Source organism: Streptomyces sp. NPDC048057 (assembly GCF_040653095.1).
In the GTDB taxonomy this organism is placed as follows: Bacteria; Actinomycetota; Actinomycetes; order Streptomycetales; family Streptomycetaceae; genus Streptomyces.
This window is the reverse complement of record NZ_JBEZNF010000029.1, coordinates 1-56,917: the sequence shown is the minus strand read 5'-3', so window position 1 is coordinate 56,917 and position 56,917 is coordinate 1. Positions and strand designations below refer to the sequence as shown.

Sequence of the window (56,917 nt, the reverse complement as noted above, 5' to 3'; positions counted from 1 at the left end):
GGACGACGAAGGGGCCGCGTGCGGCGCCCAGTCGGAGGTTGATGAACTCCGAGGCACCGTCCGGGGCGTCGGTGATGTCGCCGGAGTGTTCGCCTTCGAGTTCGGTGAGGGCGGTGTACGACAGCCACGCGACGGTCTGGAATTCGGCGTCCAGCATCAGCGCCGACAGGTCGTAGTCGGTGGAGCGGCTGGTCTGCTTCCAGTACACGAAGAACCGCAGCAGTTCGCCGTCGACGGGGGACAGCGAGCCGCGGGGCAGCACGCCGAGGCCGGCCTTCGTCGCCTTGCCGCTCAGGGGGAGCGCGACGTCCAGGACGTCCGGGTCGATCAGCAGGTGTCCGGGGTCCGGCAGGCGGCGGCTCAGTTCGGTGTCCAAGGCGGTGAGCATGCGCGCGCGTTCAGCCGCGGGCATCGGGGCGCGGGTGTCGTCGGTGACCCAGGCGCGTCCGAGGCGGTTGACGAACACCCGGCGCCTGCCGACGCTCTCGCGTTCGTCGGCGCGGTTGTCGAGGTGCTCCCGCACGGACAGCAGGACCCGGCCGGCGACCTGCGGGGCCAGCTGTTCGGCCGCCGCGATCACCGCCTCGCGTTCCTGCTGGGTGGTGCTGGCGCGCAGGAGCCGGTCCAGGGAGCGGAACAGCTTGCCCGGCGAGGTCGTGAGGAGCCGTACGGCTGCGGTGACGTCGCCGGTGGAGAGCGCCTTCTCGACCTGGCTGTCGAGGGACCGGGCCTCGCGTTCGCCCCGGGCGACCGCGAACACGTCGGCGGCGTGCGGCCAGCGCGCCTGGTACTCGTGCGCGTGCAGACGTTCGCCGAGCCGCTTGAAGGCCTCCCGGTGGGTCGTCACGTCGGCGAGCTTGGCCGGGGATTGCGCGACGACGGCGTCAAGGGCCGCCAGCAGGGTGCGGCGGACCCGGCGTGCGGGCGACCGGAACCGGGTCGGTTCAGTGAGCGTCACGTCGCCGTCCGACAGTGCGCAGGCGAGACGCAGCACGTCCGTCACGGTGTCGACGAGGACGTCCGCTCCGGTCTCCAGCCGGGCGCGGTTGATGACGGCGCGGTTCTCCCGCACCGGGATCGCCTCGGGCTGCGGGCCGGCCACGCAGTGCCCTGCGAGCGCTGCCAGGTCGAGCAGGTCCTCGTCGCCCAGCGGCGTCGCACTTCCCGCCAGGGCCAGGTACAGCGCGCCGATCTCCACGTCCGGCGCACCGCCCAGGTGCAGAACCGTCACGCGGTCGCCAGCCGCGGCTATCAGCTCGTCGTGCACCGCGAGCATCGCCGCGTACGTGTGCTGGTACGACCCGTACGAGGGCAGGGTGAGCAGGTCCAGCGTGCCGCTGCGGAGCTGGTCGAGGGTGCCTTCACGCGAGGTGTCGTCGGCGAGCGCCTGGGCGACGCACTGGTGCCAGAACGCGTACGTGTCCGGGACGTTGGCCGGGAAGTCGATGAAGTACGCGTTGTGCTGCACGTGGTCCCCGACCATCGCGCGGACGGTTTCCAGCGTCCGTGCGGCAGTATCGGCGACCGTTCCCGCGGGCAGCGCCGACAGGTGCCGCAACAGGTCCGCCGCGAGCTTGAACCCCACGGACATCAGCGCCGTGTCGAACTGCCGTGCAACGACGTCCCCCTGCCCGCTCGGGCCGGGGACGGAGGGGAGACGGTGAGTGTGCCGAACGATCAGGGGTTCGAAGCGGTGGACCATCCGGGCATGATCCCAGACCCACCCGAACTGATGCACTTGGGTTTCGAACACCCGTAACAGCCGGTCGTCGTTCGGGGCGCGAGTGTCTGCTTCGGTGACATCCCGGGGGCGCCGGCCTCGGCCCCTTCTCACCGTCCACACACACGTCGCGGCCCGGGCTTCAAGCACCGCCTTCCGCTTTGTACGGCGCGATCTCCACCACGGTCGCCGAGTCGGTGGTCACGGGGCTACGGTGCAGTGATGGGCCGAAGAAACTCGACCAGACCTCAGGTCAGGATGATCGGGTTGGAGAGTGCGGCGACGTCTCCGTTGGGGTGGCGGACCTCGATGCGGACGAACATCGAGTCCTCCGCAGTGGTCCCCCACTGCACCGCACCCGGTCCGGCACCGGGGAGGGACGCACGGTGGATCTTTCCCCGATCGGTGTGGAAGGTGACGGTCCCCATCGGCACGCCATGGATGACCGCCCGCACGTCGACCTGACCACCCTGAGTGGTGAGCCGCTCCCCCACCCCGGCGACGCGACCAGCGGTACGGGCGGTGAAGGACACGTCCACGTACGCCGTCTCGGCGATCCAGCTGCGACCTGAACCGATTCCCGCCAGGATCGCCTCCGTGCTCAGCTCCTCGGCGAAGACCACGGTGTGAGGGGTGCCCGTCTGCCCCTCCAGGTGCGTGTCGCTGTTGCCCATGGCCGGCCGCCACGAACCCGTCTGGATGTCGGCTGCGAGACTTCGGCCCCACTCCGCCAAAGCGGCCTCGTTGTCAGCGTTCCAAGGCCGGTCCGAGGTCCATAGCCCGTTCCACACCTCCACCACGTCGAAGCCCTGGAAGGGGAACATGAAGTCGCCCGAAGGGTACGGCGCATGCGGATGCGCGACCACGCACAGGCCCCCTCCTCGATGGACCTGATCCAGGCACTGGTCGATCAGCCCGTCCCGGACCTGATGGTTTCCGTCGACGACCTGGCCGGGGGCAAGGCCGAGCGCCAGCCAGTGCCCCGTTTTCGTCGTCACTTCCTCACCGAGGACGATCAAGAAGTCATCGGAGGCCAGATGCCCCCATGCGCCGGGAAGTGCGGCCGAGTTGTGCTCCGTGGTCGCGATGAAGTCGAGCCCGGCGGCGCGCGCCCGAACGGCCAGCTCCGCGGGGCTGAGCTCTCCGTCCGAGTGAACGGAGTGGACATGGCAGTCCCCTCGGTACCAGGCCGAACCCCGTCCGACCGCCCGCGTCGGCGGGAAGCTCAAACTCGGCAAAGTTCTCCCTCCCTGGCCCCACCGGATCAACGTTCAGGCAGAGCGGCTGGTTCCCTTCCGCGGCGCTCTCGTCGTGGGTCGTGGACAGCGCGATGCCGGCGACGAGTTGGATCAGGTCGGCGGCCGTCAGGTCGGAGCAGGCGGTGCCGTGCTGTTGGGCGCGGGTGAGGAGACGGGCTGGCGATCCGTCGACGCGTCCGGCAGCGCTTCCGGGCCGGCGCCAGCCACGTCTGCGGCAGGTGCTGACCGCCGGCCCGCGCGGGTTGCCGCGACGGGAGCGGCGCGAGCTTGCGGCCGCCCTCGTACCGAGTTGAGCGGCCTGCCCCGGCCGTACCCGACTGGGCCAGAAGGAGGCACCTCGTCGCGGGTCGCCAGCGGGGACGGCGTGCCGGACCCTGAAACGCGCGTACGGCCTATAGCTATGTCCCATGCTCGCTGTCCCTCGCCCTGATCGGACCGCCGTGCGCGGTCCGTCCGTTCCTGGGGCCGCATGGCGGCGCTGATCCTCGCTCACTTCCTGCTCGCCGCGTGTGCCGCTCCCCTGGTGCGGCGGTTGGGGACGCGGGCCTTCGTCCTCCTGGCGCTGCCGCCCGCCGTCACCCTCGGCTGGGCCCTCGCGCAGTGGGGCACGGCCGCCGCCGGCGGTGCGGTGAGCTGGTCGCTCGCCTGGCTTCCGGCGTACGACGTGTGGATCGCGTTCCGGTTGGACGCATTGGCACTGCTCATGGTGGTGCTGGCGGCCGGGGTCGGTGCGCTGGTGTTGTTGTACTGCGTGCGGTACTTCGACGACGGGGCGCCCCGGCTCGGGGGGTTCGCGGGCAATCTGCTGGCGTTCGCAGGCGCCATGCTCGGGTTGGTGCTCGCCGACGACCTGGTCGTCCTGTACGTGTTCTGGGAGCTGACGACCGTCTTCTCCTACCTGTTGATCGGGTACGACAGCGAGCGCAAGCAGAACCGTCGTTCCGCGCTCCAGGCGCTGACGGTGACGACGCTGGGCGGGCTGGCGATGCTCGTCGGCTTCCTGATGCTCGGCCAGGAAGCGGGCACCTACCGGATCTCGGAGCTCCTCGCCGACCCTCCCGCGGCCTCCGGGACGGTGTCCGCGGCGATCGCGCTGGTGCTCTTGGGAGCGCTGTCGAAGTCCGCGATCTGGCCGTTCAGCGTGTGGCTGCCCAATGCGATGGCCGCGCCGACCCCCGTCAGCGCCTATCTGCACGCCGCGGCGATGGTGAAGGCGGGGGTGTATCTGGTGGCCCGGTTGGCGCCCGGGTTCGCGGACGTCCCCCTGTGGCGGCCGGTGCTGCTGGTGCTCGGTTCCGCGACGATGCTGCTGGGCGGCTGGCGGGCGCTACGGCTGGGCGACCTCAAGCTGGTCCTGGCGTACGGCACGGTCAGCCAGCTCGGCTTCCTCACCGTGCTGGCCGGGATCGGCAACCGGGACGCCGCGTTGGCCGCCGCGGTGCTGATCCTGGCGCACGCGCTGTTCAAGGCCCCGCTGTTCCTCGTCACCGGCATCGTCGACCACGCCACCGGCACCCGCAACCTGCGGCAGTTGTCGGGGGTGGGGCGGGCGCTGCCATGGGTGGCCGCGACCGCGGTGGTCGCCGGGGCGTCGATGGCGGCACTGCCGCCGCTGCTGGGATTCGCCGCCAAGGAAGCGGCCTTCGAAGCCCTGCTCCACGGGAACACCGTCGACCGTTGGGTGCTGGCCGTCACCACCGTCGGATCGGCTCTCACCTGTGCCTACACCCTGCGTTTCCTGTGGGGTGCGTTCGCGCGCAAGCCCGGGCTCGACGACACGCCGGCCCATCGGGTGAGCCCGGCGTTCCTCGGGCCGCCGGCTCTGCTCGCCGTGGCGTGCGTGGTCTTCGGGCCGGGGGTGTCGTGGTGGAACGGGCTGCTGGGGGCGTACGCGTCCGCGTTCCCGGCGCCGGCGCATCCGTACTCGCTGTCGCTGTGGCACGGGCTGGGTACGGCCCTGCTGCTGTCCGCCGCGGCGTGGGCGGGGGGCGTCGTGCTGTTCCTGCTGCGCGATCCCGTGGTGCGGCTGTCCCGTCGGATCGCCTGGCCCACCGCGGACCGGGTGTTCGGGTTGGGGCTGCTGGGGCTGGAGCGGATCTCGCTCCAGGTGACAGGGTTCTTCCAACGGGGTTCCGTGTCCGTGTACTTGGCGACCGTGCTGAGCGTGCTCCTCGGTGGCCAGCTCGCCGTGCTGCTGGTGGACGAGCCGTGGGCCGGGGCCGTGGCACCGAGGCTGTGGGACTCCGGCGCACAGGGTGCCATCGCCTTGCTGACCTGCGCCGCGGCCCTGCTGTGTCTGCCGGTGCGACGGCGGATGAAGGTCGTGGTTTTGGCCGGGCTCACCGGGTACGGCACCGCTTTGCTGTTCGTCGTGCACGGCGCGCCCGATCTGGCCCTCACCCAGTTCTGCGTCGAGACGGTGGCCCTGCTGGTGTTCGTTCTCGTGCTGCGCAGGATGCCGGTCTACTTCCAGGAGACCATCAGCCGTCGCAGGCTCTTCATGCGCGTTCCGCTCGCTCTGATCGCCTCCGCCGTGGTCGCGACGACACTCTGGGTCGTGGCCGCGGCCCGGATCGCCAAACCCACGGGCGGCGCACTCGTGACGGCCACCGCCGACCACGGGGTGAAGGAGGTCGTGGCGACCACGCTGGTCGAGTTCCGGGCCTGGGACACCCTCGGGGAGTCGGCGGTCCTCGCCGTCGCAGCGGTCGGCGTCACCAGCCTGATCTACGTGCACCGGCGCACCGGAACAACAGAGCAGCCCGAGCGGGTGGAGCCGGTCGAGCCCACGGCGGCAGGCAGCCCCACCGCGTGGTCGTACGGCTCGCACTTCGAGGTCAGCGGAGCGGTGGCCGACGACACCGCACCCGAGCGGACCTGGCTCGCCGCCGGACGGACCCTCGCGCCCGAGTACCGCTCCGTGGTCTTCGAAGTGGTGGCGCGGCTGGTGTTCCACCCGATCCTGGTGCTCTCCGTGTACCTGCTGCTGTGCGCGGAGAACCTGCCCGGCGGCGGATTCGTCGCCGGGCTGGTCGCGGGCCTCGCGATGATGGCGCGTTACCTGGCCGGTGGACGACACGAGCTGGCCGACGCGGCGCCGGGCCACCCCGGGCTGCTGACCGGACTCGGACTGCTGCTGTCGGCGTCCACCGCCGCCCTCGGACTCGCCGAAGGCGCCGTACTCCACCCCCTGACCTACGAGACCCGTCTCCCCCTCTTCGGCGACATCCACGTCGGCACGCCCGTCTTCTTCGACACCGGCGTCTACCTCCTCGTCCTCGGGGTGGTCCTGGACACCGTGCGGGCGCTCGGCGGGCGCATCGACCGGCAGATCGAGCGGGAAGCCCACGAGAAGGCGAAGGAGTCCGGCCGGTGAGCGTCAGCCTCACCCTGTTGGTGACGGGAGCCCTGTTGTGCGCGGTCGGCGGCGTCCTGCTGCTGATGCGCGCCCTCACCCGGATCCTCGTCGGCGCGGTGATCTTGAGCAATGGCATCAACGTGCTCCTCCTGGCGGCCAGCGGGCCCGCGGGGTCGGCACCGCTGCTCTATCCGAGGATCGATCCGGCGCGGGTCAGCGACCCGCTGCCGCAGGCCATCGCGCTGACCGCCATCGTGATCACCCTGGCCACCACGGCGTTCCTCCTGGCGATCGCCTACCGCAGCCAACGGGTGAACGGAACCGACGAGGTCATGGACGACATCGAAGACCGTCGGATCGCGCTCCGCGCCGAGGTGCAGGAGCAGCGCTCCGCGCTGCGCGAGCAGCACGGGCCGCGGGGGCGCGGGCCCGAAGGCGACCGGGACGCCTACCGTACGGAACGACGACGGCTTCGGGGGGTGCTCCGCGAGGACCGGGCGCTCCAAGCACGGGCCCGAGACGCGTCGGGCGACCTGTGGAACGACATCCTCGGCGAGGACCCGAGCGACCGCGAGACGCCCGAGGGGGCCGCCCGGTGAACGCGCTCGTACCGCTGCCCGTGCTCCTCCCGCTGCTGGCCGCGGGCTTCGAACTGGCCCTCGGCACCCGTTTCCCCCGGGCCCAACGCGGGGTCGGCGTCCTCGTCCTGAGCACCGTGCTCGCGCTCTCGCTGGCCATGCTCGTCGAAGCGGACCGCAACGGGCCCCTCGCCCTGCACCTCGGGGACTTCGCGCCGCCCGTGGGCATCACCCTCGTCGCGGACCGGCTCTCGGCGCTCATGCTGACGGTGTCGGCGGCAGTCACCTTGTGCGTCCTGGTGTACTCCATCGGTCAGGGCATGGCCGACCGGGAGGAACAGTCCCCCCTCGCCATCTACCATCCCGCCTACATGGTCCTCGTGGCCGGAGTGTCCTGCACCTTCCTCGCGGGCGACCTCGTCAACCTCTACGTCGGCTTCGAGATCATGCTCGTGGCGAGCTTCGTGCTGCTCACGCTGGGGGGCACCGCCGCGCGTCTGCGGGCGGGTGCGACGTACGTCCTGGTGTCCCTGGTGTCTTCGATGGTGTTCTTCACCGCGGTCGCCCTCACCTACGCCGCGGCGGGGACCGTCAGCCTCGGCCAACTCGCCGAGCGCCTCGCCGAACTCCCCATCGGGGTGCGCACCCTGCTGGAGGCCACCCTCCTGACGGTGTTCGCGGTGAAGGCCGCCGTCTTCCCGCTCGCGGCGTGGCTGCCCGACTCGTACCCGACGACGCCGGCGCCGGTCACCGCGGTGTTCGCCGGTCTCCTCACCAAGGTCGGGGTGTACTGCGTCCTGCGCGTGGAGACGCTGCTGTTCCCCGGCAACCAACTCGCCGACCTGCTGATGTGGGCGGCGCTCGCCTCTCTGATCATCGGGGTCCTCGGCGCGGTGGCGCAGACCGACCTCAAGCGGGTCCTGTCCTTCGTCCTGATCAGCCACATCGGCTACATGATCTTCGGCATCGGGGTGGGCACCCGCGCCGGGCTCGGCGGGGCGATCGTGTACGTCGTCCACCACATCACCGTGCAGACGGCGCTGTTCCTGGTGGCGGGGTTGATCGAGCGCCGTACGGGCACCACCGAGCTGACCCGGGTCGGCGGGCTGACGCGGGCCGCGCCTGCGCTCGCGGTGCTGTTCCTGGTGCCCGCGCTGAACCTGGCGGGCATTCCGCCGATGTCCGGGTTCATCGGGAAGCTGCAACTGCTGCGCGCGGGGGTCGCGGACGGCGGGGTGCTGCCGTACCTCCTGGTCGCCGCGGCGTCGTTGACGAGCTTGTTGACCCTGTACGTGATGGCGAAGGTGTGGAACCTCGCGTTCTGGCGGGCGGCTCCGCCGGGCCGGCCCGCCGGGGGGACGGTGTTGGAGGAGACCGACCCGGACGAGGACCACGGCGACACCGACTCGGACTCCGGCGCCGGCGCCGGCAGCGGCTCGGGGGACGATGCCGGGGCGGCGGAGGGCTCCGCCCGACGGCCGGCACCCGCGGGGCAGGCGGTCACCGCGACGTTGTCCGGGCGGGCGATCACCACGACGACCGACCGGCTGCCCCGCAGCATGACGTGGGCGACCTTCGCTCTGGTCCTGTTGTCGCTGGCCTACACGGTGCTGGGCGATCCCTTCACGGCCCTCACCGAGCGCACGGCGGCCGAACTCCTGCAACGTTCCCCCTACATCGAGGCGGTCCTCGGCCCATGACGTTCCCGTGATCTCGCTACGATTCCGCGACCCCAACCTGCCGCCCTTCAGCTGTGCGGTGGTGGGGCGCCGACGGCGGGTGCTCGACCTCCCCCTGATCGCCTGGTTGACCGTGGTGTGGATGTTGTTGTGGGGCACGCTCAGCCTCCCCAATGCGATCACCGGGGTCGTGGTGGCGGTGATCGTGTGCCTGGTGTTCCCGCTGCCGCAGGTCAACATCGGGCTGCGGTTGCATCCCGTGGGCATCGCCCGGTTGACCGTCCGACTGCTGTGGGAGATGTACACGGCCGGGGTCAAGGTGTCCCACCAGATGGTGGACCGGCGGCCGTTCCGCGCGGGCGTCCTCGCCGTTCCGCTGCGCTGCCGCAGCGATCTGATGCTCACCGCAACCGCCATCGCCGTCTCCAACGTCCCCGACAGCTCCGTCGTCGAGGTCCATCGCTCGCAGGCCACGCTGTTCGTGCACGTCCTCGAAGCCGACGACCCCGCGACCCCGGAGCGGGCCCGGCAGGGAGTGTGGCGGATGGAGGAACTGGTCGTGCGCGCCTTCGGCGACCGGGCGGAGATCGCCCGGGTACGCCAACCGCCGCCTCAGCCCCGGAGTTCCCGATGAGCCCCGCCCAGGCCGTGGACCACGGTCTGCTGGTGGCCGCCGCCGCGATGCTGTTGATCGCCGGGGCGCTGGTGCTCTACCGGGTGTGGCGCGGGCCGTCCATGCTCGACCGGGCCATGGCCCTCGACGTCTGCGCCGCCCTGATGATCGCGGGGATCGGCGTCCGCTCCGCCCTGAGCCGGGACTCCTTCTACTTCCCCGTGATGCTCGTGCTGGCGTTCCTCGGCTTCACCGGATCCGTGGGGATCGCCCGCTTCATCGCCGTCCGAGACCGTGCACCGGACGAGCCGCGCGGCAGGAAGAGGCGACGATGAGCAATTGGGACCAGGTCGCGGACACCGCAGGAGCGGTCCTGCTCTTCGTGGGAGCCGCAGTCAGCCTGTTCGGCGCGATCGGGATGGTACTCATGCCCGATGTGCTCTCCCGCAGCCATGCCGCGACCAACCCCCAGGCACTTGGAATGCTGCTGGTGCTGATGGGGGTGGCGCTGCGGCTGCGCAGCGGCATCGACCTGGGCACCCTGGGCCTGGTGGGCTTCTTCCAACTGCTGACCGGACCAGTGGCGGCGCACCTGGTGGCAAGGGTGGCCTACCGCACGGGCTACGCCGGCCGTGAGGGCCTGGTCTACGACGAGTTGGACGAACAGCTCAGCACGGCGCCGCAACCGAAGGACGACGGGACGGCGTGACTCCGCCCCGGGAACTGGTCGCGGCCTACCGGTCGGCTCTCTCCTATGCCTGTGCTGGCAGTTCCTCCAGTGGTGCGACCGTGCGTCCGCCGCGTACGACGGGTAGCCCTTGCACGATGCGGTCGACCATCTGGTCGTAGCGCAGGCCCGCCTCGGCGAGGTGGAGGTCCTCGCCAAAGGCGTCGTCGGCGGTAAGGAGGACTTCGGGGACCAGCAGGTCGGGCAGGACCGCATGGGGCGCTGGGTCCTCGACTGTCAGACCGCAGGTGCCGAGGTCGACGTAGTCGGGGACGAGGACCCGGCCATGCAGGCGTCCGGCGATCTCGGGGAGGAACTCGTCCCACATGATCGCCACGGCGGCACGCACATCGCCGAGGACCTCGACGTGTTGTTCGGTGGAGTTGCCGAGGAAGGTCTCGACCTCGATGTCACCCTGCACCAGGAGGTGTGAGGTGCCGGTGAGGACGAGGTTGGCGACGGTCAGGTTTCCGAGGACGATCAGGGACGGACTGCCGTAGTCCAGGTTGAGGATGTTGCCGTCGACGTGGAGGTCACCGTCGATGACGTAGCCGGTGACGGCGCCGTCGATGCCCTCGTACTCGGGTCGACCGCCGGCCTGGATCCAGGGGTTCTGATGCCGGTACTGGTGGTCGTCCAACCACAGGGAGCCGGGCAGTGTCGCGGACCCGGGGTGCAGGATGTACTCCTCTTCTTCCAGGGTGCCGTAGGTCTCCTGCGGGAAGCCGCGCCGCTCGAACAGAGCTGCCGTCTCCAGCCATGTTTGGTAGATCGTCTTCATGGGCCGCAGAGTAAACGCCTGCACCGACAAGCCACTTGTCACCGGGGCGTCGTCGGAAGCGGTGTGGCGCCCGCGCACGACGAAGCCGGCGGCGGCAACGGCAAGGGACGGCTTGCCCTCAGCGGACCACCACTATGCGGTGCTGTCCGTGCATGCTGAGCGGGCGGGCGTCATGGATGCTGGAGACCCAGGTGATCGCCGCGTACCGGCCGGGGGCCAGCGGCGTGGTGAGCAGCACCTCACGTCCGGGGGACAGCGGTGGTGTGCCCAGCCACTTGCTCAGGTCGAACGGGGGCGCGCCGCCCGTGCCGTCGAAGAAGGCTTGGATGTCCCTCTCCGTCACCGAGTCGTCGGTGATCGGGCAGAACATCGCCTCGTCGACCTGGTTCTGCATGCGGTTGACGTAGCGCAGCGGGCCGCCCGGGGTGATGTGGCCGTCGAGCAGGAAGCGCGGTCCCTGGCCGGGGATGTCGACGGCGGTGAGGGTGGCACAGGAAGACCGGGCCGCTTCCGTCTTGGTGGGGTGCACCGTGAGCGAGCGCAGATGTTCCTGGCCGGACTGGGGGTCGCGGCCACGTGGGCCTTCGAAGTCGAGGTATTCGAGGACGAGATACCGGCCCGGTGGCAGCGGCGCCGTGAAGCAAATGTCCGTGCCGGGGTGCGTGATGCCCCCGCCGTACAGCTCTGCGGTCGCCATCAGGGCGTGTGCCGCCTGGATGTTGTCCTGTCCTTCGGTGGTGAAGACCCGGCGCAGTCGGGCCCGGAACTGCGCCTCCGTCGCGCCGGCACGCAACCGGACGACGCCGACGTGGCCGGTGCGCGAGCTGGTGGTCCTCAGCCGGAACGGCACGGGGCCGGCGAACGCGCGTGCAGGCGCGGTGAATCCGTCTTCGCCGGTGACGATGTCCAACACCTGTGCTGCTTGCGGACGGTCGCGCGGATGCGCCTGTGCGGCGGGGCCGCCCCACAGCAGTGCACCTCCGACGGCCGCGGCTCCAGTGAGAAGGCTCCGCCTACTGGGCATGCTTCGTGCTCCCCTCGGAAGGCTCCCCCGTGAAGTCCCCCGTGCGACGCCCGCACCGGTGGTGGGAGTGGATGTCCTTCACTCTGCCGCAGTCGCAGAGCGTGAACATCGGCCGGCAGTTGCGACTGTGGCGCAACTGCGGTGGTACGCCGGCCTGGCAGCCGTACACCCCGGGGTGCGGCCCACCGTCGCGGCGGTCACGAGGTCGACGATCTCCCACCCGTCGCCTCCGCTTGACAAGGCGTTCAGGAAGAGTTGCCCCATACCAGCGACTTCTGCACTAAACATCAATCAACACGGGCAACTCACCTCCAGTTCCTTCGTATGGACGCAGTTCGCCGTCGAGGGCAGAGGCACCGGCCCGGACGCGGACGCGCAACTTCCGAGTGAGAGGTGGCGAAGACCATGAGCATGATCCAGACCGGCAGGCTGCAGCTGAACTCCCCGAACCCCACGGAGGTGACGGGTGGTGACACCTCGACGTTCACCCAGGTCACGTTCCCGTCGCCGTTCCCGGCCAACGCGACGGTGATCGTCGTTCCGTTCGTCCAGACGTTCAACGGTCCCGACACCCCGGGGCTGCGCATCGCCGACGTCACCACCACCGGATTCAAGATCCGCATCAATGAACTCGTCGGCACCGGCAGAGCGCTCTCCGACGGGCCACACACCTCCGAGACGATCGGTTGGATCGCCAGCACCGTGTAGGTCGCCGGGGTCCGCTCAATAGCGCAGGACAGCGGCGATCCGGCCCTCGTCGGCGAGGGTGTCGTCGGGGACGAAGCCGATGTGGGCGCCGGTGTCGAGGGCGCGTTCGATCACTTCGTCGACGATGTCCTCGCGCGCCCCGGGGTCGCCCGGCTCGGCCGGGACGAGGTGCTCGCCGGCATCGCGGACGGTGGCGCGGAAGTTCTCCTCGACCACGAGGTGGTCGATCGTGCCCGATTCCGCGGCCTGTCGGACGTCGTCCAGGCCGGAGGTGAACGCGCGGCGGCCCCGGGCCGCGTCGAGCCGGCGCAGCGCGTCGCTGACTTCCTGGTCCGCATGGGCCCGGACAGCGGGCTCGACCACGCGGTGGACGGTGGCGGGGTCGACACCGGCGAGGCCGGCGTGGGGGACCTGCGCGGCGGCCGCTCGGGTGATCGGTCCGGCGGCGTCCAGCAGGGCGAGGGCAGCGCCCTCACCGACCACGTACAGCGGTCGGGGGTCGGCGGCGAGCACCTTGCCGGCCTCCGCGTCGGCCTCCCGCAGGAACGCCCTGGTCTCCTCGTCGCGGAAGGTGCTCGGCACGTCGCCGATCTGCTCCCGCCGTTCGGGGTCGGGCTCGTCGTAGGTGCGCACCAGGGGGAAGCCGTGGTCCTTCTCTTCGGTGACCCGCGCCTGGTCGCCGCCCCACAGCACCACCCGATCGGCGGCGACCGCCAGCACCCAGTAGGGGCGCTCGGCGGCGTGGGCGGCGACGAGGTTGCGGGTGAGGAAGGTGTCGGAGAGGACGACCCGGGGCGGGGCGGAGCGCCCGAACGACCAGATGTGGTGTTCGCCGGGCGCGGCGAGGATCGCCAGGCCGTCCTCGGCGTGCACGAGGTCGACCTCGGTCAGGGCGCGGTCGAGTTGCTCCAGTACGTCGATCCGGTCGGTTCGGGAGACCGCTGGGTCGGCCTCGATCTTCTCCTTCGCCTCGGCCAGCAGGCCGCGCAGCCGGATCGGGTCCTGCTCGCTGCCCGGCTCCCGGCGGTGCGTGGGCATCACGATCGACACCGCCGGATAGGTCCGGGGCCGGCGCAGCTCGGCGAGGGTGGCGGAGCTGAGGATGGGGCGCATGGGAACCCTTTCCGAGAGGCGGTTCGGCCTGAGTGGCGTGAGGGCGCCAGCCCGACGCTACTCCCAAATGCCGCAAAATATCGTTTTGTCGGCCGGGGGGCGGGTAACGCAACCCGCCGTCCGGCGGGCGCGCTTGCCCGCGCCGCCCGACGAGAAGGGGCCTCCCCCGGTGTTCAACGTGTCCCGTTCGGCGGCCAGGTCACGGCAGCCCACGTGGTCGGTTCCGGGGTTGTCGGCGATCTCGCTCGGCCGCCACCGATCGGGCGCCCTTAGGGTGGGGGCATGCCGTCAGCTCGCCTCCGTCCCACTCCGCGCCCGACCGCGAAGGGTTCCCGCGGGGTCGACGGGCTGCCTCGACAGGCGACGCGCGAAATGCGCGAGTTGCCGGTGGTTGCCGCCGGTGCCGAGGTGATGCCGTTCGCGATACAGCCGTACGACGAGGTCGTCGCGCACGACACCGTCTGGGGCGAGCACTCCCACCCCTTCCATGAACTCCTGTGGAACGAGCGCGGGGCGTCCACGGCCGTCGTCGGGGCGCGGGTGTGGACGGTGACGCCCGCGCTGGGGCTGTGGATGCCCGCCGGCACGCTGCACTCGGGGTCGGCGGTCGCCGGGACGTGGTTCAGGGCGACGTTCTTCGCGTACCACGCCGCCCCGTCCATGTCTGACACGCCCGTGGCCGTCGAGGTCACCCCGCTGTTGCGGCTGCTGCTGGAGCGGCTCGGGGACGCCCGCCTCTCCCCCGTCTCGCGGGCGACCACGGAGGCGATGGTGCTCGACGTGCTGGAGCCGTCGCCGCGGGAACTGCTCGTGCACGGGCCGACGTCGGCGCTGCTGCGCCCGATCGCGCGGGCGCTCGGCGCGGACCCGGGCGACCAACGCACGCTGGCCGACTGGGCGGCGGAGTTGGGGGTGAGCGCCCGGACGATCAGTCGGGCGTTCACCGCGGAGACCGGCACCAGCTTCGCGCGCTGGGTCGCCGCGGTGCGGGCGCAGCACGCGGTGGCCCTCCTCAGCCGGGGCTGGGAGGTGGAGGCCGTCGCGGAGGAGGTGGGCTACCGGTCGGCGAGCGCCTTCGGCGTGGCCTTCCGGCGGACGACCGGGCTCACTCCGGGGACGTTCCGGACCGTCTGAACCGCCCTCGCACCCGCATCGGGTGGCGCTCCAGCACGGGGCGACTGTCCTGATCGCTATATCCACTGTCTCAAAAGGTCGATTGCGACACTGATCCCCTCCCTCTTAGAGTGCAAAGGTAAGCCTTACCTAAGCGCTTGCGTTCCAGTGCGGTGCACACGCTCCACGACGGCATCCCGGGCCCCGGGCGTGCGAGGAACAGCACCTTCGGCATCCGGATCAGTGGGGGTTCGACCATCATGCGTTCACTTCGTCTGCGGCTGCTCACCGCAGCCGCCGCTCTCATGGCCGTCGCGGCCTGCGGCGGCCCGTCCTCGTCCGAGGGCGACGGCGGCAACGGCGGCGACAAGGGGTCGTCGGCTTCGGGCACGTTCCCGACGACCATCAAGCACGCCCTCGGGACGACGACCATCGACGAGAAGCCCGAGCGCGTCGCCGCGGTCAACTGGGCCAACCACGAGGTGCCGCTGGCGCTCGGCATAGTCCCGGTCGGGATGGCCGCCGCGACCTTCGGCGACGACGACGGCGACAAGGTGCTGCCCTGGGTCGAGGAGAAGCTCGGCGAACTCGGCGCGAAGACGCCGGTGCTGTTCGACGAGACCGACGGCATCGACTTCGAGGCCGTCGCCGACACCAAGCCGGACGTCATCCTCGCCTCGTACTCCGGCCTCACCAAGCAGGACTACGCCACCCTCAGCGAGATAGCCCCGGTCGTGGCGTACCCGGACGCTCCGTGGGCGACGCCCTGGCGGGAGATCATCCGCACCAACAGCAAGGCCATCGGGCTGGCCGACAAGGGCGAGGCCCTGATCAAGGACCTGGAGGGGCAGATCGGACAGACCGTCGCCAAGTACCCGCAGCTGAAGGGGAAGTCGGCGATGTTCATGACGCACGTGGACCCCGGTGACGTGAGTCAGATCGGCTTCTACACCGCGCACGACACCCGGACGCTCTTCTTCGAGGACCTGGGTCTGAAGACGCCCGGGAGCATTGCCGCCGCGTCCAAGGACACGGACAAGTTCGCCCTCACCCGCAGCGCCGAGCAGATCGACTCGTTCAACGACGTCGACATCGTCACCGGCTACGGCGACGCGGAGGGCAAGCTGGCCAAGGCGCTGCGCGAGGACCCGCTGGTGTCGAAGCTCCCCGCCATCCAGCGCGGCTCCACCTATCTGCTGCCCGGCAGCGCGCCCCTGGCGACGGCGGCCAACCCGACGCCGCTGTCCATTTCATGGGTGCTGGAGGACTACGTCGCCGCGCTCGCCAAGGCCGCGGACAAGGTCGCATGACGACCTCCGTCCACGGTCGACCGGACGCCGCCGCGGTGAACACGCCGCGGCGGCGTCCGGTCCGCGTACGCGTCCTCTGGCTCGCCGCGGCGCTCCTGGTCCTGGTGGCGCTCGCGCTGGCCTCCCTCGCCTTCGGCTCCCGGGCCGTCGCCTGGGCCGACGTGTGGGCCGCGCTCCAAGGCGCGGACGGCACGTTGGAGCAGGCCGCCGCCAGCAAGCGGATCCCCCGGACGCTGCTCGCAGCGCTCGTCGGCGGGGCGCTCGGCCTCGCCGGCGCCGTGATGCAGGGGGTGACGCGCAACCCGCTCGCCGACCCCGGCATCCTCGGCGTCACCATGGGCGCGTCCCTCGCCCTCGTCACCGCCGTCGCGTTCTTCGGCCTCGTGTCGCCGATCGGCTACATATGGGTGGCCATGGCGGGAGCGGGGCTGTCGGCCGTCTTCGTGTACGGCATCGCCAGCCTGGGACGGGGCGGGGCGACCCCGCTCAAGCTCGCGCTCTCCGGGGCCGCGACCTCGGCGGCGTTCGTCTCGCTCGTCACCGCCATCACCCTGCCCCGCGGCGACATCGCCGGGAGCCTGCGGCTCTGGCACGTCGGCGGCCTCGGCGGCGCCTCCTTCGAACGCATCAACCACGTCCTGCCGTTCCTCGCGGTCGGCTTCGCGATCTGCCTGCTGTCCGGCAAGGCGCTGAACTCGCTGGCGCTCGGCGACGAACTCGCGGCGGGGCTCGGCGAGCGGGTCGCCGTGGTCCGGGGCGTGGCGGCACTCGGCTCGATCGTGCTGTGCGGCGCCGCCACCGCGATCACCGGGCCGATCGGCTTCGTCGGACTGGTCGTCCCCCACGCCTGCCGTCTCCTCGTCGGCGTGGACCACCGCTGGCTGCTGCCCTTCTCCGCCGTCCTGGGCGCGGCGCTGCTCACCGCGGCGGACGTGGTCGGCCGGGTGGTGGCGCGGCCCGCGGAGATCGACGTGGGCATCGTGACGGCCCTCATCGGCGCGCCGTTCTTCGTCTGGATCGTCCGTCGACAGAAGGTGCGCGCCCTGTGAAGACCGGCACCCCCGCCCCCGCCACGGCGGTCGTCGCCCGCGGCCGGGCCCGCCGGGCGCTGCGGCGCCGCGCCCTCACGGGGCTGCTCGCGCTGCTCGTGGTGGTCACGTTCACCGCGTCCCTGATGGTCGGGCACACGTACTACCCGCTGGACGACGTGCTCCGGGTCGTCCTCGGCGAGCGGGTCCCCGGCGCGTCGTTCACCGTGGGCCGGCTGCGGCTGCCGCGGGCCGTGCTCGCCGTGGTCGCCGGCTTCAGCTTCGGGCTCGCCGGCATCACCTTCCAGGCCATGCTCCGCAACCCGCTGGCCAGCCCCGACGTCATCGGCATCTCCTCGGGTGCGAGCGCGGCGGCGGCCGTCGCGATCGTCACCCTCTCCCTGGGTGCGACCGAGGTGTCCGTCATCGCGATCGTCGCCGCACTCGCCGTGGCGCTGCTGATCTACGCCCTGGCGTTCAAGGACGGCGTCGTCGGCACCCGGCTGATCCTCATCGGCATCGGCATCGCCGCGATGCTCGACAGCGTCGTCGCCTACGTGCTCTCGCAGGCCGCGCAGTGGGACCTCCAGGAGGCCATGCGCTGGCTGACCGGCAGCCTGAACGGCGCCACCTGGGACCAGACGGCGCCCGCCGCGGCGGCGCTGGCGCTCCTGGGCCCCGTACTGCTGTCGCAGTCCCGGAACCTGACGACGCTGCAACTCGGGGACGACACCGCCGCCGCCCTCGGCACCCGGGTGGAGCGCACCCGCGTCACGGCGATCGTCGCCGCGGTCGGACTCATCGCCTTCGCCACGGCCGCCGCCGGGCCCATCGCGTTCGTCGCCTTCCTCGCCGGGCCCATCGCGGCACGGCTCACGGGGACCAGCGGTTCGCTGCTGATACCCGCCGGACTCGTCGGCGCCCTGCTCGTCCTGGTCGCCGATCTGACCGGCCAGTACGCCTTCGGCACCCGGCTGCCGGTCGGCGTCGTCACGGGCGTGCTCGGCGCGCCCTACCTCGTGTACCTCATCATCCGCACCAACCGGGCGGGAAGCTCCCTGTGACCACATCCCACTCCCTGGCCGCCGAAGGACTCACCCTCGGCTACGGCGACCGCACCGTCATCGACTCCCTCGACCTCGTCGTCCCGCCCGGTCGCATGACCGCGATCGTCGGCGCCAACGCCTGCGGCAAGTCGACGCTCCTGCGGGCCATGTCCCGGCTCCTCGCACCGCGCGCGGGCCGCGTCGTCCTGGACGGCAGGGAGGTGCACCGCACCCCCGCGAAGGAACTCGCCCGCACGCTGGGGCTGCTGCCCCAGACCCCGATCGCGCCGGACGGCATCACCGTGACGGACCTCGTCAGCCGCGGACGCCACCCGCACATGCGGATGTTCTCCCGCTGGAACAGCGACGACGACGCGGCCGTCGCAGCGGCCCTGTCCGCCACCGGCACCCTCGACCTGGCGGACCGCGACGTCGACGAACTCTCCGGCGGTCAGCGCCAACGCGTCTGGATCGCCATGGCGCTGGCCCAGCAGACCGACGTCCTCCTCCTCGACGAGCCGACCACCTTCCTCGACGCCAACCACCAGATCGACGTACTCGACCTGCTCACCGACCTGAACCAGACCAGGGGCACCACGATCGTGATGGTCCTGCACGACCTCAACCTCGCCGCGCGGTACGCCGACCACCTCATCGCGCTCACGCCCGGGCGCCCGCACGCCAGCGGCACCCCACACGAGGTCCTCACCCGGGAGAACGTGCGTGCCGTGTTCGGCCTGGACAGCCGGGTCATCGAGGACCCGGTCTCGGGCCGGCCCCTCATACTTCCCATCGGACGCCACCGCATCAAACCGGCGGCCACCACACCGCCGACGTCCGACCGGGCGTAGGCACGGCGCACGACCCTCGGAGGTACGCATGGACGATCAGGCAGGCGACGAGGCAGCCACCGACCCCTACTTCGACCTCGGCAGCCACACCCGCCCGGTGACCACCTCCTCCCCCGAGGCCCAGCTCTGGTTCGACCGCGGCCTCGTGTGGACGTACTCCTTCCACCACGAGGAGGCCGCCCGCTGCTTCGAGCGGGCCGCGGCGGCCGACCCCGACTGCGCCATGGCGTACTGGGGCCTGGCCTATGCGCTCGGCCCCAACTACAACAAGCCCTGGGAGTCCTTCGACGCGCGGGACCTCACCCGTACCGTCGAGCGCACCCACGCCGCGGTCGAGCGGGCGCACGAGAAGGCCCCCGCGGCCACGGCCGTCGAGCGGGCGCTGATCGAGGCGCTGCGCGCCCGCTATCCGCAGGCGGACCCCGTCGAGGACTGTTCGGTGTGGAACGAGCCGTACGCCGAGAGCATGCGGGCGGCCCACGAGAGCGACCCCGACGACCTCGACGTGGCGACCCTGTACGCGGACGCGCTGATGAACCTCACGCCCTGGCAGCTGTGGGACCTGCGCACCGGCGAGCCCGCCGAGGGGGCCCGTACGGTGGCGGCGAAGGCGGTGCTCGACCGGGCGCTCGCCACGGCCGAGGGGCGCAGGCATCCCGGCGTGCTGCACCTGTACATCCACCTGATGGAGATGTCCCCGCGGCCGGAGAGCGCGCTGCCCGTCGCGGACCGGCTGCGCGGACTGGTGCCCGACGCCGGGCACCTCGCCCACATGCCCTCGCACCTGGAGGTGCTCTGCGGGGACTACCGGCGGGTGGTGTCCGACAACGACGCCGCGATCGCCGTCGACGCAAAGGCCGTCGCCCGCTTTGGTGCGATGAACTTCTACACCCTGTACCGCTGCCACAACATCCACTTCAAGATCTACGGTGCGATGTTCCTCGGGCAGTGCGCGGTGGCGCTGGAGGCGGCCGGGCAGTTGGAGGCGTCGGTTCCGCAGGAGCTGCTGCGGGTGGAGAGCCCGCCCATGGCCGACTGGCTGGAGTCGTTCCTGGCCATGCGGGTGCACGTGCTGATCCGCTTCGGGCGCTGGGCCGACATCCTTGAGCTGCCGCTGCCGAAGGACCGGGAGCTGTACAGCACGACCACGGCGATGCGGCACTACGCGCGGGGCGTCGCCCTCTCCGCGACCGGGCGGGTCGCCGAGGCGGAGGCGGAGCGCGAACGGTTCCGGGAGGCGGTGGGCCGGGTCCAGGAGACGCGCATGCTCTTCAACAACACCTGCCGCGACATCCTCGCCATCGCCGCCGCCATGCTCGACGGCGAGCTGGAGTACCGCAAGGGCGACTTCGACGCCGCGTTCGCCTCGCTGGAGCGGTCGATCGAGCTGGACGACAACCTGCCGTACGACGAGCCCTGGGGCTGGATGCAGCCGACGCGGCACGCGTACGGGGCGCTGCTGCTGGAGCAGGGGCGGGTCGCGGAGGCAGCGGCCGTGTACCGCGCGGACCTGGGCCTCGACGACACCCTGCCGCGGGCCCGTCAGCACCCGGGCAACGTGTGGTCCCTGCATGGATTCCACGAGTGCCTGGTACGGCTCGGGCGTACCGAGGAGGCGCGCATCGTCGCGCAGCAGCTGAAGCTGGCGACGGCCGTGGCGGACGTGCCGATCGAGGCGTCGTGCTTCTGCCGGACGGAGACGGCCGCCTCCGGGGGCGGCACCTGCTGCTGAGCGCCGGGGCGTGGGGCCCGGCGCCGGGCCCCACGCCCGCTGCCGGGCTGCGCCGCGCGGGGCCGGTCAGCCGTGTCGCTCCGGCGGCGGAGGGTCGAAGAGGCCGAGTTCGACGTCGTCGGGCGCCTGGAAGAGCTGCACGTACTCCTTGAGCAGTGCACGGCTGACGGGGGCGGTTCCCACACCGCCCTCCTTGCTGCGGGCTTCGAGGCGGCGGCACAGCTCGTCGAAGGGCACGGCGAGGTAGTGCAGTTCGACCAGGACGCCGCGCGCGTGGGCCGCCGCGCGCTTCTCGTCCCGTTCGGCGCGCCCCCAGAAGCCGTACTCCAGGATCACGGTCTGGCCGAGTTCCAGCAGGTCCTGGGCGTGCTCCCACAGCCGTCCCTCCAGCCGGTCGCGCACGGGCTCGTCGAACAGGTCGACACCGAGGTCCGCCAGCCATTCGTCCGGGCACAGGCGCACCGCCGGGACCTCGCGCGCCAGACGCTTGGCCAGCGTCGTCTTCCCGGAACCGGGGAGCCCGCACAGCAGGATCAGCCTGGGCTCGTTGCCCGTGTCCATCAGGCGCCTCCAGGGCTCCGCGGCAAGGTGACCGGCAGCAGCCGGCCGACCGGCGCCCGGGTGCTGCCACGATGTTGCCATGGACATCCAGAACACCAACAGGTTCCTGGTGCGTACCGCAACCGCCTCCGACTGGGTGGCGCTCGCCGGCATCGACCCGATCGCCGCCGCGGGTGACGCGGCGCGAAGTGCGCACATCAGGCGATGGTGCGAGCAGGGTGCCGTCGTCGTGGCGGAGGACGCGTCCGGGGCCCTGGGCTACGGCGTGCTGGAGTACACCTTCTTCGACCACGGCTTCGTGCCCATGCTGATGGTCGCGCCCGGCGCCCGTCGGCGAGGGGTCGGGGCGCAGTTGCTGGACGCCGTGGCGGCGGCCTGTACGACGCCGAAGCTGTTCACGTCCACGAACGTCTCGAACCTCCCGATGCAGTGCTTGCTGCACCGCGCGGGCTGGCAGGCCGTCGGGCTGCTGCACGGGCTGGACGACGGCGATCCCGAACTCTTCTTCCGCTGCCCCCGGGTCGGGGACTCGTGACGCCGCGCTCAGGCCGCTCGAATGCCCCCGCCGGCCGAGCCCGGACGGTCGAGGACGACCTGCCTGCCCTGCCCTCGGGTGAACCGGTCATCCCAACGACGCACCCGCCTTGCGCCCCGAGTGCCGGATCCGACGGCATCCGCTTACCGTGATCGCGATCGTGTGCAGCGTCGGAAGGAACCGGCATGCCGGTAAACGTCACCTACCCGGGCGTCTATATCGACGAGGTCAAGAGCCCCGTCAGGACGATCACGGGTGTTCCCACCTCTGTGGCCGCGTTCGTCGGCTACGCGCCCCGCGGACCGGTCGACGGGCCGGTGCACATCACCGGCTGGGCCGACTACTCGGCGATCTTCGGCGGCCTCCAGCGCAACTGTCCGATGAGCTACGCGGTTTACCAGTTCTATCTGAACGGTGGCAGCGAGGCCGAGATCGTCCGGGTGGTCAGGGAGGACAAGGACCACAAGGACACCGTTCGCCTGCCCCTCAGTGCGAGTGACGCCGCGGCCACAAAGACAGCCCCCCAGCCTTCTCCCTCGCCCGCCACCACGCCGGGCGAGGAGGGCGGCGACGCGGGTGGCGACGCCGGCGCGCCGGACGCCGCCGGGGAGGCGAAGAAGAAGACGCAGCCCGCGCAGGGCAGCGGTGCGGCCAAGAAGTCGACGGCCTCCGTTTCGTCAGGGCCCACTGCCGCTTCGGGCCCTGCCCTGCTCGCCGCCTCGCCGGGACAGTGGGCACTCAACCTGCGTGCCCGCGTCGACTACGACACATCGGAGCCGAGGGAAACGAAGGACTCGGACCGCAAGCTGTTCAACCTGACGGTCCACGACACGGGCACCGGCGCGACGGAGCGGTACCTCAACGTCAGCGTGGAACCCGGCAGCCCCCGCAGCCTCGAACAGTTGCTGCGGTCCTCGCAGCTCGTACGTGCCGTGCCGGACTCTCCGCTCACCAAGGTGCCGAAGCCGAGCCAGGACCCGAAAGAGGGCGAGGACCCCTACACGTACGAGCCGACGGACCCGAAGGAACCGCAGCCGCCCTTCTCCTACGCCCCTCCCGGTTCTGACAGCGATCAGGGCGCCACGGACGAACGGCCGACGGATCTGGCCCTGTACAGGGGCGACCCGGCGGCGAAGACCGGCCTGTACCAGCTGCTGAAGACCGACATCTTCAACATCCTGTGCCTGCCCGACAGCGACTGGCTCGGCGAGTCACTGCCGTCGGACGGAATTGCCGATCTGCGGAGCGCGGCCCTGAAGCTCTGCGTGGATCGGCGGTCCATTCTGCTGGTCGACCCGCCCCGGTCGTGGACCGGTGGACCGGCGGGCGGCGATTCCAACGCGGCCGTCCTCGGCACCGTCCTGGACAACGTGTCGGAGCTGGAACTGGGTGACCCCGGCAAGAACGCCGCTGTGTACTACCCGCGGCTCCTCTCGCCCGACCCCCTGCTCGACGGTGCCCTCAGGCCCTTCCCGCCCTGCGGGGTGATGGCCGGTGTGCTCGCCCGCACCGACGTCCAGCGCGGGGTGTGGAAGGCGCCGGCCGGCACGGACGCCTCGCTCAGCGGGGTCAGCGAGCTGGAGGTGCCGCTGACCGACCTGGAGATCGGCAGGCTGAACCCGGTCGGCGTCAACTGTCTGCGGCGGCTGCCCGCCGCGGGCCCGGTGGCCTGGGGAGCCCGCACGTTGAACGGGGCCGACCGGCTCGCCAGCGAGTGGAAGTACCTACCCGTGCGACGGCTGGCGCTCTTCATCGAGGAGAGCCTGTTCCGGGGCACCCAGTGGGTGGTGTTCGAGCCGAACGACGAGCCCCTGTGGGCCTCGATCCGGCTGAACGTCGGGGCCTTCATGAACTCCCTCTTCCGAGCGGGTGCCTTCCAGGGCCGAACGCCCCAGGACGCCTACCTCGTGAAGTGCGACAAGGACACCAACCCGCAGAACGACATCGACCGCGGCATCGTCAACATCCAGGTGGGCTTCGCCCCGCTCAAGCCGGCCGAGTTCGTGATCGTGCACATCCAGCAGCTCGCCGGCCAGATCCAGGTCTAGGTCGAGCGCCAGATCAGGTCCAGGAGGACGACCGATGCCCGAAGTCACGCGTCGGGATCCGTTCAAGAACTTCCGGTTCCGGGTGAAGTTCAGCGGACAGACCGACTACATCGCGGGAATCAGCAAGGTCAGCGGACTCAAGCGCACCACCGAGGTCATCCGGCACCGCGACGGGGGCGACCCGGGAACCAGCCGCAAGCTGCCCGGGCGCACCGAGTACGAGGCCATCACCCTGGAGCGCGGCTGCACCGTCGACACCGCCTTCGAGGAGTGGGCCAACCGGGTCTGGAGCCTCAAGAACTCGTCGGGCGGGCTGGAGACGTCGCTGAAGGACTTCCGCCGCGACCTCATCATCGACGTCTTCGACGAGGGCGGGCAGCAGGTGCTGTCGTACTCGGTGCACGAGTGCTGGGTGTCCGAGTACCAGGGCCTGCCCGAACTCGACGCCGGGACCAACGCCGTGGCGTTCGAGCACATCAAGGTGGAGCACCACGGCTGGGTGCGGGAGCACACCAACGTGCCGCAGGAGCCGCAGTTCACCGACACCGCGGGGTGAGCGGCGTGCCGCGGCAGCTGACGGAGTCGAACGTCCTCGACGTGTGGGAGAGCGGGCTCGCCGGGCCGTCGGCCGCGCGCTCGCTCCTCCTCGCCTCGATGGTGGCGCCGAGCCCGCGGAGCGTCCCCGACCTGCCGCTGAGCGCGCTCAACTCCCTGCTGCTGGGGCTGCGTCGAGACGCCTTCGGCGATGCGCTGCCGTGCACGGCGGACTGCCCCGAGTGCGGCGAGAGCCTCGATGTCACCGTGGCGTCGGACGAGCTGCTGCCCGCCGGGGGCGGGACCGCCGCGGGCGCCACGGCCACCGTGGTGTCGTACGGCAGGACGGTCACGTACCGCGCGCTGACCGGCCGCGACGTCCGCGCCGTCGACTCCGCGGCGCCCCGTGCCCGCCAGGCGCTGCTGCGGCGCAGCGTCCTGAGCGTGGATCCGCCCACCGACCGGCTGCCCGACGAGGTCCTGGAGGACGTCGCCCGGCACCTCGCCGACCTCGACCCGGGGGCCGATTCCGTCCTCACCCTGGACTGCCCGCAGTGCGAGCACCGTTGGGAGGCCGCGTTGGACCTCGCCGAGCACGTGTGGACCGACGTCTGCGGGTACGCGCACCGCCTCCTGCACGAAGTGCACGCCCTTGCCCGGGCCTTCGGCTGGACGGAGGCCGACGTGCTCGCGATCAGCCCCACGCGGCGGCGGTTCTATCTGGAGGCGAGCACCGGATGAACGACTTCGTCGACCGACTCCTCAAGGCACCGGGGCCGAGGTTGAGGCCGCTCGCGCCGAACGTGTTCGACCCGATGGCCCCGCGTCTGCCGGGAGGCGACCAGGGGCCGTTGGCGTACGAACCCGAGATCGAGGAGGCCGAGCAGGCGGCGGTGCGGGCACCGGTGCTTCGGTCCGGGCCGCCCGCCGTACGCCGGGCGGACGGAGTCGCCGTCGAGGCCGGGCAGATGTCGTACGAGGTGGCTCCGGTCGACGGAACGGGCGCGGTCGTCGTCGGGGAACGGGCCGGGGCGGTGGTTGCGGAATCCGTCGCTGCGGCGGCTCGCGGGGCCGTCGAGGACGAGGTCCTGCGGTCGGTCGGCGAAGATGCCGGCAGTCACGGACGGCCTCACCGCGGGAGCGCCAGGAGAAGCCCGCGTCCCCCTGCGGGGAGGAACGACAGTGGCGTACGTCCCTACGCAGCGGGCAGCGACGACGCCAAGCGTCCCACCGGGCCCCAGCAGACACGGCGGGTCGACACCGCAGCAGCGTTCACGGGCGACGCAGAAGCAGACGGGATCGAAGCCGCCGAGGTCTTCGGAGCCGCCTCCGCCGACGTTGCTGAAGCCGCTCACACTGTTGACATCGCGTACGCCGTCGCCCCCGGACCTCCGCATGCCGTCCGCGGCGAGAAGGCACGTGGGCAGAGTCGTCACAGGGGCGCCGGATCGGCCGATCGAATGAGCGGACGCACGGACGGAAAGCCCCCCGGAGCAAGCCCCCGACCCGAAGCGACACCACAGCCCACCGCCGAGGACACCTCGCAAGCCGCAGCCCACACGACCGATCGCCAGGGCGAGCGCTCCCAGGCACCGTACGCAGCGGACGTGCCCGAAGCGCCTGGTGGGGGCGTTCGGGAGAGCGGACGCACGGACGGACGGCCGCCTGGGACGAGGCACCGGCCCGAAGCGACACCGCAGCCCACCGCCGAGGGCGCCCCGCAGGCCGTAGTCCACACCGCCAAGGGCCGTGACGGACGTGCTGAGACGCCGTCCGTAGCCGGCACGCCCGACACTCAGGAACGGCAGTCCGCTGCGGCAGGTCACCTCGTCGGTCGGCGCGGTCGCGCAACCGGCGACCATCGCCAGGGCAATGAGGGCGGGCCACAGTTGAGGCACGAGGCACGCAGCGCCGTGCCGTCGGTCGGCTCGGGCTCGACGGCCTCCGGCGATGAGCCCGCGGCCGATGCGCCATCCGTACGGGGTCAGGACGGCGCACAGCGTCCCGCCGACGTTCGGGAGCGCGCCACCGACCCGATGCCGCAGGAGTGGCAGGGGAACTTCCGGTCAGATCGACGATGCGCACCGGCGTTGGACGACGGAGTGCGCGAAGCCCAAAGGCCCGGCCCAGGCGCCCCGGTCCGAGACCGGGTCGGCCCGGCCCGGGGGGCTGCTACGGCTCCTGCTCCGGCACCCGTCGGTCTTCCGCACGCCGACGCCGCGGCCACCGACGCCTCACGGCCCGCATCGCCCGTACGTACGGCAGCGCACGGTGGACGGTCCTCCGACCTGCCGCCCGCGCCCGCATCGGCGCCCGGGCACGCGCCGTCGCCGCTTCCGGCTTCGCCTCCGACGCCGTCGTCGAAGCGGTCGTCCAAGCCGTCGGCAGCCCACGCACCCTCGCCCGGCGCCACCGCTGCGACGCCCCGCAACCGCGTCGCCAGCCGTACCGCCGAGACCCCGCCACCCGCGCCCGTCGTCCGCGTCACCATCGACCACCTGGTCGTCCGCACCGCTCCGTCCCGGGCCGTCGACGAGGAGCCCGCCACGCACCCTGAACCCCTGTTGGACCTGGAGGAGTACCTCCGGACCAGGAGGCGGGCGTGAGTGACGCCCTGGCGCTGGCCGCCGTGACCGAGACCCTGCGGGTCGTGCTGGACGCCGCCGTGCAGAAGGTCGCGCCCGGCGCCAAGGTGATGGTGCGTCATCCCGAGTACGTCACTCCCACTGCCGCGCAGGCCAAGAAGGGCGTGCTCAACCTCTTCCTCCACCGGACGGCCATCGACCCCGTCTGGCGGAACGCCGATCCCGACGGTGCGCGCCCGGGCGAGAGCCGGCACCCCGCGCTGCCGCTCGTGCTGCACTACCTGTTCACCGCGCACGCTCCGCCCGGGGAGGACTCCACCGTCGCCGAACGACTGCTCGGTGCCGCGATGGCGGCGCTGCACGAGCGGCCGGAGCTGCGCTCCGACGACATCCAGGGCGCCGCCGGCTTCAGCGATCTGCACCTCCAGCAGGAGCCGGTGAAGGTGACCCCGTCGATGACGACGGCCGACGAGTGGTGCCGGCTGTGGTCGGCCCTCGGCGGTTACCGGCTGTCCGTCGGGTACGAGGCGCGCGTGGTGCTGATCGACGCGGTCGCGCCCGGGCGTGCGCCCCTGCCGGTGCTGCGGCGCGGAGCGGCCGACACCGGGCCCGTGGCGCTGCCCACCCCGGCGGGCTGGCCGGTGCTGGACGCCGTGTCGCCGTCGGTCGCCGCGCCCGGTTCCGACATCGTGGTCGGCGGCAGCGGGTTCGACGCGGGGACGCCGAGCCTGCGGCTGACGCACCCCTTGCTCGGCGGTCCCGTCGTGCTGCCGGTGACCGCGGTGTCGGCGCCGGGCGCGGCGACCTCGCTGCGGGCCGCCCTCGACGAGGAACTCGGTGCGGGGCAGTGGTCGGCGGTCGTCGTCCTCGCCATGCCCGACGGCGGTGAACGGACCACCGCGCCCGGCCGCTTCCTCATCGCCCCGCGCATCACCAGTGCCCTGCCGATGACCGCCGCGCGGAACAAGAGCGGGGTGGCGGTGTTGGACGTGGAGTGCGTGCCCGCCGTGCACCCGGGGCAGCGGGTCGAACTGCTCGTGGCGGACCGGCCCGTGCCCGCGGAGCCCTTCGCGCGGGTGACGCGCAGGCTGCGGTTCCGGCTGCCCGCGGGTGCGCCGGGGCGCTACCTCCTGCGGTTGCGCGTCGACGGGGTGGACAGCCCGTCGATCGACGCGGAGGCGGGTCGGTTCGACCCCGACGCTGCGGTGGTGATCACATGACCACGGGACCACGGGTCGAACTGCGCATCCGCCGGCTGGTGTGGGAGGCCGCCGATGCGCCCGCGCGCGCCGGGCTGCGCGCCGCCGTCGAGGCCGAACTCGCCGTGCTGCTCGGCGACTGTCCCGCCGTCGACCGGGCCGTACCGGTGGACCCCGCCGTCGCCGCGCACGCGCGCCGGATCGCGCGCGCCGTCCACGAGGCGCTACGGGCCGGGCCGCCGCAGTCCCCCGGCGCGGAACCGGCGCGGGCAGGGACGCCGGCGCCATGACCAGTCCCGTTCCCCGCCGCGGCGGCTTCGTCTTCCTCGACCCCGAGCAGGGCCGGGTCCTGCGCGTCATGCCGTTCCAGTACAACCCCGACGGCATCACCCGCGCCGTCCAGCCGCGCGGCAGCGGCGGCGGCGACCGGTTGGAGGCCCTCAGGTTGCAGGGGCCGGCGCGGGAGACGTTCCGGATCGAGGTGGAGTTCGACGCCGTGGACCAGTTGGCCTCGAAGGCCGTGCCCGCGCCGCCCGCGGGGTCGGGGCTGTTCGCGACCCTCGCCGCGCTGGAGAGCGCGGTCACCCCCACGAGTGCGCAGCTGACGCGGCAGAACGACCTGGCCGGCCAGGGGATCTTGGAGATCGCGCCCGTGCAGGCCCCGCTGTCCGTGCTGGTGCTCGGGCAGCACCGGGTCCTGCCGGTGCGGATACAGGACATGGACGTGACGGAGGAGGCGTACGACGGGGAGCTGAACCCCGTCCGGGCCCGGGTGGCGCTGACGGTGCGGGTCCTCACCGTCGACGACGTCGGGTTCGGCCACAAGGCGGGCGGTCTGTACCTGCAGTACCAGCAGGACCGGGAGCGCCTTGCGGCCACGGTCACGTACGGCCCGGGAACCATCGGCTACACGGGCGGCTGAGCCGCCCGCGTACCGCGCACGCACCACCAGCCGGAGGAGGTCGGTTTGTTCGAGCCCAGCAGCAGGTACCACGCGGTCCCCACGGCGACCCGCACCCTCGCGGACGGGCGGACCGTCACGTATCTGCGCCGTCGCTTCCTGCCCCAGTCCGACGAGCTGACGGGCGTCGGCGAGCACGTGGTCAAGGCCGGCGAACGGCTCGACCACATCGCGGCCCGGCGGTACGGCGACCCGGAGCAGTCGTGGCGGATCGCGGACGCGAACCGGGCGGTGCGGCCGGACGACTTGACGGCGCCGCCCGGCCGGCGGCTGCGGATCGCGCTGCCCGCCGAGGCGTCGGCGGCCGGCGGGGATCGGACGCGCTGATGGCGGACGGCCCGCAGCTGATGCTGCTCCTCGGCGACACGGTGCCGGCGCCGGCCCCGGCTGCGTTCCTCGACGCCCTGTGCGGGGTGCGGATCACGTCGGCCAGCGGGGCGACGAGCGGCTTCCAGCTGACGTTCTCCCTGGCCGCGGGCGCACCGCTGACGCGGGCGGTCGCGCCGGGCGGGGCGCTGTACGCGAAGAAGCGGGTCGTGGTCGCCGTGGTCCTCCTGGGTCGGTGCCATGTGCTCGTCGACGGGGTGATCACGCATCAGGAGGTGCACGCGGCGCGCGCCCCCGGGGCGTCGTTCCTCGTCGTCACCGGTGAGGACCTGTCGCTGTTGATGGATCTGCGGCACGTGCGACGGGCGTTCCCGGGGCTCGCGCCGCATCTGCGGGCGACGGTGGTCTGTGCGGCGTACGCGCAGTACGGCATCGCGCCGCAGGCCGTGGCGCCGGTGTTGACGGACCAGCCGAATCCGCTGGTCGACGTTCCGGTACAGGCGGCGACCGACCTCGCCTATCTGCGGGCCATGGCCGCGGACGTCGGGCACGTGTTCCACCTGGTGCCGGGGCCCAGTCCGGGGGTCAGCACCGCGTACTGGGGTCCGCAGCGTCGTGAGGGGGCGCTCCAGCCGGCTCTGACGACCGGGTGCGGCGCCGCGGACAACGTGACGGAGCTGACGTTCTCCTTCGACGGACTCGCCGCCTCCCACTACGGCACGTACCGCTTCGAACCGCCGTCCCCGACCGCGTCCGAGGCGGTGGCGCCCGAGCCGACGGCGCTGCGCCGCCCGCTGGCGGCGAGCCCGGCCCAGGCGCTGTGCGAGCGGGCGCTGACCGGGCAGACGGGCCGCTCGCTGAACCGGACCCTGCTGGCCGGGCTCGGCCGGGAGGTCGCCGCCGACGCCGTCACCGGGCGCGGGACCGTCGACGTGCTGCGTTACGGCCACGTCCTCACCCCCCACGCCCTGGTGGGCGTTCGCGGGGCCGGAGCAGCGTACGACGGGCGCTATCTGGTGGCCGCGGTCACCCACGACCTGACCCGGGACACCTTCCGGCAGCACTTCACGCTGGTCCGCGACGGGCTCGGCGCCGACACCCAGGTGGTGACCGCATGACGGCAACGCAGGTGCACGGTTGGCACGGCCTGTACGAGGGCGTGGTGGTCTCGGCCGTGGACCCGACCGGGGTCGGCAGGCTCCAGGTCCGCGTGCCGGAGGTGCTCGGCAACGAGGCGCAGGTGTGGGCCGCGCCGCTCACGCCGCTGGCGGGGACGGACTGCGGCATGTACGTGGTGCCGCCGCAGGACTCCGGGGTGTGGGTGAGGTTCCTCGACGGGGACCCCGAGCGTCCCGTCTGCGTGGGCTTCAGGCGGCGCGGGTCGGGTGACGTGCCGCCGGTGGCGCGCCCCGCGCTGCCGGGCGTCCCGCAGATCGTGCTGGCCACGCCCTCCGGTCATGCCCTGGTCATCAATGACACGCCCGGTCCGATGGGCGGCATCAAGCTGCAACTGAGCGGAGGGCAGGGCCCGTTCATCGAGATCACGGAGACGTCGATCGTGATCTCCTGCGGTCCCGGGCTCGCCACGATCCGGCTGGAGGGACCCATGGCCACCGTCAACCAAGACGCCCTGAGGGTGCTGTGAGGACGCGATGTCCGGATTCCTCCTCCACTTCGGCGCGTCGATGATGTGTGCCCATCCGCCCGGTCTCGTGACCGTCCCCGCACCGGTGCAGCAGCGCGTGCTGGTCGGCACCAATCCGGTGCTCACCAGTGCCGACACCTTCCTGGTGGCGGGGTGCAGCTTCCCGGCCGCCTCGGCGGGGGCGCCACCGTGCACCAGCGTCGTCTGGTTGCAGACCTCCGCTCGGGTGTTCGTCAACGGTCTGCCGGTGCTGCTCCAGCCGACCCCGACCGGCACGGCGCCGGCGATGGGGGTGGGCACTCCGCCGCCCAATCCCCCTTTGGTGCTGGCCGTCCAACCTCGGGTGCAGGGGATGTGAGCGCGGTGGACATCGCCTTCCCGTTCCGCGTCGACGGCCGTGGTCGCACGGCGACGGTCCCGCACGCCGAGCACGTCCGGGACATGGTCGAACTCGTCCTCTTCACCAGTCCCGGGGAGCGGGTGAACCGGCCCGACTTCGGCTGCGGACTGCTGGACCTGGTGTTCGCCGGGAACAGCCCCGAACTCGCCGCGACCCTGGAGATGACGGCCCGGGCAGCCCTCCAGCGCTGGCTGGGCGACGTCCTCACCGTGGAGTCCCTGGCCGTGTCCGCCGAGGAGGCGACGCTGCACGTGCGGGTGGCGTACGCCCTGAACGCCACCGGGGAGAGCCGCACCCTGACCGTGAGCGGGGGCAGCGGCCCATGACCGTGATCGAGCAGCGCCGCAACGGCCCCGCCCGCATCGAGGACGTACGGGCGCACCCGGACCGCCGCACGCTGACCGTGGCCTTCGTCGGTGAGCTGCCGCCCAGGGTCGACCGTACGCGGTTCGTGATCGAAGGCGGGCAGCAGGTCGTCGGGATCCGGGTGCTGCGGGTGGCCCCCGCGCACGGGGGGCACGCCCAGGACGGCGCCCCGACCCAGCGGTTCGACTTGTTCCTGGACCGGCCGGGCGACGACTCCACGTACCGGCTGCGCGTCCTGGGCGCCGGCTTCCACGGTGCGTACGACAAGGCCGCCTTCACCTTCAGCCCCACCGCCGGCCGGCCGGATGTCGCTCCGGCCGCGCACCGGCCCCCGGCCCGGGCGGCTGCGGTCGTCGACTACCTGGCGAAGGACTACGCCAGTTTCCGCCGGCTGGTCCTGGAGCGGTTGTCCCTCACCCTGCCGCAGTGGAACGAGCCCCACGCCCCCGATCTCTGGATCACCCTGGTGGAGTTGCTGGCCCACGTCGGCGACCGGCTCAGCTACCAGCAGGACGCCGTCGCCACGGAGGCGTACCTCGACACCGCCCGGCTGCGGACCTCGGTGCGGCGGCACGCGCGGCTGGTCGGCTATCCGATGCACGACGGCTGCGCGGCCCGCACGGTGGTGTGCCTGGAGACGTCCGTACGGAAGGAGGTGAAGACGTGCGACCTGGCGTTCGTCGCGCTGCCGGAGGACCCGCTGCGCCCGGGCGGCGGCCCGGTGCTGCCCTTCCGCGCCCTGGCCCCGGGCGCGCACACGGTCTACCGACCCCTGGAACAGCGGGTGGTGTCGCTACGGCCGGAGCACAACGGCATCCCGCTGTGGGGGTGGGGGCAGGACGCGTTCCCCCTGCCCGTCGGCACCACGCGGGCCGCCCTCCTCGACGAGGACCGCGAGCTGCTCCTCACGCCGGGTGACCTCCTCGTCCTGGAGGAGAAGCCCGCGCCCGGCGGCGTGCCCGACCCCGGGCACCGGCAGGCCGTGCGGCTCACCCATGCGGTGCGGGACTTCGACGCCGACCACGGCACACCGGTGGTGAAGATCGCCTGGGCCGAGGAGGACGCGCTCGCCTTCCCGCTGTGGGTGGGCAATCCGACCGGATCCGACGGCCGGCAGGACTCCACCGTGGTGGCCCGCGGCAACGCCCTCTTGGTCGAGCACGGGCTGAAGAACTCCTGGCTGCCCGACCACGACATGAGTGAGACCGTGGATGTGAAGCGGACGGCCCGCCCCTTCACGGCGACGCTGCGCGGCGCGCCGGTCACCTGGGCCCCGCCGCACCCCCGCCCGACCGACCTGGCCGCAGCCCAGGCGCAGCACCTGCTCGGTTTCGCCACCCGGGCCCGCGAGTTGCTGCGCGACCGGCACCACGAGACGCAAGCGCCCGCCGAGGACCGCGAGTTGCTGGAGTCGCTCTGCGCCTCCTCGGGCCTCGACGGCCCGCAACCGGCCTGCCGCCTCTTCGCCCGTTTCGACGACGTCTTCGCCCCCCAGCTGCGCCGTTTGCAGGTCCTCGCACACCGCGTCGCCGGCGGAAGCGTCCTCACTCAAGTGGACCTCGGCTGGGAGATCGAACGCACCTGGGGCGGGCAGGCGGCCGCGGAGCTGAGCCCCGACAATCCCGCCCTGCACGGACCGGTGAGCACGGCCCTGCGCCCCGACGCCCGCGAAGCGCTCCCCGTGCTGGAGCTGGTGGCGACGGACGACGAGACGGCCCGGTGGACACCGCGCCGGACGTTGCTGGAGAGCGGCCCGCGCGATCGGCACGTGCTGTGCGAGAGCGACGACGAGGGCGTGCTCACCCTGCGCTTCGGCGACGACCGCTACGGCCAGGCGCCGCGCCCGTACGGGAAGTTGCGCGCCGAGTACGCGATCGGCAACGGCCGCGGCGGCAACGCGGGCAGCGAGACGGTCAACCGCGTCGTGCACCGCGACGGGGCCCTGGACGGCCTGGTCACCCGGGTGCGCAACCCGGTGCCGGCGACCGGCGGCACCGATCCGGAGCCGGTGGCCGACGTGCGCCTCGCCGCGCCCAGCGCCCCCTTCCGCACGTTGCTGCGCGCGGTCACCGCCGACGACTACGCCGTGCTCGCCGAGGCCGTGCCCGGGGTGCAGCGGGCCGCCGCCACGCTGCGCTGGAACGGCAGCGGGTACGAGGCCGACGTGGCCGTGGACCCGCAGGGGTGCGCGGTGCCACCGCCCTCGCTGCTGACGGACGTACGCACGGCCCTGCACCTGTACCGCCGCATCGGCCACGAGGTCTTCACTCATCCCGCACGGTTGGTGCCGCTCGATGTGGCCCTGTACGTGCTGGTCGATCCGCACCACGTCACCGAACACGTCCGCGAAGCGCTCCAGCAGCGCTTCCTGCCGGGGGACGGTGGGTTCTTCGACCCGTCGGCGCTCACCTTCGGCACCCCCGTGCGGACCAGTGCGCTGGTCGCCGCCTGCATGGCGGTGCCCGGCGTGCTGCACGCGGAGGTGACGCTGCTGCGCCGGCTCCGCTCCGGCGGGCCCGAAGCCGACGACCGCGACGTGCCGCTGTCCGGGGAGCTGTGCATGCGCCCGCTGGAGATCCCGCGGCTCGACGGCGACGACACCCGCCCGGAGTGCGGGCGGCTGGTGCTGCGGATGAGGGGTGGGCGATGAGCGAGCCGGAGTCGTACGCGACACCCGTGTGGAACCGTCCCGGGCTGCCCGCGCTGGCGTATCTCGCCGGCACGCACCGGCAGTTCCTGGACATGATGCTGGCCCGGCTGTCCCAGGTCGGCTCGGGGCGGCTGGCGGCGCTGACGACGCGGGAGCCCGACGACCCGGCGATCGCGCTGCTCGACGCCTGGGCGGTGGTCGGCGACGTGCTGACCTTCTACCAGGAGCGGATCGCGAACGAGGGGTTCCTGCTCACCGCGACCGAGCACGAGTCCCTGGTCCGGCTCGGGCAGCTGGTCGGCCATCGGCCGCGCCCGGCGCTGGCGGCCTCCGTGCACCTCGCGTACCTACTGGACGCCGGCGCGTCGTGCGTCGTGGCGGCCGGCTCGCAGGTGCGCAGCGAGCCGGAGCCCGGCGGGCTGCCCCTGGTCTTCGAGACCGCCAGGGACCTCACCGCGCGCGCCGAGTGGAGCCGGCTGCCGGTGCGCACCACCCGCCCGGCCGGGCTCGACGCCGACGACGCCGTGCACGCTCCGTCCGTGACCGTCGACGGGGTCGCCTCGACCCTGCGCCCCGGTGACCGGCTGCTGTTCAGCTATCCCGACGCCCGTCTGAACGTGACCCGGGTGGTGGCCGCCGTGGAACCGGACCCCGCGGGTGCGCGGACGGCCGTGCGGCTGCGGGTGCCGGATGCGACGCGGCAGTTGGACGGTGCGGTGGAGGCGTTGCAGGAGGACATGGAGGAGGGCGCCCGGCGGGCGCACTCGCGGGGCCCCTTCGAGGAACTGCTGAGTCTGGTGCGGGGGCTGCGGGAGCGCGCTGAGGAACTGCGCGACCCGCAGAAGCTCGCGCCGCTGCTGGACCGGGGTCTGCACCGGCTGCGCGAGCGGCTCGCCGAACTCGGGGGCGGGGCCGACGCGGACGCGCTGGCCGATCGGGCCGCGGTGCGGCTGGCGACGGTCCAGCACGCCGTTCGCCGCCTGGCCAAGGGCCCCGCCGACGAGGCGGCGCCATCCGTCGTCCCCGTCCCCGAGACCGTGACCCGTCCGGCCGTCCAACGCTTCCGGGTCACCGCGGCCCCGCTGGGCGCCTCCGTCCCGGACGACGAGAGGGTGCGGCGGCTGTTGCGCGCCGCCGTCCAGCCGCGGTCGGACGGCACGGCCCCGCTCGCGGCGAACGTCCTGCTGCTCGACGCGGTGCACGAGGAGATCGAGCCGGGCAGTTGGCTCGCGGTGCGGGTGGTGGGCCGCCCCCGCGTCCGGGTCGTCCGGGTGGTCGACGTCGACCAGTTGTCGGTGGCGAACGACGTCGACGGCGTACGGGTGACGCGGCTGCGGCTGGCGGGGCCGTGGACCGAGGACTGCGACGACATCGCCACCCGGCGCGCCACGACCGTGTGGGCCGCGGGCGAGCCGATCGCCCTCGCCGCGGCGCCCGACCCCGACGACGTGACGGGCGAAGCCCTCCTGTTGGACGGCGTGCTCGACGGGCTCGCCCCCGGACGGCTGCTGATCGTCGCCGGGGAGCGTACGGACGGCGCCGAGGGCGCTTCGGGCGGCGCGGCGGGCTGTGAACTCGCGGTCCTCGCGGGCCTGCATCACGACGGCGCGGGCACGACGCTGTCGCTGACCGCGCCGCTCGCGCACCGCTACCGCCGGGACACGGTCGTCGTGTACGGCAACGTCGTCGCGGCGACCGCGGGCGAGACGGTCGACGAGGTCCTCGGCAGCGGTGACTCGGGCCTGGCGGGGCAGGTCCTGCCGCTGCGGCAGGGCCCGTTGGTGTGGTTGCCGTCGGCCACGGCCCAGGGCGGCGAGGAGGCGCTGACCGTACGCGTCGACGGCGTGGCGTGGCAGCGCACCCCCGATCTGGGCGACGCCGGCCCGGCCGCCCAGGTGTTCCGGCTGCGCGCGGGCTCCGACGGGAGGGCGGCCGTGGAGTTCGGCGACGGGGTGCACGGCGCCCGGCTGCCCTCGGGGGTCGAGAACGTCACCGCCCGGTACCGCATCGGCGGCGGCGGACGCGCCGGCAACGTGGCGGCCGGGCGGATCAGTCAGGTGGTGAGCCGCCCGCCCGGCGTCAGCGGGGTCAGCAATCCGCTGCCCGCGACCGGCGGGGCCGACGCGGACGGCCCCGATCAGCTGCGCCGGTCGATCCCCCTGCGGCTGGCCGCGTTCGACCGGCTGGTGTCGGTGCGCGACTACGAGTCCTTCACCCGGGCGTTCGCCGGCGTGGACAAGGCGGCGGCCCGGCGCTGTCAGGACGGCGGACGCCCGGTCGTGCACGTCACCGTCGCCGCGTCCGACGACGCCCCGCTGAACGCCTCCTCCGCCCTGCTCGTCGAGTTGCGCGCGGCGCTCCGGCGCTTCGGCGACCCCGCGCTGCCCGTGCGGGTGGAGCCCTGCGAACGGATCCGGCTGGCGCTGGGGCTCGGCGTCCGCGCGATCCCCGGGCACCTGCCGGAGCAGGTCGAGTTCCGGGTCCGTGCGGCGCTGTTCGCCCGGCTGGGGTTCGCCGAGGCGCAGTTGACCCGGCCCGTGTACCTGAGCGCGGTGATCGCCGCCGCGCACGCGGTCTCCGGTGTCGACTTCGTCCGGGTGGACGCCTTCAAGGGCGTCCCCGAGGACGCCGACCCGGGCGAGGTGGCGCACCTCGCCGCGTCGTACGAGGTCGACCCGTGCGTATCCGCCCTGCCGGCGGGGTCGCGGGCGGTGCAGCAGCCCGCCCCGCCGGCCCCGGCACCCGCGCGCAGCGCGACGCACGCCCCCACGGTCGTCCTCGGCAGCCGCGGCGGGGCAGGGGACCAGGCCCCCCTGAAGCCCCCGCGGCTGGTGCTGCGCCCCGCCCAACTCGTCCTGCTGGACCCGGCCGTGCCCGGGTCCTTGATCCTTCGGAGGATTCCATGACCCCGGACGAGCTGTACGCGCTGCTGCCCGCCGTGCACCGCAGGCGCGACGCCGAGCAGGGCGGCCCGTTGCGTGCACTGCTCGCGATCGTCGCCGAGCAGGTGGCCGTGGTCCAGGACGACATCGAGCAGTTGTACGACAACTGGTTCATCGAGACCTGCGACGACTGGGTCGTGCCCTACCTCGGGGACCTCGTCGGGTACGAGACGCTCCCCCACATCGCCGCCGCCCTGTCCGACGACACGTCCCGGGCCACCGGGCTGCCGGCCGCCGCCGTGCCGCGCCGGGACGTCGCCGACACGGTCGCGCACCGGCGCCGCAAGGGGTCCCTGGCCCTGTTGGAGGACCTGGCGTCCGGGGTGACGGGGTGGCCTGCGCGGGTCGTCGAGTACGACCGGCTGCTCTGCCGCACCCAGCCGGTGCGGCGGTACTCAACCGACGGCCGGGACGCCCGTCGCAGGGCGGAGCGCGGCGGGCTGGTGGACGTGCGCCGCGCCGGGCGCCTGGACGAGTTGGGCACTCCCTTCGACGCGTTCGCCCGCACCGTGGAGGTGCCGCGCGCCGGCTCGACCCACCGCGCCGGCCGGTACGGCGTCCAGTCCGTCGGGCTGCACCTGTGGCGGCTGCGCGCCCAGTCGGTGACCCGGGCACCCGCCCACTGCCTGGACCGCGACCGGGCCTGCTACACCTTCAACGTGCTGGCCGTCGACACCCCCCTGTACACCTCCCCGGTGCCCGAGTCGTCCAGCGGTCACGTCGCCGACGTGACGAACGTGCCGCAGCCCATCAGCCGCCGGGCGCTGGCCGACCGGCCGTACGACTTCTACGGGCCGGGCCGGAGCCTGTGTGTGTGGACCGGCCCGGGCCACCCGGCCGACGTGGTGGAGCCGCAGCGGATCGTCGCCGCCGACCTGTCCGACTGGAACCCGAGCCCCGCGCCGGGGCAGGTCCTGGTCGATCCCGTGCTCGGTCGGCTCATGCTGCCGGCGGGCAGGGCGCCCGCCTCCGGCGTACGGGTGACGTACCACCACGCCTTCTCCGGTGACATCGGCGGCGGCGAGTACCCGCGCCCCGCGCCTCCGACGGCCCCCGGTGCGAAGCACTACGAGGTGGGGCCCGAACGGCGCCACCCGAGCATCGCCGACGCGCTCGACCAGTGGCGCGCGGAGAAGCAGCCGGCCTCCGACGCGTCCGACAAGTCGGTGGCGATCGTGGAGATCCACACCAACGAGGTGTACGAGGACCTCACCGACATCGTCCTCGACCCCGGCGACCACCTGATCCTGCGCGCCGCGGACGGGATGAGGCCCGTCGTGCGGCTGTCCGGGCGGCACGGCGGCGACCGTCAGCGCGCCCTGACCATCACGGGCAGCGGCAGTCCGACGGCGCGGATCGTCCTCGACGGGCTGGTGGTGTCCGGCGGCTGCGTACGGGTGCGGGGCGAAGTGGCACACCTCGTCGTCCGACACTGCACGTTCGTCCCGGGCTGGCTGCTGGCGGCCGGTGGCACGCCGCTGGCGCCGGGCGCGCCCGGACTCGACGTCGTCGAGAGCCCGGTGCGCGTCGAGATCCAGCAGAGCATCGTCGGCGCGCTCACCGTCGACGGGGGGCAGGACAACCGCGTCGACATCTGCGACAGCGTCGTGGACGCCACCCGGCGCGGGGCGACGGCGATCGGCGGCCCGGGCGACGGGCCCGCCGGCGCCGTCCTCACCGCGCGCCGCACCACGGTCCTCGGCGCGGTGCACGTCCGTGCGGTCGACGTGGTGGAGAACTGCCTGCTGGACGGCGAGGTGCACGTCCAGCGGTGCGAGGAAGGATCCTTCCGGTTCTGCTGGCTGCCGCCGGGCTCCCGCACGCCGTACCGCTTCCACTGCGAGCCGGACCACACCGGTGATCCCGAGCGGGTGGTGGTGGGCTTCGCCGCCACCCGGTACGGCTCGCCCGACTACGCACGACTCGCCGACGGCTGTGCCCGGGAGATCCGGCGCGGCGGCGCCCACGGCTGCGAGCCGGGCGTCTTCCACGACCTCTTCGAGCCGCAGCGCGAGGACAACCTCCGCACCCGGCTGGAGGAGTACACCCCCGCCGGCTGTGACGCGGGGCTCTTCTTCGTCACCTGAGCCCCGCCACAACGGTCCCAGCCACCGCCCCGCCCATCCCCTCGGCCCAGGCAGGAAGCAACCATGCACGGCGACTTCTCCCGCGTACTCTTCGACCCCGCCCGACGTTTCTCCTCGGTCCTCTCCCAGCAGGGGCGCGTCCAACTCGACTCCGAGATCAACGAGCAGACGGCGATCCTGCTGCACTACGTGCGGACGCTCGCGGCCGATCTGCTGGGGCCCGCCGCGTACCCGCCGGACCAGGACGAGGACGCCCTCGGCGGGTTCGGGGTCGACGGCTTCGACGGGGACACCTTCAGCGTGGCGCCGGGCCGGATGTACGTCGACGGCATCCTGTGCGAGTGCGACGGCACCGACTACTGGGACCAGCCCGACGGCCACCTCGACCCGGAGGACGAGGACGACCGGCTGCCGTCCGGGCCGTTCCTCGTGTACCTGCGGGTGTGGGAGCGTCTGATCACGGCGGTGGAGGCGCCCTGGATCCGCGAGGTGGCGCTCGGGCCGGGCGGTCCGGACACCACCGCGCGCACCCGCGTGGTGTGGCAGGTGTGCCGACTCCCCCTGGAGCGCGGCTCCTTCACGCCGGACATGCGCAGCGCCGCGCGCTTCCTGCGGGAGCGCATCCGGGAGGACTTCGAGCCGCGGGCGCTGCTGGCCGCCCGGGCCCAGCGCCCCGACGAGGACACGGAGTCGGACGACGCGTCGTCGTCCTTCGGCTACCGGGGCCCGGAGAACCAGCTGTACCGGGTCGAGGTGCACCGGGGCGGCACGGCGGAGACGGCGACGTTCAAGTGGTCGCGGGAGAACGGCTCGGTCGTGCTGCCGATCCGGGACATCCGCGGCGTCGAGGTCGAGTTGGAGACGCTGGGGCGGGACGACAAGCTCGGGCTGGACGTCGGCGACGTGGTGGAGCTCGTCGACGACGCGAAGGTGTGCCGCGGGGCGTGGGACCGGCCCGACACGGACTGCGGGCGGCTGTACCGGGTCCAGACGATCGACTACGCCGGATACCAGGTCGAGCTCGACACCGACCCCGCGGACGACCCGTGCCAGGCGAGGACGGGCCGGCGCCGGTCGCTGCACCCCTTCCTGCGCCGCTGGGACCAGGGTTCGGGCGATTGGGGCTATGCGTACGGGGGCAGCGAGGAGGGCATCCCCGTGGAAGAGGGCACGTGGCTGACGCTGGAGGAGGGCGTGCAGATCCGCTTCTCGTCCGGGCAGGACTGGCCGCGGGTCTACCGTCGGGGCGACTACTGGCTCGTTCCGGCGCGGGTGCTGACCGGTGGCGTCGAGTGGCCGCGCGACCGGGAGGGCGAGCCGCTGCGGCGCCGCCCCCACGGGGTGGCCTACCACTACGCCCCGCTCGCCTACATCGATCCGCGCGACGGGGACTTCCGCCTGGTGGACCTGCGGATGCCGCTGCCGCACCGACGGTAGGCCGAGGACGCGCGGCAGGGGTCGGCGCCCCCGCGCCCGGGCGTCACAGGACGAAGATGAGGATCAGCACCCAGACGGCGAAGAGCAGCACGACGAGGGTGACCAGGGCCCAGTGCGGGCTTCCGGTGGTGACCTCCGCGCCGGTGGTGAGGTTGTACAGCCGGTTGACCCGCAGCGTCCCGCGTTTGACCTTGCCCTCGGCGCGCACCCGGTCCCCTTCGGTGACGGCGCCCCGGAACGAGCTGCCGCTCATCTCGACGGGGACCAGTCGCACGGGGCGGCCGTGGCGGTCGTACATCTCCACGCGGAAGTTGCAGACGACGGTCGTGCTGGTGTTGCCGCTGCTGCCCCGGGTCTCGGTGCGCATCTGCACGTTGCGCGCCACGCCCTCGACGCGGCCGGGCCCCGACGACAGCGGCTCGATCGGCGGCCGCCACGGAGGGGGCGGGGGCCGGTCGTCGCGGTGCCGCTCACGAGGGCGTTCGGGTGGACGTTCGGGGGGCGGTTCGGGAGGCCGTTTCGGCGGCGGCTCCGGTGGCGGTGACGCGTCGGGGCGCGTCTCCTCCGGCGGTGTCTCGGGTCGTACGTGCACCCTCCGCGGCCGGTGCCGCACCCTCGTGGTGCCGTCCTCGCTCTCGTCGTACGCCGGAAGCCGTCGGCCGCATTCGCGGCAGCGCTGCGCGTCCTGCGGTGCGTCGGCCCCGCAGTGGTCGCACGTCCAGGCACCGTCCATCGTCGTGACCTAGCCGATCCGATGGGTGACGCATCAGGCGTCATCCGGGATGTGTGGGCACTCGCCGTCGAAACGCGCCGGGGGTGCGGACCGGACGGAACCCTTCACGGGGATTCTCGACGCGTCCTTGGTGCCGTGGCTCGTCTCGGCAGCCTTCCATGGCACCGGCCACGTGCTTTCCGCGTCACGGCCGACGTGGCGGCGTCTCCATGGAGCGCACACTTCGTACGATACTCCCCCCGCACATCACTTTCCTGTGCGGCAAAGCCGTGCGGCAGAACTGCCCGCGGAGCGATCAGCTCTGCCGGGAGGTGCTGACGCCGAAGCCTTCGTGGTCGCTCCAGGTGGACTCGTTGTTGGCGCGCAGGAATTCCTCGATGTCGACGGCCGCCGTCACCGAGCCGTCGGGGTGCATCCGCCTGAGGACTCCGGTGGCGGGCGGGTCGACGAAGGCGGCGAAGGAGATCCGGTCGGCGCCCGGGCGGCCGGAGCGGTACTCGCGGACGCGGTGCAGCGCGGCGGTGGTGCGCAGCGGGAGGCGTTCGGTCAGGATCGCGAAGGACTGGCCGAAGTTGACGAGGAAGTGTCCCGGTACGGGGTCCACGGGGATCCAGGCACCGTCCGACCGCACTTCGAGCCCGGGCTGCTGGGCGTGCAGCACGGTGACGTATCCGGTGTCCCGGTGCGGGGCACAGCCGACCTGGGTGCGGTGGCCCCGGTAGTGGTGCGCGACGAACCAGTGCGTGCCGAGTCCGTCGACGGCGCCGCCGGTCACGTGGCGCCACATGGAGCCGGGAATGCCGAGTTCGACCAGTGCGGTGCGGAAGACCAGCAGGGCGAGTTCCGTCATCCGGTCGACCATCGCGGTCAGCGGAGCGGGGAAGTGGCGGGTGCGGGCGGCGGCGTCGGTCAGGACGTGCTCGACCTGGAAGTCCTCCCGGTCGAAGTACACGTCGACACGGTCGCGGAAGCCCCGGTAGGCGTCGCCGACCGGGTCGCCCTGCGGCGGGTGGTGGAACTCGCGGCAGAGCGTGATCCCGGGGCGCAGATCCAGGTCGTCGGGGACGGCGAGGGCGAAGACGCCGTCGTGCAGCGCCCTGCGCAGTCCGTCGGATCGGTCGAAGCGCAGGTCGTCCGGCGCCGCTACGGCACGTTGGAGGGTGAGGGGGACGGTGCTCACGACGTGTCCTCCGAGTTTCGGTACGGGCGGTGGGTCCGGCGGCGGGCCGGTCAACGAATCCCGGGCGGGGATCCGGGGCCGGGTTCCGGGGCGGCAAAAGGAATTCCCGGCGCGGAAAGGCGACAGAAACAGACGTGATGTCAAGGCGCCCCAAAGGCGCTCCGCATGCCCATCACGCGTGATCGAACCGCACTCGGCCGGGAAATCGCCGAAGCAGGTGCCGCGCAAGCCGGTTCGCAACGCGCGGAGATCTTCTGCGCCTATCGCATGACTTGCCAAGCTAGGGGATTCCCCTGACGGTACGCAAGATGACGGGCGGGGCGGGATGCAATCCCGGAGTGGGCGACGGCAATCGGCCAATTCGGTTACTCGGGGCCGAGCATGCCCTTTACACGCGATTCCCCGGCCTGCCAGACTCGAAAATCGGACCGGCGGTCCCGGTGGTGGATCAAACCATCCAGTGCGCATGAGTAATACGAACGTCCACATGAGGGAAAGTCATACTCACGGGCCGGACTTCTTCTCTTTCCGGTCCGCGCTATGGGAGGAGCGTTTCCATGGGCAGTCCTGCTGGCCGTCCGCCGCCCCGGCCCACCGCCGTGATCGTGGACGGATACTCCACGGGGAACTTCCTCCCGCGTGCCTTCGCGGACCTGGGCGTCGACGTGGTCCACGTGCAGAGCACCACCGATGTGATCCCGACCGTGCTGGCCCCCGCGCTGCACGAGTACGCGGCCCGCTATGTCTGCGCCGGTCCCAACGACGTCGGCGTGACTGTGGCGGCGCTGCGCGAGCACCGGCCGGTCGCCGTGTTGGCCGGGCAGGAGCCCGGGGTCGTCCTCGCCGATCTGCTCGCCGAGCGCCTCCACCTCGCCGGCAACGGCGCCGCCGGCTCCCGGGCCCGACGCGACAAGCACGCCATGATCGAGGCGCTGCGGGCCGCGGGGCTGCGCTGCGCACGGCAGACCAAGGCCCGTACGGCCGGCGACGCCGTCGCCTGGGCGGCGCGGCACGGCAGTTGGCCCGTCGTCGTCAAGCCGCTGAGTTCCGCGTCCACCGACCACGTGGCGATCTGTCCCGGCCCGCGCGAGGTCGAGGCCGCGTCCGCCGCCGTACTGGGCACCCGCGACCTGTTCCACGACGCCAACGACGAGGTCCTGGTGCAGAGCTTCCTGCCGGGCACCGAGTACATCGTGGACACCGTCAGCGTGGACGGCAGCCGCTACGTCTGCGGCGTGTGGGAGTACGTCAAGACCACCACCCCGGCGGGCAGACGGATCTACGACCGCGATGTGCTGTTGGCGCACGACGCGCCCGTGGTGCCCGCCCTGGTCCGCTACGTCGACCGGGTCCTCGACGTCCTCGGCATCCGGCACGGGCCCGCGCACTCCGAGGTCATCATGGGTCCGCAGGGGCCCGCGCTCGTCGAGGTCGGGGCCCGTCTGAACGGCAACATGCACCCCGGTTTCCACGACGTGTGCCTGGGCGCCAACCAGGCCGACCTCACAGCCCTCGCCCACGCCCGGCCCGGGGAGTTCCTGCGCCGCTACGGCGGCCGGAGCTACACCCGCCGCCAGCCGGCCGTGGTGCACAGCACCTCCACTGCCCGGGAGGGGGTCGTGGCGGCCGTCGACCACGCCGCCGTCGCGGCGATCTCCGCCCTGCCGTCGGTCCACTTCACGGGGGTGAAGCTGCGCCCGGGTCAACTGCTGCGCCCCACCGTCGACCTGGTGACCAGTCCGCTGCGCGTCTTCATGACCGCGCCCTGCGCCGAGTCCCTGGAGGTCGACCTGCGCGCCGTACGGGAGCTGAAGGACCGGGTGTACGTGCTGCGCAGCCCGGCGGCGGTACCGGCGGGGCAACGATGACCCGACCCACGGAAGCGCGGACGGCGGTGCGCGTGGCGCCGTTGACGCTGCCGCGCCCCTTCCAGTTCGCCCACGCCACGCTGACCAGCGTCGACATCGTCAGCCTCACCGTCGACCTCGACGGCGAGTGCGGCACCGGGGAGATCGCCACCGGTCTCGAACACGGCCAGGACTCCGCGGCGATCGCCCGGGAGGCCAAAGGGCTCGCCGCCCACCTGGCCGGCCGGGCGGACCCGGACGACGTCGCGACCGTCGCGGCCGTCCTGCGCGAGCAGGGCGCCGCGGTGTCGGGCCCGGCGCGCATGGTCGTCGAGATGGCCTTCCTGGACCTGGCCGCCCGCCGCGCGGGTCGGCCCCTGTGGCGGCTGCTGGACCTGCCCGACCCCGGCACCGTGCACCTGATGCGGACCGTCCCGATCGACGCGGCCGTCCCCGACGACGTACGACCCGTGAAGCTCAAACTCGGCGGGCCGCGGGACGCCGAGGTCCTGCACGGCCTCGTGGGCGTGCCCGGCCCCGTCGTCCTGGACGCCAACCGGGCCTGGAGCGGCGCCGACTGGCGGCGGCTGTGCCCGCTGGTGGCCGAGGTGGCGCCGGCGGTCCTCGAAGACCCCGTGCACGTACCCGAACTGCTCCCCGAGATCCGGTCCGCCCTGCCCGGCACGGCGGTGGTCCTGGACGAGGGCGTCGAGTCCCTGGCCGACGCGGAGCGCGCGGCGGCCACGGCCGACGGCGCCAACGTCAAGCTGATGCGCTTCGGCGGGCTGTTCCCCGCGCTGGAGGCGCTGCGGCTGCTGCGCTCCGCCGGGGCCGCGCCGATGCTCGGCTGCTATCTGGAACCCGCCCGGGCGATCGCCTACGCCGCCCAGTTGGCCGGACTGTGCGACTGGACCGACCTGGACGGCCACTTCTGGCTCACCCGTACGCCCCCGGTGATGCGCTACCGCCTGGACGACCGCGTCCCGGGCATCCCGCCGATCCGCACGGCCTAAGTCCCTGGCGGGCGCGCGACGCACACCGCAGCAACCTAAGGAGACTCCCTTGTCGCAGGCCACGTTCGACGTCGTAGCCGTGGAGAGCGAGGAGAACCTCTGGACCGACAGCACCCTGCTGTCCCGCACCCTCTTCCGCCCCCAGCCCCGCATCCCCGAGTACTACGGCTACGACGACCGGGGCAGCCGCCTCTTCGAGGACGTCACCCGTCTTCCGCAGTACTACCCGACCCGGGTGGAGCAGGCCCTGCTCGACGTGGTCGCCCCGGAGATCGCCGAGACCGTCGCCGGCGGCCCGCTGGTGGAGCTGGGCAGCGGCAGCGCGAAGAAGACCGGGGTGCTGCTGCGGGCCTGCGCCAAGTACGCCGATCCGCACTTCGTGCCCCTGGACGTGAGCGCGTCCATGATGCGGCACAGCTTCGAGACGCTGTCGCAGACCGTGCCGGGGCTGCGCGTCACGGGCGTCGTCGGCCGCTACGAGCGCACCCTGACGGCGCTGTCCCGCAAGGACTTCGGCCGCCGCTGCGTCACCGCGCTCGGCAGCAACATCGGCAACATGCTGCCCGAGGAGCGCTTGGAGCTGCTGGCGCTGATCTGCGGCGAGCTGCGCGCGGGCGAGTACTTCTTCGTGACCGCGGACCTCACCAAGTCGAAGTCGATGCTGGAGCACGCGTACAACGATCCGCCGACGGACCGCACCCACACCGACTTCCGGCTCAACCGGTTGATCCACCTCAACCGGCTGTACGGCGCGTCGTTCCCGCTGGAACGCTTCCACGAGTTCGCCCGCTACGACGTCGAGCACGCCCGCATCGAGGTGCACCTGCACAGTCCCGAACCGCAGACGATCGACCTGGGGTCGCTGAACGCCCAGCTCTCACTGGCCGCCGGTGACACGATCGTCGTCGACTACTCGTGCAAGTTCGAGATCGACGCCCTGTGCGCGGAGGTCGGCGCGCTCGGTTGCGAACTGCTGCGCACCTGGACGGACCCCCGGTACCGGTACGGGGCCTTCTTCTTCCGCAAGCGGTAGCACGGGCTTTCCCCGCAGGTGCTCAGCGGCGGCTGCCTGCGGTCATGACTTTTCCGTCCGGGGCCATGAGAAAAGATCGTTGGACTCGCTGAGCCCGCTTCGATCTACTGAAGCGCGTGTCCGGTGCGTCCGAGATGTCGTCAAGGCCCGTCAGCCCCGTGGTGATCGGCGCGATGCTGGGGCTGTGGCTGTGCTGGGGGTCGTCGTTCCCGGCCATCCGCGTCATGGTCACCTCCCTGCCGCCGCTGATCTCGTCCGGGGCGATCTTCCTCACGGCGGGGGTGGTGCTCGCCGCGAGCCGTCCGCACCTGCTGCGCACCCTGGACCGCGGGCAGTACGCGGTCTGCGCCGGGGTGGGAGCCTTCCTGCTGGGGGCGCAGGGCTCGGTCGCGGTGGCCGAACAGTACGTGTACGCGAGCACCGCGGCGCTGCTGGTCGCGGTGACGCCGCTGTGGGTGGTGTTGCTGCGCAGCGCGGTGGGCGAGCGGCCCACCCGGGCGGGGATGGCGCGGCTGCTGGTGGGCTTCGCGGGCGTGGCCGCGGTGCTCCTGACGAGCGCCGGCGGGGGGCTCGGCTGGTCAGCGTGGGGTCTGCTGGTCGTCGCCGCGGCGGTGAGCTGGGCGGTCGGCACCCTCTGGGCGTCCCGTTCGTCGCTGCCGGACCCGCGGGCCGCCGCTGCCGTACAACTGGTCTGCGGCGGGCTGCTGTTGCTCGTGCTCGGCACGCTCGGCGGGGAACTGGAGGAGCTGGTGGCGACGCCGGTGCGCTCCAGCGCCTGGGCGGCGTTCGGCTATCTCGTGGTCGTCGACTCGCTGGCGGGGTTCGTGCTCTACAACTGGCTGCTCACCACGGCCCCGGTGGCGTTGGTGAGCACCTATGCGTACGCCGTGCCGGTGGTGGCGTACCTCGTCGGCGTGGCGGTCCTCGGCGAGCCGTTCCATCCGCCGGTCCTGCTGGGCGCCGCGGCCATCGTGGCGGCCGTCGCCGCGGAGGTGCGCTCCGCGCGATGACGGGGTGAACGGTGAGGCGTGGCCCGCTACGCCCGGTGCGGTGGGCGCGGCGGCCGTCGAGCCGGGACGGAGCCCCCGGTCACACCCGGGCGTCGGACCGATGTCCGTACGGGATGCTCAAGGCCGCGGCCTCGCATGCGACCGTCGGCATACAGGGGGTGGGGGGAACGGACGCGCGGTGCGTCCCGACGGCGGACGCCGCGCTCAGCATGCGGGCGAGGAGCGCCGCCTCGTGGTGTCCCGCCGCGTGTCGGATGTAAAGGGTGCGCTGCACCGGCGGGTCGAGGGGGAGCAGGGCGACGCCCGGTGGCGACGGCAGCGGTACGGCCAGCGCGGGCACGACCCCGCTGGTGATCCCCGCCGTGGCCATCGCCAGGACCGTGGACACGTCGCGCACGACGTGGTCGGGGCGCCAGGCCACGCCGTGCGCCGCGAACCACTCGGCGAGCAGCGGCCCGCAGGTGCCCCCGGGGTCGGCGACCCCCGCGGCGACCAGGTCGGCGAGCGGCACCCGGTCCCTGCCGGTGAGCGGGTGCAGTCGGGGCAGTACGGCGAGCAGGTCGTCGGTGATCTCCAGTTGCGCCTCCGTCTGCGTGCGCGGACCGCGGCACGGTTGGGTGGTGACGGCCAGGTCGATGGTCTCGGCGGCGAGCCAGGCGGCGAGTTCGTCGTCGTCGCCCTGTACCGCGAGGACCCTGCTGTCGGGCCACTCGCGACGCAGTCTTTCCACGGTGGTGGGCACGAGTTGCACCAGGGCGCTGGCCACCGCACCGATCCGCAGTTGGGGCGCCCTGCTGCTCTCCGCCAGCTCCTCGATGACCCGTAGGTGCGCCATGGCCTGGCGGGCGTGGACAGCAGCCTTCTGACCCAGTGCGGTCAGGTGCACGCCGTGGCGTTCCCGTCGCACCAGCGGTCCGCCGAGGCGGCGTTCCAGCGAGGCGATGGTGCGGCTGACAGCCGATTGCGTGAGGCCCAGCGCCTCAGCGGCACGGGTGAAGCTGCCGTGTTCACCGAGTGCGAGCAACGCCTGAATTTGCCCAGCAGTGATGTTCACGTTATCCATCGGTCCATGATTGCACCGGGCAATCGCATTGACGAGGAGCGCAAGGCGCCCACCGATATCGGCGGTCGTGTCCGCGAACGGCCGTGCGGGGCCCGCGGTTGGCCTTTCCGCGGTCGACGCGCTGTCGACCCGACGAGGTCATGCGGTCACTTCGGGGCGAGGACGTTGGCCGCGAATTGCCCCCGGTAGTTGCCCGGCGGGTCGTAGTTGACGACGACGTACGTGCCGCCGTTCGCGGCCGTCGCCTTGCCGACGCCCATTTTTGCGGACTTCTTCCACACCACCTGGGTGAACTGACCCCATCGGGAGAAGGTGTTCATGTCGGGTTCACGGCCGTAGGAGGCGTATTCGGTGACCTGGCCGTACCAGCCGTCCACCACGTCGGCCGCGCTCGGCGTGGCGCCGGTGGAACTCCAGGCGTAGGAGGCGTTCTCGCCGTACTTGTCGTTGCTCCGGTGCTGGAGGTCGTCGATCGACGCCAGGTGGTCGGCCCGTTCCTGGGCCCAGCTGCTGATCGTCGCGTCGAGGGCGAGCGGCGGGGCGCCGTGTCGTGCACGCAGGGCGTTGGTCCGCTCCAGCACCTGCTGGTCGAAGATCGGTGCGGTGTACGGAGCGGCGGGCGCGGCCAGCGTCACGGTCGCCGCCACGGCCGCCGCCGTCGCCAGGGCGGACCGGATCCCGGCGCGCCGGGTCATCGTTCTCATGCCGTCATAACGAGCGCCGCGGCACCGGCGTCACCTTCTCCCGACGGTGAAGGACCGAGCCGTTCGCGCCGCCCGCAGGCCGCCGTGAACGCAACCTGGTGCGGCGCGCCTTCCTCGCGCCGCGGTCGCAGCAGATGTACGCCCTGTCCGACGTCGAGGCGTTCGCCCGCAGCGCGGCGCGCCAGCTGCGTGCCGCCGCCGCGCGCTACCCCGACGATCCCGAGGTCACCGCTCTCGTGGGCGACCTCCTGGCCGGCAGCGCGGAGTTCGCCCGGCTGTGGGCCACCCACGACGACGTGCTGGCCGAACCCGCGCTGCGCAAGACCGTCAACCACCCGCGGCTCGGCCCCGTCACCCTCAACTGCGACGTGGCCGACCGGGACCAACGCGTCGTCATCTACACCGCCGAACCCAACTCCCCCGCGGAACGGGCGCTCCAACTGCTGTCCGTGATCGGCACCCAGCGCTTGGGGCTGGGCATCTGAGGGGATCCGGGGCAACGGGGACGCCGCCCCCTCACCCTCCGTCCAGCGCCTCCTTCAGTTCGGACCGCCTGCGGATGCCCAACTTCTTGTAGGTGCTGGTGAGATGGGTCTCCACGGTGCGGCGCGCCAGGTACAGCCGGGCGGCGATCTCCGTGTTCGTGAGGCCGTCGAGGGCGAGCCGGGCGATGCGGCGTTCGCTGGGGGTCAGGGAACGGGATCCAGTGCGGGCGACGGCGGGGCGTCGGGCGCCGCTGTCGCGCAGGGCCGCTTCCGCGAGGGTCCGCAGGCGGGTGGCGCCCAGACGTTCGGCCCGGTCGGCCGCCTCCCGCAGACTGTCACGGGCCCGTGAGCGTCCCCCCGAGCCGTCAGCGACCGCAGCCAGCAGCCGACCCTGGGCGATCAGGGCGGCCACCAGTTCCCGTTCCACCGCGGCGGGCGCGTCCCGCAACAGAAGCACAGACTCCTCGGCCAGCTCCCACCCCTTGCGACCGCCGGTGACGGTGCCGAGGACCCTCAGAGCACGACCGACCGTACGAGGCGTGCCCCACACCCGGGCCAAACGCAGTTCCTCCTGGGCCAGTTCCCGGGCCTCGTCCGGACCACCGAGGGCGAGTCGGCACTCCGCGGCGGCCGAACGCCACGGGGTGACCACCGGACTCACCACCTCACGAGCCGACTGACGCCGACCACACTCCAGGAAGTCGTGCAGCGCACCGGCCTGGTCGCCCACCGCGGCACGCTGCACGCCCCGTGCGTACAGGAAGCGGTTCAGCTCCCAGGAATCGGGCGCCGCCCCCAAGTCGAAACCGTTCGCCAACCGGGCAGCCTCGGTGGGGCGTTCGGTCTCCACCAACGCGATCAAGGTGTGGGCATGCACGTTCGTCGGGCCGTTCGGCACCTCGACGGGCGGTTCGTCAGGCAGGCGCGCGTACTCGCCCCGCGCCGCCGCGATGTCAGCCCGTACGTTGAGCAGCGCGTCGTGCATCGGGTTCAGCAGGTCGCGCCGCTGCCCGGCCAAGCCCCGCTCCACCAGCCGTTCCGCCTCGCCGAGACGGTCGGCCCACTGCGCGACCGCGGCGGCCGTGCCCAGCAAAAAGGGCTCCGTCGCTGGGTCGGCCGGCTCGGCGAGAAGGGCGTGCAGCCGTCGCATCGCCTCGTCGGCCGAGGTGACGGCCGCGGTGGCTTCGTACCGTACGCGCAGCGCCCGGCGCGCCGGGTCGGCCGGCTCCGACGAGGGGTCGTCGGCGCTGGACAACCAGCGGTGCACCTCCTCGCGGACCGTCTGGTCCTGGTCGGACAGGACGATGGACGCCGTCCGCAGGGGGCCGACCGCCTCGGGGCGGCCGGCGAGTTCGCCGTCGACCGTCCGCAGCACCTCCACGGCGGCGCGGGTGCTGCCGCGCCAGCCGAGCGCGGTCCCGAGGGCCACGGCGGCGCGCACCTTGTCCTGCGGAGTGGCGGGCAGCCGCAGCGCCTCGCGGAGCCGGGGGATGCCGGCCGCGGACTCCTGGCCGGCGCACTCCAGGGAGCCCAGTTCGGTCAGCAGCCGCTGTCGCTGACCGCCGGACAGGGGTTCGTCCAGCGCCCGGCGCAGGAACGCGACGGCGTCGTCGGAGCGCCCGGCGCGCACGGCGTTCGAGGCGGCCTCGCGGAGCACGGACGGCGTCCAGGTGGCGCCCACCGGTGCGGCCAGCAGGAGCTGTCGGGCCACCGTCCCGGTGGACGCGCCGCAGTGCACCATCGCTTCGGCGGCGGCCCGGTGCGCCGCCCGGCGCCGTGCCGTGGGCACTCCGCTGAGCACCGCGTCCCGCAGCAGGGGGTGGGCGTAGTGGAGTCGGCGGACACCGCCCCGAGGGTGCGGGTCCGCGCCGTACGCGCGCCGTTCGGGCAGCTGACGGCTGCGCACGTGCGCCCTCGCGGGCACGGGGGCGGACGCGGAGTACGCAACGGGCGCGGCGGACACGGCCGGCGCGGCGAGGCACACGGAGCAGTCCCGGCAGGTTTCGACGCTGAGGCACAACACGCCCAGTTGGGCCGCCGCGGTCAGCCAGCCCGTGACCCGCGCCGGGTCGGCGCCCGCCCGTTCGGCGAGCAGGGGGCCGAATCCCTTGGCGGGGCAGTCGGGGCCGCCGCCCGCCGCCACGGCGGCGTGGTCCCATCCCTCGTCGAGGGCGGCGAGGGAACGCGCCACCTCCTTCGTGCCGGGGCCGGCGCTGTCCAGCCACCACTGGACGGCAGCGGCGTACGCCCCCGGGTACAGCGCCGCGGCCGTGTCGGGGATCGTGGAGTTGCGGCCGGGCGCCCCGAGCGCGCCGAGGTCGTCGAGGAGGGCACGCAGCAGCAACGGGCTGCCCGCAGCGGCGCGCACGCAGTCGTCGACCCATGCGTCGGGGGCCGTCGGGAACGCGCTGCGCACGTGTCCTGCCGCCACCGCAGGGGCGAGCGGGGGCAGGGTGCGGGTGCGCACCCGGGCCGGCGGCAAGGAGTGGGCGAAGCCGGGTACGGGCGGGTCGACGTCGTACTGGCTGCGTTCGGTGACGGCCAGCAGCAGTTGCAGCCGGTCCGCGTGCCGGGCGGCCTCCACCAGCCAGCGGCGCGAGGCTGCGTCGGCGAGGTGGACGTCGTCCACGGCGAGCAGCAGCGGGGACTTCGCCGCGTACGACGACAGCGCCCGCCACAGGTGCGCCGCCCGCTCCCGTTCGCCGGCGTGGGCGTCCTGGCCCACGAACTCGGGCAGCGGTCCGAGGAGTTGGAGGGCGGCGGCGAAGGGGATGTTGGTGTCGCCGGGCGCGCAGCGGGCGCGTAACACCCGCATGCCGTGGGCAGCGGCGTCTTGTGCCGCCGCGTCCAGGACGGTGGTGCGGCCGGTGCCGGTGGCCCCGCGCACCAGCACCAGTCCCCCCTCCCCCGTTCTGGCCCGGGCCGCCCCGTCCGCCAACAGCGCGGCGGCTTCCCGGTGTTCACGCGGCCGGTCACGCCGCGGTTCGAACATTGCTGCCTCCTTCTACCGGGCGCGACGCCGCGCGGGGCGTCGGACACGGTCGGGTGCGTCGGTGGGCGAGAGGCGGTGGCGGTGGCGTCGAAAGAGGGCGGGCGTCGATGGTCCGAACCCGTGGTTTCGGCCCGACCGTCGTGGTCGCTGCGGCCCTGATCTCGTGGTGCTGCTCGTGGTGGGTGACTGTTGCATCCACACCGTGCCCCCGAGGAACGTGGAGGGTGCGCCCGGTCCGTCCGTTCTGCCGGCGCGGCGCGCATCTGCACTGGAGTACGACCCAGGGGGGACGTTTGTTCAATTCATCGCGCACCTCGACCTCCGAGCGTTTCGGGGTGGTGGATCCGACGGATCCGATTCCCGTGGCGGTGCACTCCCGGGACCCGCTGTCGCGGGCCGGGGCGCTGAGCCAGCTGCGGTTGTCCCCGGAGGTCGTCATCCGGGAGGGGGCCGCTTCGGGCCCGGGCACGGTGGCACTGCTCGTCGAGGACGCGTTGGACGAGGGCGCCCTGACCCGGCTGCGCCAGTTGGTGCGCAGCGAGGGCACGAGGGCGGTGCTCGTGGTGGGGGCACTGCGGGAGACGGAGCTGCTCGACGTGATCGAGTGCGGGGTCGGCGCCATCGTGTGGCGGCACGAGGCCACCGCCACCCGGCTGGTGCAGGCGGTGCTCGCGGCTGCCCGTGGGGACGGGGACCTGCCCGCGGACCTCTTGGGCAGGCTGATCAACCGGGTGGGCACCTTGCACCGGGGTACCGCCGGTCGCCCCGGTGCCCCTCTGTCGGGGCTGACCCCGCGTGAGGTGGACGTCCTGCGGCTGGTCGCCGAGGGGCTGGACACCAAAGAGATCGCTGGCAAGTTGTCGTACTCCGAACGCACTGTCAAGAACGTGATCCACGGGCTGACCACCCGAATGCACCTGCGCAATCGAGCGCACGCCGTGGCACATGCCCTGCGTGAAGGCTACATCTGATCAGACGGGCAATCAGAGGGGCGTTAAGGCAACGCGGTTGTGCCCCGGCGCCTTCCCCGGCGTGCCTGCGGGTGCGGGCGGGGCCGGGGGCAGGATCTACTGCGGTGAAAGACGGTGTGCGGGGTACGTCCCCGGTTCGGCGACGGCGGGGAGCTCGACGGTGATCCACGAGGTGGACGATGTCCTCAAAGGGCTGCTCAGCGGCGGCGCGCTGACGGGTTCGGGGATCGACGTCGCCTTTGACGCGCCCACCCGGGACTGGGCCGCGCGCCGCAACGCGCCCACGATCAACGCGTATCTGTACGACATCCGGGAGGACGTCAGCCGCCGACAGCGGGGCCACCTCCCGGTGCGCGACGAACGGGACATGACCGTCCGCCATCGGCAGGCGCCGCGCTGGTTCCGCCTTTCGTACCTGCTCACGGCCTGGACGCGGCAGCCGCAGGACGAGCACCGGCTGCTGTCGGCGGTCCTGGCGACGCTGCTGCCCCGCGAGATGCTGGCCCCCCGCGACCTGCCCGGGTCCCTCGGGGCGCTGGGCCTGACGGTGCCGTTGACGGTGGCCGGCGGCCAGGTGGAGTCGCGGTCGCTCGCGGACATCTGGTCGGCGCTCGGTGGTGAACTCAAGCCGTCGCTCGACCTGGTGATCACGGCGCCCTTCGTGGCCGGCCCCGACTACGACGCGGGCCCGCCGGTCACCGAGGGCGCGGCGGTCCGGCTGCGGTCCTTGAACGGCGATCCACCGCCGCAGGAGGAACGCGCGCACCGGCCGCGGCAGGTGACCGCGGCCCGGGAAGCCCGCGCCGCGGCCCGCCGCAACCGCCGTCCGGGCCGGGCGACATGACGCTCACGGCCCCGGCGGACGGGGGCACGGAGACCGAGCCGGCCGCCCTCCTCCTCGATCGGCTCGCGGTCCTGCGGGAGCGCGTCGCGCTGCTCGTCGACCACCGCGCCGCCGACGACCCGACGGCGGACGATCCGCTGCGCGGCCTGTATCTGTCGCACGAGTCCGTGCAGCGGCTGCTACGGCCGGCAGAGCCACGGTACGTCCCGCGGCCCGAGGATTCGGGGCAGCTGAGGGACCGGCTGGCCTCCCTCGCCGCGCGCCTTAGGCTGACCGCGTTCGACTCCGAGGTGCTGCTGATCGCCCTCGCTCCCGATCTGGAGCGTGGCTTCGAGCCGTTGTACGGCTATCTCAACGACGACGTCAGCCGGCGGCGGGCGACCGTTGCCCTCGCCCTCGATCTGTGCGGGGTGCCCGGTCACCAGGCCGACGCCCGTGCCCGGCTGCACCCCACGGCCCCGCTGCGCGCGTTCGGACTGCTCGATGTGGAGGAGCCGGAACGCCCCCTGTTGAGCCGGTCGTTGCGCGTACCCGATCGGCTCGTGGCCCATCTCCTCGGCGACGACACCCCCGAGGCGGCCCTCGCCGGGCACCTGCGTCCGCTGCCGCCCCCGCAGGAGTCGCCCGAGGAGCCAGGTCGGGACGGCGAGTTCAGCCGCTTCGTGGACCGGCTGGCCGCGCGGCTCGCCGCGGGCGCCCCGCTGACCGCCTACGTCCGCGAGGGCCGGGCGGGCGACGCGTTCGCCGCCGTCACCGCGGCCCTGCACGCCGCGGACGTCGCCGCCCTGAGCTTCTCGGGTCCCGTGGAGCGGATCCCGGGCGTCCTGCTGGAGGCGCGGCTGCTCAATCGCGCGGTCGTCGTCAGCGACCTGGGCGACCAGCCTGCGCGCGTGGTGGCCGAGTTGGCCGCGGCCCAGGACGTTCCCGTACTGATCGTCAGTCCGCTGCCGTACGACCCGCACTGGTGCGACCGCGACCCCCTCGTCCTGGAGACCCCGCAGGGGCGGACGCGGGACGCGGTGCGCGTCTGGTCGGCCGCGCTCGGCGAGGTACCGGACTTCGACCTGGCCGCGACGGTCGCCCCGTACCACCTCGGCGGCGACTCCATCGCCCGCGCGGCCAGCGCGGCCCAGGGCCTCGCCCGCTTCGACGGCGTACCGCTCGCCCCCGTGCACCTGCGCCTGGCGGCCCGCCAGCAGTCGACGTCGGGGCTGGAGCAGCACGCCCGCCGGATCCGTCCCGCCGTGGACTGGCGGGACCTGGTCCTGCCCGACTCCCCCCTGGACAACCTGCGGGAACTCGCCCTGCGGGCCCGCCACCGGGACCGGGTCCTCGGCGACTGGCGGCTCAGCGCGGGCGGCGGGCGGGGCCGGGGCGTCCTCGGCCTGTTCGCCGGGGACTCCGGCACCGGCAAGACGCTCGCGGCCGAGGTCATCGCGGCCGAGCTGGGCCTGGACCTCTACGTGGTCCAACTGTCGTCGGTGGTCGACAAGTACGTCGGCGAGACGGAGAAGAACCTCGAACGCGTCTTCACCGAGGCCGACCGCACCGATGCCGTGCTCCTCTTCGACGAGGCGGACGCCGTCTTCGGCAAGCGGTCGGAGGTGAAGGACTCGCACGACCGCTACGCCAACATGGAGAGCGCCTATCTGCTCCAGCGCCTGGAGTCCTTCGACGGCGTCGCGCTGCTCACCACCAACTTGCGCGCCAACGTCGACGAGGCGTTCACCCGCCGGCTGGACATGATCGTCGACTTCCCGTTCCCCGACGTCGAGCAGCGCCGCGCGCTGTGGCGGCACAGCCTGTCCCGGGTGCCGTGCGCCGAGGAGATCGACCTCGGGCCGATGGCGACCGGTTTCGAGCTGGCGGGGGGTTCCATCCGCAGCGCCGTGGTGACGGCGGCGTATCTCGCCGCGGGCCGCGACGACCTGGTGACGGCCGCGGACCTGCTCCAGGGGGCCCGCCGCGAGTACCGCAAGGCGGGGCGGCTGGTGCCGGGCGAGGGCGCCTGGTAGCACCTCACGCGTGAACGCGGCGGTGGGCCGGACGCATGTGCCTCGTTCCATGAAAGACGCGGTTCGAGTTCAAAGACGTAGCCGTCAAGCCGCGGTTGGACCGCGTTCCG

The 56,917-nt window shown here is 72.7% G+C and carries 48 protein-coding genes and 2 pseudogenes (1 of these 50 cut by a window edge); 37 read left to right on the top strand and 13 right to left on the bottom strand.

Annotation, left to right across the window (positions count from 1 at the left end; all coding sequences use genetic code 11):
- The 3 genes and pseudogenes from AB0E05_RS29055 to AB0E05_RS29045 form a co-directional block, all read right to left on the bottom strand.
- Positions 1–1,702, bottom strand: the 5' portion of a protein-coding gene (locus tag AB0E05_RS29055; protein ID WP_361968806.1) for a hypothetical protein. Its footprint begins 482 nt before the window's first position; only the first 1,702 of its 2,184 coding nucleotides appear in the window; its start codon is at positions 1,700–1,702; its stop codon lies beyond the left edge, outside the window.
- A gap of 266 nt (positions 1,703–1,968) precedes the next feature.
- Complete coding sequence (locus AB0E05_RS29050) at positions 1,969–2,949, bottom strand: CehA/McbA family metallohydrolase (protein WP_361968804.1); 981 nt, start codon at positions 2,947–2,949, stop codon at positions 1,969–1,971.
- A 79-nt stretch (positions 2,950–3,028) separates the two neighbouring features.
- Positions 3,029–3,142 (bottom strand): annotated as a pseudogene (locus AB0E05_RS29045) (TetR/AcrR family transcriptional regulator); the annotation flags it as partial.
- A gap of 306 nt (positions 3,143–3,448) precedes the next feature.
- Here AB0E05_RS29045 and AB0E05_RS29040 point away from each other — a divergent pair.
- The 6 genes from AB0E05_RS29040 to mnhG are packed head-to-tail and all read left to right on the top strand — an operon-like array spanning position 3,449 to position 9,916.
- On the top strand, positions 3,449–6,355 hold the full coding sequence (locus tag AB0E05_RS29040; RefSeq protein ID WP_361968802.1) for a Na+/H+ antiporter subunit A: 2,907 nt from the start codon (positions 3,449–3,451) through the stop codon (positions 6,353–6,355).
- A complete protein-coding gene (locus AB0E05_RS29035; protein ID WP_361968800.1) occupies positions 6,352–6,936 on the top strand; it encodes a Na(+)/H(+) antiporter subunit C in 585 nt (194 codons plus the stop codon). The genes AB0E05_RS29040 and AB0E05_RS29035 overlap by 4 nt, the downstream gene beginning before the upstream one ends.
- On the top strand, positions 6,933–8,615 hold the full coding sequence (locus AB0E05_RS29030) for a Na+/H+ antiporter subunit D (RefSeq protein WP_361968798.1): 1,683 nt from the start codon (positions 6,933–6,935) through the stop codon (positions 8,613–8,615). Before AB0E05_RS29035 ends, AB0E05_RS29030 begins: the two co-directional genes overlap by 4 nt.
- Positions 8,616–8,622: 7 nt before the next feature.
- Positions 8,623–9,228, top strand: coding sequence for a Na+/H+ antiporter subunit E (locus tag AB0E05_RS29025; protein ID WP_361968796.1), 606 nt, complete (start codon positions 8,623–8,625; stop codon positions 9,226–9,228).
- Positions 9,225–9,542 carry a monovalent cation/H+ antiporter complex subunit F gene (locus tag AB0E05_RS29020; protein WP_361968794.1) on the top strand — a complete coding sequence of 106 codons (318 nt, stop codon included), beginning with the start codon at positions 9,225–9,227 and terminating at the stop codon, positions 9,540–9,542. The genes AB0E05_RS29025 and AB0E05_RS29020 overlap by 4 nt, the downstream gene beginning before the upstream one ends.
- On the top strand, positions 9,539–9,916 hold the full coding sequence (gene mnhG, locus AB0E05_RS29015; protein ID WP_361968792.1) for a monovalent cation/H(+) antiporter subunit G: 378 nt from the start codon (positions 9,539–9,541) through the stop codon (positions 9,914–9,916). The genes AB0E05_RS29020 and mnhG overlap by 4 nt, the downstream gene beginning before the upstream one ends.
- A 43-nt stretch (positions 9,917–9,959) precedes the next feature.
- On the opposite strand, the gene AB0E05_RS29010 is transcribed toward mnhG, so the two are convergent.
- Together AB0E05_RS29010 and AB0E05_RS29005 are read right to left on the bottom strand one after the other, a co-directional pair.
- A complete protein-coding gene (locus tag AB0E05_RS29010) occupies positions 9,960–10,715 on the bottom strand; it encodes a hypothetical protein (protein ID WP_361968790.1) in 756 nt (251 codons plus the stop codon).
- Positions 10,716–10,833: 118 nt separating this feature from the next.
- A complete protein-coding gene (locus AB0E05_RS29005) occupies positions 10,834–11,739 on the bottom strand; it encodes a hypothetical protein (RefSeq protein ID WP_361968788.1) in 906 nt (301 codons plus the stop codon).
- A 405-nt stretch (positions 11,740–12,144) separates the two neighbouring features.
- Between AB0E05_RS29005 and AB0E05_RS29000 the strand changes: the two genes are divergently transcribed.
- A complete protein-coding gene (locus AB0E05_RS29000; protein WP_361968786.1) occupies positions 12,145–12,447 on the top strand; it encodes a hypothetical protein in 303 nt (100 codons plus the stop codon).
- Positions 12,448–12,462: 15 nt separating this feature from the next.
- Here AB0E05_RS29000 and AB0E05_RS28995 read toward each other — a convergent pair whose 3' ends face one another.
- A complete protein-coding gene (locus AB0E05_RS28995) occupies positions 12,463–13,560 on the bottom strand; it encodes a chemotaxis protein (RefSeq protein ID WP_361968784.1) in 1,098 nt (365 codons plus the stop codon).
- 372 nt (positions 13,561–13,932) lie between these two features.
- On the opposite strand from AB0E05_RS28995, the gene AB0E05_RS28990 reads away from it, so the two are divergent.
- The 6 genes from AB0E05_RS28990 to AB0E05_RS28965 all read left to right on the top strand — a co-directional run bounded on the left by AB0E05_RS28990 (position 13,933) and on the right by AB0E05_RS28965 (position 20,640).
- A complete protein-coding gene (locus AB0E05_RS28990; RefSeq protein ID WP_361968883.1) occupies positions 13,933–14,694 on the top strand; it encodes an AraC family transcriptional regulator in 762 nt (253 codons plus the stop codon).
- A 239-nt stretch (positions 14,695–14,933) separates the two neighbouring features.
- On the top strand, positions 14,934–15,983 hold the full coding sequence (locus AB0E05_RS28985; protein ID WP_361968782.1) for an iron-siderophore ABC transporter substrate-binding protein: 1,050 nt from the start codon (positions 14,934–14,936) through the stop codon (positions 15,981–15,983).
- Entirely contained in the window at positions 15,980–17,032 is a 1,053-nt protein-coding gene (locus AB0E05_RS28980; protein WP_361968780.1) for an iron ABC transporter permease, read from the top strand. Before AB0E05_RS28985 ends, AB0E05_RS28980 begins: the two co-directional genes overlap by 4 nt.
- Positions 17,029–18,075 (top strand): iron chelate uptake ABC transporter family permease subunit, encoded by a 1,047-nt coding sequence (locus tag AB0E05_RS28975; protein ID WP_361968778.1) that lies wholly within the window; start codon positions 17,029–17,031, stop codon positions 18,073–18,075. The genes AB0E05_RS28980 and AB0E05_RS28975 overlap by 4 nt, the downstream gene beginning before the upstream one ends.
- The gene (locus AB0E05_RS28970; protein ID WP_361968776.1) at positions 18,072–18,908 is read left to right on the top strand and encodes an ABC transporter ATP-binding protein; all 837 of its coding nucleotides are present in this window, start codon (positions 18,072–18,074) and stop codon (positions 18,906–18,908) included. The genes AB0E05_RS28975 and AB0E05_RS28970 overlap by 4 nt, the downstream gene beginning before the upstream one ends.
- Before the next feature lie 28 nt (positions 18,909–18,936).
- A complete protein-coding gene (locus tag AB0E05_RS28965; protein WP_361968774.1) occupies positions 18,937–20,640 on the top strand; it encodes a hypothetical protein in 1,704 nt (567 codons plus the stop codon).
- Between the two features lie 66 nt (positions 20,641–20,706).
- Here AB0E05_RS28965 and AB0E05_RS28960 read toward each other — a convergent pair whose 3' ends face one another.
- Positions 20,707–21,201, bottom strand: a complete 495-nt coding sequence (locus tag AB0E05_RS28960; protein ID WP_361968772.1) for an ATP-binding protein — start codon at positions 21,199–21,201, stop codon at positions 20,707–20,709.
- 79 nt (positions 21,202–21,280) lie between these two features.
- Between AB0E05_RS28960 and AB0E05_RS28955 the strand changes: the two genes are divergently transcribed.
- From AB0E05_RS28955 to AB0E05_RS28940, 4 genes are all read left to right on the top strand, one after another.
- Positions 21,281–21,736: a GNAT family N-acetyltransferase gene (locus tag AB0E05_RS28955; protein WP_361968770.1), complete on the top strand. Its 456-nt coding sequence runs from the start codon at positions 21,281–21,283 to the stop codon at positions 21,734–21,736.
- A gap of 185 nt (positions 21,737–21,921) precedes the next feature.
- A complete protein-coding gene (locus tag AB0E05_RS28950) occupies positions 21,922–23,784 on the top strand; it encodes a phage tail sheath C-terminal domain-containing protein (RefSeq protein WP_361968768.1) in 1,863 nt (620 codons plus the stop codon).
- Positions 23,785–23,818: 34 nt separating this feature from the next.
- Positions 23,819–24,340, top strand: coding sequence for a phage tail protein (locus AB0E05_RS28945; protein ID WP_361968766.1), 522 nt, complete (start codon positions 23,819–23,821; stop codon positions 24,338–24,340).
- A gap of 5 nt (positions 24,341–24,345) precedes the next feature.
- On the top strand, positions 24,346–25,059 hold the full coding sequence (locus tag AB0E05_RS28940) for a hypothetical protein (RefSeq protein WP_361968764.1): 714 nt from the start codon (positions 24,346–24,348) through the stop codon (positions 25,057–25,059).
- Here the strand turns inward: AB0E05_RS28940 and AB0E05_RS28935 are convergent.
- Positions 25,035–25,439: a hypothetical protein gene (locus AB0E05_RS28935; RefSeq protein WP_361968762.1), complete on the bottom strand. Its 405-nt coding sequence runs from the start codon at positions 25,437–25,439 to the stop codon at positions 25,035–25,037. The genes AB0E05_RS28940 and AB0E05_RS28935 overlap by 25 nt on opposite strands.
- Positions 25,440–26,920: 1,481 nt before the next feature.
- On the opposite strand from AB0E05_RS28935, the gene AB0E05_RS28930 reads away from it, so the two are divergent.
- From AB0E05_RS28930 to AB0E05_RS28875, 12 genes are all read left to right on the top strand, one after another.
- The gene (locus AB0E05_RS28930; RefSeq protein ID WP_361968760.1) at positions 26,921–28,123 is read left to right on the top strand and encodes a DUF4255 domain-containing protein; all 1,203 of its coding nucleotides are present in this window, start codon (positions 26,921–26,923) and stop codon (positions 28,121–28,123) included.
- Positions 28,120–28,392: a hypothetical protein gene (locus tag AB0E05_RS28925; RefSeq protein ID WP_361968758.1), complete on the top strand. Its 273-nt coding sequence runs from the start codon at positions 28,120–28,122 to the stop codon at positions 28,390–28,392. Before AB0E05_RS28930 ends, AB0E05_RS28925 begins: the two co-directional genes overlap by 4 nt.
- On the top strand, positions 28,389–29,024 hold the full coding sequence (locus tag AB0E05_RS28920) for a hypothetical protein (protein ID WP_361968756.1): 636 nt from the start codon (positions 28,389–28,391) through the stop codon (positions 29,022–29,024). Before AB0E05_RS28925 ends, AB0E05_RS28920 begins: the two co-directional genes overlap by 4 nt.
- A gap of 45 nt (positions 29,025–29,069) precedes the next feature.
- Positions 29,070–29,390: a LysM domain-containing protein gene (locus AB0E05_RS28915; protein WP_361968754.1), complete on the top strand. Its 321-nt coding sequence runs from the start codon at positions 29,070–29,072 to the stop codon at positions 29,388–29,390.
- Complete coding sequence (locus tag AB0E05_RS28910) at positions 29,390–30,508, top strand: hypothetical protein (RefSeq protein ID WP_361968752.1); 1,119 nt, start codon at positions 29,390–29,392, stop codon at positions 30,506–30,508. Before AB0E05_RS28915 ends, AB0E05_RS28910 begins: the two co-directional genes overlap by 1 nt.
- Positions 30,505–31,035 carry a phage baseplate assembly protein V gene (locus AB0E05_RS28905; RefSeq protein ID WP_361968750.1) on the top strand — a complete coding sequence of 177 codons (531 nt, stop codon included), beginning with the start codon at positions 30,505–30,507 and terminating at the stop codon, positions 31,033–31,035. The genes AB0E05_RS28910 and AB0E05_RS28905 overlap by 4 nt, the downstream gene beginning before the upstream one ends.
- A gap of 7 nt (positions 31,036–31,042) precedes the next feature.
- A complete protein-coding gene (locus tag AB0E05_RS28900; protein WP_361968748.1) occupies positions 31,043–31,393 on the top strand; it encodes a hypothetical protein in 351 nt (116 codons plus the stop codon).
- Positions 31,390–31,761, top strand: a complete 372-nt coding sequence (locus tag AB0E05_RS28895) for a GPW/gp25 family protein (RefSeq protein WP_361968746.1) — start codon at positions 31,390–31,392, stop codon at positions 31,759–31,761. Before AB0E05_RS28900 ends, AB0E05_RS28895 begins: the two co-directional genes overlap by 4 nt.
- A complete protein-coding gene (locus AB0E05_RS28890; protein ID WP_361968744.1) occupies positions 31,758–34,451 on the top strand; it encodes a putative baseplate assembly protein in 2,694 nt (897 codons plus the stop codon). Before AB0E05_RS28895 ends, AB0E05_RS28890 begins: the two co-directional genes overlap by 4 nt.
- On the top strand, positions 34,448–37,357 hold the full coding sequence (locus tag AB0E05_RS28885) for a putative baseplate assembly protein (protein ID WP_361968742.1): 2,910 nt from the start codon (positions 34,448–34,450) through the stop codon (positions 37,355–37,357). Before AB0E05_RS28890 ends, AB0E05_RS28885 begins: the two co-directional genes overlap by 4 nt.
- Complete coding sequence (locus tag AB0E05_RS28880) at positions 37,354–39,480, top strand: hypothetical protein (protein WP_361968740.1); 2,127 nt, start codon at positions 37,354–37,356, stop codon at positions 39,478–39,480. The genes AB0E05_RS28885 and AB0E05_RS28880 overlap by 4 nt, the downstream gene beginning before the upstream one ends.
- A 63-nt stretch (positions 39,481–39,543) precedes the next feature.
- Positions 39,544–40,917: a DUF6519 domain-containing protein gene (locus AB0E05_RS28875; RefSeq protein ID WP_361968738.1), complete on the top strand. Its 1,374-nt coding sequence runs from the start codon at positions 39,544–39,546 to the stop codon at positions 40,915–40,917.
- A 43-nt stretch (positions 40,918–40,960) separates the two neighbouring features.
- On the opposite strand, the gene AB0E05_RS28870 is transcribed toward AB0E05_RS28875, so the two are convergent.
- A complete protein-coding gene (locus tag AB0E05_RS28870; RefSeq protein WP_361968736.1) occupies positions 40,961–41,302 on the bottom strand; it encodes a hypothetical protein in 342 nt (113 codons plus the stop codon).
- Positions 41,303–41,945: 643 nt separating this feature from the next.
- Positions 41,946–42,830, bottom strand: coding sequence for a 2OG-Fe(II) oxygenase family protein (locus tag AB0E05_RS28865; RefSeq protein WP_361968734.1), 885 nt, complete (start codon positions 42,828–42,830; stop codon positions 41,946–41,948).
- Between the two features lie 557 nt (positions 42,831–43,387).
- Between AB0E05_RS28865 and AB0E05_RS28860 the strand changes: the two genes are divergently transcribed.
- From AB0E05_RS28860 to AB0E05_RS28845, 4 genes are all read left to right on the top strand, one after another.
- Positions 43,388–44,698: an ATP-grasp domain-containing protein gene (locus AB0E05_RS28860; protein ID WP_361968732.1), complete on the top strand. Its 1,311-nt coding sequence runs from the start codon at positions 43,388–43,390 to the stop codon at positions 44,696–44,698.
- Positions 44,695–45,690, top strand: a complete 996-nt coding sequence (locus AB0E05_RS28855) for an enolase C-terminal domain-like protein (protein WP_361968730.1) — start codon at positions 44,695–44,697, stop codon at positions 45,688–45,690. Before AB0E05_RS28860 ends, AB0E05_RS28855 begins: the two co-directional genes overlap by 4 nt.
- A 49-nt stretch (positions 45,691–45,739) precedes the next feature.
- Positions 45,740–46,723, top strand: coding sequence for an L-histidine N(alpha)-methyltransferase (locus tag AB0E05_RS28850; protein WP_361968728.1), 984 nt, complete (start codon positions 45,740–45,742; stop codon positions 46,721–46,723).
- A gap of 116 nt (positions 46,724–46,839) precedes the next feature.
- On the top strand, positions 46,840–47,733 hold the full coding sequence (locus AB0E05_RS28845; protein WP_361968726.1) for an EamA family transporter: 894 nt from the start codon (positions 46,840–46,842) through the stop codon (positions 47,731–47,733).
- A 79-nt stretch (positions 47,734–47,812) separates the two neighbouring features.
- Here AB0E05_RS28845 and AB0E05_RS28840 read toward each other — a convergent pair whose 3' ends face one another.
- Entirely contained in the window at positions 47,813–48,796 is a 984-nt protein-coding gene (locus AB0E05_RS28840) for a LysR family transcriptional regulator (RefSeq protein WP_361968724.1), read from the bottom strand.
- 146 nt (positions 48,797–48,942) lie between these two features.
- Entirely contained in the window at positions 48,943–49,500 is a 558-nt protein-coding gene (locus AB0E05_RS28835; protein ID WP_361968722.1) for a CAP family protein, read from the bottom strand.
- A gap of 80 nt (positions 49,501–49,580) precedes the next feature.
- Here AB0E05_RS28835 and AB0E05_RS28830 point away from each other — a divergent pair.
- Positions 49,581–49,985, top strand: a pseudogene (locus AB0E05_RS28830) (transcriptional regulator); the annotation flags it as partial.
- Between the two features lie 31 nt (positions 49,986–50,016).
- Here the strand turns inward: AB0E05_RS28830 and AB0E05_RS28825 are convergent.
- The gene (locus AB0E05_RS28825) at positions 50,017–52,977 is read right to left on the bottom strand and encodes an AAA family ATPase (protein ID WP_361968720.1); all 2,961 of its coding nucleotides are present in this window, start codon (positions 52,975–52,977) and stop codon (positions 50,017–50,019) included.
- A gap of 335 nt (positions 52,978–53,312) precedes the next feature.
- Between AB0E05_RS28825 and AB0E05_RS28820 the strand changes: the two genes are divergently transcribed.
- The 3 genes from AB0E05_RS28820 (at position 53,313) to AB0E05_RS28810 (ending at position 56,807) form a co-directional block, all read left to right on the top strand.
- Positions 53,313–53,948, top strand: a complete 636-nt coding sequence (locus AB0E05_RS28820; RefSeq protein ID WP_361968718.1) for a response regulator transcription factor — start codon at positions 53,313–53,315, stop codon at positions 53,946–53,948.
- A 160-nt stretch (positions 53,949–54,108) separates the two neighbouring features.
- Entirely contained in the window at positions 54,109–54,792 is a 684-nt protein-coding gene (locus AB0E05_RS28815) for a DUF4255 domain-containing protein (RefSeq protein ID WP_361968716.1), read from the top strand.
- The gene (locus tag AB0E05_RS28810) at positions 54,789–56,807 is read left to right on the top strand and encodes an ATP-binding protein (RefSeq protein WP_361968714.1); all 2,019 of its coding nucleotides are present in this window, start codon (positions 54,789–54,791) and stop codon (positions 56,805–56,807) included. Before AB0E05_RS28815 ends, AB0E05_RS28810 begins: the two co-directional genes overlap by 4 nt.
- The last annotated feature ends 110 nt before the right edge of the window (positions 56,808–56,917 follow it).

Excerpts from the sequence above, each read along its gene's own strand:
- AB0E05_RS28810 (WP_361968714.1), top strand. The coding sequence starts at position 54,789 with ATGACGCTCACGGCCCCGGCGGACGGGGGCACGGAGACCGAGCCGGCC.
- AB0E05_RS28825 (WP_361968720.1), bottom strand. The coding sequence starts at position 52,977 with ATGTTCGAACCGCGGCGTGACCGGCCGCGTGAACACCGGGAAGCCGCC.
- AB0E05_RS29000 (WP_361968786.1), top strand. The coding sequence starts at position 12,145 with ATGAGCATGATCCAGACCGGCAGGCTGCAGCTGAACTCCCCGAACCCC.
- AB0E05_RS28980 (WP_361968780.1), top strand. The coding sequence starts at position 15,980 with ATGACGACCTCCGTCCACGGTCGACCGGACGCCGCCGCGGTGAACACG.
- AB0E05_RS29005 (WP_361968788.1), bottom strand. The coding sequence starts at position 11,739 with ATGCCCAGTAGGCGGAGCCTTCTCACTGGAGCCGCGGCCGTCGGAGGT.
- AB0E05_RS28950 (WP_361968768.1), top strand. The coding sequence starts at position 21,922 with ATGCCGGTAAACGTCACCTACCCGGGCGTCTATATCGACGAGGTCAAG.
- AB0E05_RS28920 (WP_361968756.1), top strand. The coding sequence starts at position 28,389 with ATGACCAGTCCCGTTCCCCGCCGCGGCGGCTTCGTCTTCCTCGACCCC.
- AB0E05_RS29010 (WP_361968790.1), bottom strand. The coding sequence starts at position 10,715 with ATGAAGACGATCTACCAAACATGGCTGGAGACGGCAGCTCTGTTCGAG.
- AB0E05_RS28990 (WP_361968883.1), top strand. The coding sequence starts at position 13,933 with ATGCGCGAGTTGCCGGTGGTTGCCGCCGGTGCCGAGGTGATGCCGTTC.
- AB0E05_RS28875 (WP_361968738.1), top strand. The coding sequence starts at position 39,544 with ATGCACGGCGACTTCTCCCGCGTACTCTTCGACCCCGCCCGACGTTTC.
- AB0E05_RS28905 (WP_361968750.1), top strand. The coding sequence starts at position 30,505 with ATGACGGCAACGCAGGTGCACGGTTGGCACGGCCTGTACGAGGGCGTG.
- AB0E05_RS29020 (WP_361968794.1), top strand. The coding sequence starts at position 9,225 with ATGAGCCCCGCCCAGGCCGTGGACCACGGTCTGCTGGTGGCCGCCGCC.
- AB0E05_RS28945 (WP_361968766.1), top strand. The coding sequence starts at position 23,819 with ATGCCCGAAGTCACGCGTCGGGATCCGTTCAAGAACTTCCGGTTCCGG.
- AB0E05_RS28955 (WP_361968770.1), top strand. The coding sequence starts at position 21,281 with ATGGACATCCAGAACACCAACAGGTTCCTGGTGCGTACCGCAACCGCC.
- AB0E05_RS28985 (WP_361968782.1), top strand. The coding sequence starts at position 14,934 with ATGCGTTCACTTCGTCTGCGGCTGCTCACCGCAGCCGCCGCTCTCATG.
- AB0E05_RS28885 (WP_361968742.1), top strand. The coding sequence starts at position 34,448 with ATGAGCGAGCCGGAGTCGTACGCGACACCCGTGTGGAACCGTCCCGGG.
- mnhG (WP_361968792.1), top strand. The coding sequence starts at position 9,539 with ATGAGCAATTGGGACCAGGTCGCGGACACCGCAGGAGCGGTCCTGCTC.
- AB0E05_RS28855 (WP_361968730.1), top strand. The coding sequence starts at position 44,695 with ATGACCCGACCCACGGAAGCGCGGACGGCGGTGCGCGTGGCGCCGTTG.
- AB0E05_RS28880 (WP_361968740.1), top strand. The coding sequence starts at position 37,354 with ATGACCCCGGACGAGCTGTACGCGCTGCTGCCCGCCGTGCACCGCAGG.
- AB0E05_RS28900 (WP_361968748.1), top strand. The coding sequence starts at position 31,043 with ATGTCCGGATTCCTCCTCCACTTCGGCGCGTCGATGATGTGTGCCCAT.
- AB0E05_RS29040 (WP_361968802.1), top strand. The coding sequence starts at position 3,449 with ATGGCGGCGCTGATCCTCGCTCACTTCCTGCTCGCCGCGTGTGCCGCT.
- AB0E05_RS28925 (WP_361968758.1), top strand. The coding sequence starts at position 28,120 with ATGACCACGGGACCACGGGTCGAACTGCGCATCCGCCGGCTGGTGTGG.
- AB0E05_RS28890 (WP_361968744.1), top strand. The coding sequence starts at position 31,758 with ATGACCGTGATCGAGCAGCGCCGCAACGGCCCCGCCCGCATCGAGGAC.
- AB0E05_RS28960 (WP_361968772.1), bottom strand. The coding sequence starts at position 21,201 with ATGGACACGGGCAACGAGCCCAGGCTGATCCTGCTGTGCGGGCTCCCC.
- AB0E05_RS28965 (WP_361968774.1), top strand. The coding sequence starts at position 18,937 with ATGGACGATCAGGCAGGCGACGAGGCAGCCACCGACCCCTACTTCGAC.
- AB0E05_RS28840 (WP_361968724.1), bottom strand. The coding sequence starts at position 48,796 with ATGGATAACGTGAACATCACTGCTGGGCAAATTCAGGCGTTGCTCGCA.
- AB0E05_RS28860 (WP_361968732.1), top strand. The coding sequence starts at position 43,388 with ATGGGCAGTCCTGCTGGCCGTCCGCCGCCCCGGCCCACCGCCGTGATC.
- AB0E05_RS28835 (WP_361968722.1), bottom strand. The coding sequence starts at position 49,500 with ATGAGAACGATGACCCGGCGCGCCGGGATCCGGTCCGCCCTGGCGACG.
- AB0E05_RS28910 (WP_361968752.1), top strand. The coding sequence starts at position 29,390 with ATGGCGGACGGCCCGCAGCTGATGCTGCTCCTCGGCGACACGGTGCCG.
- AB0E05_RS28995 (WP_361968784.1), bottom strand. The coding sequence starts at position 13,560 with ATGCGCCCCATCCTCAGCTCCGCCACCCTCGCCGAGCTGCGCCGGCCC.